The following is a 54,980-nucleotide window of genomic DNA, read 5'->3' as shown; positions in this document are numbered from 1 at the left end:
GCGAAGCCTCGACCAGCAGGCGTTCGTCCTGCTCCGCGGAGCTATGCCCCGCCAGCAGATGGAAGTTCACGACAGGCATGGCGCATCTCCATTGTTGTTATTGGCGCGGTCAGTCGGGGCTCGCGTAGGGTGCGCCGCGCGCACCGCAAGCCCACGCATACCATCGGTGCGCATGGCGCACCCTACATTGTTGTTATTTGCGCAAGCGGTCCAGCTCCAGCGTAGGGCGCGCCGCACACACCGCAAGCCTCCGCGTACCCTCGGTGCGCATGGCGCACCCTACGGCAGCCCCCGACGCCGCCCGGAATCCAGCATCAGGGTCGAGCCGGTCATCGCATCGGCTTCCGGCGCCAGCAGCAGGGACACCGCCCAGGCGACCTGCTGCGGGGTGGTCAGCGCGCCGAGCGACGACTCGGCGCACATCTCCGCCAGTACCGCCTGCGGGTCGATGCCGCGCAGCGCGGCACGGTCGGCGGCGACGCGGTGCAGGCGCTCGGTGTCGGCCGGGCCGGGGGCGATCAGGTGCGCGGTGATGCCGCGCGGGCCATAGGCCAGACTGAGCTGGCGGCTGGCGTTGGCCAGCGCGGCGTTGGCCACCCCGGCCGCCGCCGCGTAGGCGGTCGGCTCGAAGCCGTAGTGGCCGCCGATGGCGACCAACCGCGAGCCCTTGACCAGCCGGCCGTCCACCGCGCGCACCAGGCGCAGCAGGCCGCCGACCTTGATGTTCACCGCATCGACCAGTGCGCTGGTTGGCGCATCCAGCACGCCGCCGGCCACCGCCACGCCCGGCCCGTGCACGATCATGCGCACCGGGCGGTCGACCGCGGCGGCGATCTGTTCAATGGCCGCATCGCTGGCAATGTCGGCCACGCAGGCGATCACGCCGGGATGAGCACTGGCCAGCGCGTCGATGGCCGCTGCGCTGCGCGCCACCGCCACCACGTCCAGACCGCTGGCGCACAGCCGCTCGACTATCGCCTGGCCGAAGGCGCCGGTGGCGCCCACCACCACGGCCAGTTCCTTGTTAGCACTCATGGTCACCTCCATAAACAGCAACGCCGGGCGGGTTGCCCCGTCCGGCGTCGGCATCAGGCGCTCTTCAGCAGCCCGCGTTCCTTGGCCATGGTCATCGCGGTGTCGAGGATCATGTCCTCCTGGCCGCCGATCATCTTCTTGCGGCCCAGCTCGACCAGGATGTCGCGCGCCGGCACGCCGAAGCGCTCGGAGGCGCGCTTGGAGTGCAGCAGGAAGGTCGAGTAGACGCCGGCGTAGCCGAGGGTCAGCGACTCGCGGTCGACGCGCACCACGTGCTCCATCATCGGCACGATGATGTCCTCGGCCACGTCCATCAGCTTGAACAGGTCGACGCCTGTCTCGATACCCATGCGCTCGCACACCGCGGCGAACACCTCCAGCGGGGTGTTGCCGGCGCCGGCGCCGAGGCCCGCTGCCGAGCCGTCGATGCGGCTGGCGCCGGCTTCGATGGCGGCGATGGAGTTGGCGATGCCCATGCCCAGGTTGTGGTGGCCGTGGAAGCCGATCTCGGTTTCCGGGTTGAGCACTTCACGCAGGGCGCCGATGCGCGCCTTGACGTCCTCGGGCAGCATGTAGCCGGCCGAGTCGGTGACATACACGGTCTGCGCGCCGTAGGACTCCATCAGCTTGCCCTGCCTGGCGATGCCTTCGGCATCGTTGAGGTGGGCCATCATCAGGAAGCCGCTGGTATCCATGCCCAGCTTGCGGGCGAAGGCGATGTGCTGCGGCGAGGTGTCCGCCTCGGTGCAGTGGGTGGCCACGTGCACGCTGCGCGCGCCGCAATCGTAGGCCGACTGCAGTTCCTTCATGGTGCCCAGGCCCGGAATCAGCAGCACCGAGACCTTGGCCTGCTTCATCTGCGAAGCGACCGCGCTGATGTACTCCTCGTTGCTGTGCGGGGCGAAGCCGTGCTGCAGCGAGTTGCCGCCCAGGCCCGCGCCGTGGGTAACCTGGATGTAGGGCACGCCGGCATCGTCGAGGGCCGTGGCGACCTTGACCATCTGCTCGATGCTGATCTGCTCGCGCTTGGCGTGCATGCCGTCGCGCAGGCACATGTCGTGCAGGATGACCTTGCGGCCCTTGAGACTGTTGGACTGGCTCATCACGCAACCTCCGGGGTGGGCAGCTGGATCTTTCCGGCAAGGATCTCCTCGGCGAACATCTCGGCGGTACGGGTGGCCGCCGCGGTCATGATGTCGAGGTTGCCGGCGTAGGTCGGCAGGTAGTCGCCGAGGCCGGCCACTTCCATGAACACCGCCACCTTGTTGCCGTCGAACAGCGGGCCGTTGACCAGCCGGTAGCCCGGCACGTACTTCTGCACCTCGCCGATCATCTCCAGGATCGAGGCGGTGATGCGCTCCTGGTCCGGCTCGTCGTCAGTCAGGCAGGAGATGGTGTTGCGCATGATCATCGGCGGCTCGGCCGGGTTGATGATCGCCAGGGCCTTGCCCTTGCGTGCGCCGCCGACCTTCTCGATGGCGTTGGAGGTGGTGTAGGTGAACTCGTCGAGGTTGGCGCGGGTGCCCGGGCCGATCGACTTGGACGCCAGGCTGGCGACGATCTCGGCGTAGCCGACGCTCTGGATGCGCGACACCGCGTGGACCACCGGGATGGTCGCCTGGCCGGCGCAGGAGATCATGTTGACGTTCATCTCCAGCTTCTCGGCGTGCTGGCGCAGGTTCACCGGCGGCACGCACAGCGGGCCGATGGCCGCCGGGGTCAGGTCGATCATCAGCACGCCCAGCGCGTTGAGCTTGCGGCTGTTCTCGGCGTGCACGTAGGCGCTGGTGGCGTCGAAGGCGATCTGGATGTTGTCCTCCAGCACGTGGGGCAGCAGGCCGTCGACGCCGTCGCTGGTGGTCTTCAGACCCATGTCGCGGGCGCGCGCCAGGCCTTCGGACTCGGGGTCGATGCCGACCATCCATACCGGCTCCAGCACTTCGCTGCGCTGGATCTTGTAGATCAGGTCGGTGCCGATGTTGCCCGAGCCGATCAGCGCACAGCGGATCTTCTTCATTGTCCCTGCTCCTGCAGCGCGGCGCGCTGCGGCTTGCTCAGGCCGGCGACGTAGAACTCGTACTCGCGGTGTTCGGTGATCAGGATGCGCACGGTTTCCGGGCTGCAATCCAGGCTGTCGGCGACCGCGGCGGTAACGGCAGCGGCGACGCGCTGCTTCTGCTCGACGGTGCGGCCTTCGATCATGTGCATTTCGATGATGGGCATGGCTGTATTCCTATTGTTGTTATTCGATGAAGCGCATCGACACGGAGCCCAGCTCCTGGAAGCGCGCGACCACGCTGTCGCCCGGCTTGACCGGCACGGCCTCGGTGATCCCGCCGCTCATCACGAAGCTGCCGGCCGGCAGGTTCTCGCCCAGTTCGGCGAGGATGTTCACCAGCATCGCCACCGCCTCGGCCGGGTGACCGAGCACCGCAGCGCTGGCGGCCATGCCGACGATCTCGCCGTTCTTCTCCATCACCACGCCGAGGGTGCGCAGGTCGAGGTCCTCGACGTAGCGCGGACGACCGCCGCCGACGAAGCGCGCCGAGGAGCCGTTGTCGGCGATCACGCTGGCCAGGTCGAACTTGAAGCCGGAGAAGCGCGAATCGATGATTTCCACTGCCGGCAGCACGTAGTCGGTGGCCGCCAGCACGTCGGCCGCGGTGCAGCCCGGCCCCTGCAGGGTTTCCTTCATGACGAAGGCCACTTCGCATTCGACGCGCGGGTGCACCAGGTCGCCGGTGGAGATCGCCGAGCTTTCCGGGCGCGCCATGCGGTCGGTGAGGAAGCCGATTGAGGGCACGCTGACGCCCATCTGCTGCATCTTCGCCTTGGAGGTCAGCCCGGCCTTCCAGCCGACCAGCTTGTGGCCCTTGGCGATGAAGCGGCGGCGCAGCTCGCTCTGCACGGCGTAGCCGTCGGCGATGGTCATGTCCGGGAATTCGTCGGTCAGCTTGGGGATCGCGTAGGCGCGGGTCTGCGCCCCTTCGACGCGCTCGCACAGGCGCACGATGTCCTCGCGGGACAGGGTGATGTTGTTGCTCATGCTGCGCTCCTCCCGGAAAACTTCACCCGGCAGCTACCGAGGCCGCCGACCGTGCACACCAGCTCGTCGCCATCGACTACCGGCACCAGCGAAGATTGCGAACCGGAGAGGATCACCTCGCCGGCCTTGAAGGGGATGCCCAGCTCGCCGAGGGTGTTGGCCAGCCAGGCCACCGCGTTCGCCGGCGAGCCCTGTACCGCGGCGCCGACGCCGGTGGAGAAGATCTCGCCGTTCTTTTCCAGCACCATGCCGGCCAGGGTCAGGTCCAGCTTGCGCGGGTCGCCCTTGGTCTTGCCCAGCACGTACACGCCGCAGGAGGCGTTGTCGGCCACGGTGTCCTGGATCTTGATCTGCCAGTTGGTGATGCGCGAATCGACGATCTCGAAGCACGGCAGCACGTAGTCGGTGGCGCGAATCACGTCCATCGCGGTGATGCCCGGCCCCTTGAGGTCGTGCTTGAGCACGAAGGCCAGCTCCGCCTCGGCCTTGGGCTGGATCAGGCCGCCGAGGTCGATGGTGTCGCCCTCCTGGTAGACCATGCCCGAGGTGAGGATGCCGAAGTCCGGCTGGTAGACGCCGAGAAAATCCTGCACCGGCTTGCTGGTGGCACCGATCTTCTTGCCGACCACCGTCTCGCCGGCCTGCAGGCGGCGCGCGACGAAGCGCTGCTGGATGCGGTAGGCGTCCTCGATGGTGATGTCCGGCTCGCGACTCAGCAGCGGCGGCACCGCACGGCGGGCGACGAAGGCTTCGTACAGCTCGTCGCCGTATTGCTCGATCTTGTTGTTGTCCATGTCTGTGTCCCGTAGGGGCGAAGGCATTCGAATGTCCGTTCCAACCACCGGGCCGGCTCCTGTAGGGGCGAATTCATTCGCCTTAACGCGATCTCTCGGCGAATGAATTCGCCCCTACAGGCCCAGCGCGGCTTACAGCTTCACGCAGACGTTGCGCGTCTCGGTGTAGAACTCCAGCGAGTGCACCCCGCCCTCGCGGCCGATGCCGGACTGCTTGGAGCCGCCGAACGGCGTGCGCAGGTCGCGCAGGAACCAGCTGTTGATCCAGGTGATGCCCACCTCGACGCGCGCCGCCATGCGGTGGGCGCGGGCCAGGTCGTTGGTCCAGATGGTGGTGGACAGGCCGTAGACGTTGTCGTTGGCCAGGGCGACCACCTCGTTCTCGCTGTCGAACGGGCGGATGTGGCAGCACGGGCCGAAGATCTCCTCGCGCACCACCGCCGCGTCGTCCGCCAGGCCGGTCCAGATGGTCGGCTGCACCCAGGAACCCTCGGCCAGCTCGCCCGGCATCTCCGGCACGCCGCCGCCAGTGACCACGGTGGCGCCCTCTTCCACCGCCTTGCGGTAGTAGGACAGCACCTTGTCGCGGTGCTCCTGGCTGATCAGCGGGCCGTAGTTGGCGTTGTGATCGTCCGGACGGCCGAACTTCACGCTCTCGGCCTTGACCTTCAGCGCCTGCACGAAGCGCTCGAAGATCGGCCGCTCGACGTAGACGCGCTCGGTGCCCAGGCACACCTGCCCGGAGTTGAGGAAGGCGGAGCGGAAGATGCCGTCCACCGCCGCGTCGAAATCGGCGTCGGCGAACACGATGCCGGCGTTCTTGCCGCCCAGCTCGAAGGACACATCGCGCATGCCTTCCGAGGCGGCCTTCATGATCGCCGCGCCGGTGCGGGTCTCGCCGGTGAAGGTGATGGCGTTGACGCCCGGATGCTGGGTGAGGAACTCGCCGGCCGAATCCGGCCCGAAGCCGTGCACCACGTTGTAGACGCCCTTGGGAATGCCCACGGCGTTCATCACCTCGCCGAGCAGCGCGGCGGTCTGCGGCGACTCCTCGGACGGCTTGACCACCACGGTGTTGCCGCAGGCCAGCGCCGGGCCGACCTTCCAGGTCATCAGCATGAACGGCGCGTTCCACGGGCAGATCACCCCGACCACGCCCTTGGGCACGCGCATGGAATAGTTGAGCGCGCCGCGACCGTCCGGGGTGGCCATCTGGAAGGATTCGCTGGGCACGTTCTTGATCACGTCGGCGAACACCTTGAAGTTCGCCGCGCCGCGCGGGATGAACACGTGCTTCTGGACATGCGCGGGCTGGCCGGTGTCGGCCATCTCGGCCTCGACGAAGTCGTCGAAGCGACGGGTGATCTCGTTGGCCACGCCGTACAGCAGCTCGACGCGCTGCTCGGTGCTCAGTCCGCCCCACTCGTCGTTGAGCGCGCCACGCGCGGCCTTGACCGCGGCATCCACCTCGGGACGGCCGGCTTCGCTGATCGAAGCGATCACGCGGTTGTCGAGCGGCGAACGCTTGTCGAAACGCTTGCCGCTGGCGGCGGCGACGTACTCGCCGGCGATGAAGTTCTCAATCTTGCGCATGGTCACTCCGCGTTGTTGTTCTGGGGGTGGCCAGCCTAGGCGACCGGGGGGATGGTCGGGGGGGCTGGGCCTTGGGAGTGAGGATAGGGAGAGGGGGCGATACCGGCTAATACTTTGTTTCTTCTGATTTGATACCCTGCGGGTATCTAAAATGACGTGTCAGCCTATGGTCAAAACCGCCCTCCACCGCTCAAAATCGGGGTTCTGCATCCGGTACCACATTGGTGCCGGTCATCGTTGGAACAAGGAGAGGTCTGTCATGCTCCTGCAATGCCGTGTTGATGCCCTTGGGCAACTGCAAGCAGCCAGAGGTCAGGGCCGTCAGGGGGGGGGGGCGCCAGCATGATCGAGAGGAGAACCGTTCGACTGCACGGTCGTGAATTGATGAAAACACCTACCTAATTTTTAGGATCGTCCAAATGCAAGCCGCTCTCCCAACAAATGCAACAACACCACTCATAAGAAATAATTAAATATGAGTAGATCACCTTATCGCAAATACACCTCGGCCGGGAGGCAGCATGGACGCAGCAACATTCAAAAAGACTGAAAAAGCCATTAGACTTGCAATATCCCATATCATAAAAAGAGGATGCGATGACATCTTCAAACCCCCAATATTCTCCTCATCGCTCGAACACCAAATAATAAAAAACAACGCCCTTGACTTTGAAAAGAAGGCCTTTAACGAAACTCTAGACTTCATAAAGAGTGCAGACCTCACGCAACGCAGAATAGGTGAAGTACGAAACAGCCTTGTAGCAAAAGATCATAATTCATTCCGTCAAGTGGCATGGATGGACCCATTTGACGCAGTGAAGTACCTTGCAGTCTGTATTTTGCTTTACGAAAAAATCGAGTCCGCCAGACTACCAAAAGAGAATCTGCAGATTCACTCTCACCGGGCATCCGAAGAGGATGGGGAGCTATTCGATAAAAATTTCGGCTATGACAGCTTTAGAGCCCGATCCGGCGAAATATCAAGAGAGCGAATTGGGCAATGGAAGATAGTCACCGACATATCCAATTTTTTTGACCGCATTGGCAATCACTCCCTTGAAAACCATTTGTTAGATGTGGGATGCAACAAAAACCATGTGACCCTACTCCGTGAAATGCTTTTATTTTGGGCCGGAGACCGGCGGAGCTTTGGCGTACCTGTAGGCTCTGATGCAAGCAGGATAATATCTGAAGCGGTCCTAATTGATATCGACAGGAAGCTCCATGATAACAAAATAGTTTTTATTAGATATGTTGATGATTATCGAATTTTCGCCGAAACCAGAGCCGAAGCTTACAAGGCGATGCAAATGCTAACAACTTTGCTCGCGGATGAAGGACTATCCATAAACAGCAAAAAAACGCAAATTCTCCAAATCTCCGAGATTGACGACCACCCCATTGAAGCGAATGATCTTCAGGGCCAAGAGCACGAAGCAATAAATACAGAAGAGAAAGTCGAGGTCACAATACACAGAAGTATAAGCGGCCGCTCCAGTTTTTCAAAGTTTTATCGGGAACCTGGAAAAGAAGCCTTAAAGAAGATACAGCAGATTCCGAAAGAAAAAATTCTTGAGATCACAAGCTCGATCAATTCAATCAACTCATCAGGAGGTGAAGACAACATAAAACTAGCAGTCAAATATTTCATTTATGCAGAGCAAGACATCCAAATTTTAGAGCTATTGATTGACAAAAGAATAACCACCATATTCTACATATGCGACGCACTCATTAAAGAAGCAGAGAGAATCCCCACCGCCCTGCGTGACGAGATAAAAAAATCTGTATTTAATCGCATAGACTGGAAAAACTGTGCCTATCCATACCAGATCCCAATCTTGCGACTGATGTCGAGCAAAGAATTTTTTGACCATTCACTTATACGGCATATCTTAGACAATCATAGATTCTCCGACAACGCCCTGTTCTTCAGAGAAGCCATTTCCCTCTCTTACACCGGACTTGACAGAGCGCGAGTGAGATCACTCGCTCTGGAAATATACACAACCGTACCAGCCTTCGCGCAAAGAGCAATCTACCATGCCGTCCTCAATCACCCGGGACTTTCTGGCGACGAGAAACGGCCACTACTAAAAAACATGAAGCAAAGCGCGCAAGATTGGTTTATAGATCGAATGGGATCCTGCCCACCTTAATTTATTCAGAATTATTCAAGATGCAGATTAAGTGGACCGATGGAGCCACGATTGGGACCTACGCTTTGCGACTAACATGATGTTATACGACTGCCGTGCTGCACCCCGGCTGGTACAGCACATGAAACATCCGGGGAGGATCCACGATGGGGAGCAAAGTTCTTCATCCCAGCGGCCCCAGAGAATCGCGTACCGACCCGACGCTGACCACTGCGCCCAAGGGTCGAGGCTCCGGTGCTGAGTCGCTCCGAGACCACCGAGCTGTCGCCCTCTTCATCGGCGGTGCCGGCGACAAGAAGTCCTATTACCTCGCCGGCCCCTACCGCAACATCGCCTACGCGCTTACGGCCTTCGACCAGCGAATTGATGAAGCCGGGCAGGCAGACGGCTACCAGTCGCTCTATCTCGGCTATCACGAGGTATGGAGCGCGGTGGCAATCGGCCGGCTGGTGGCGGCCGAGATCCACGATAAGGCCACGCCCATCTATATCGTCGGCCACAGCCTCGGTGCCTGGAGCGGCGCGCATCTGTCGCAGCGGCTAACTGAGTGGGGCTATCGGGTGGAGATGCTGGTGACTCTGGACCCGGTGGGTTCGGGGCTGCTGGTGCGGCTGGGCTCGCGGATTCCCTACCACCGGCCGGCGCCGCGCGGCCACTGCTGGATCAACGTGCGTGCCGAGCCGGGACGGTCGAACGCTTCGGACCTGGTGGCGCAGCTGGGGCGCAAGTGGCATGTCGCCGGCGAGCCGGACATCGACGAAGCGCTGGACACCAACCACGCCAATGCTTGCGCGCTGTTCTGCAATCCGCTGCATGATGGCCGCTCGGCCGCCGACTGCATGTTCGAGTCGATTGTCGGCCAGTTGCGCGGCTGATCCTGCAGGTAAGGCGTAATCCGTGCGATCGCACGGATTTTCGAGCCGCGCTCGACTGTCGCTGGCCCGCTTTCAGTCAGCCGCAGGGCGGCACCTAAGCAACTACCGCCCCTTCGCCTTCTCGTAGGCCGCACCGCGCTCGCGCTTGCCCACGGCGACCACGACCACCACCACACGTTCATCCTCTACCCGGTAGACCAGCCGGTAGCCCGAGGCGCGCAGCTTGATCTTGTAGTGGTTTGGCATCTCGCGCAGGGCGTCGGCCGGCACCCTGGGCAGTTCCAGGCGCTCGCGCAGTTTCTTCTTCAACTGCTCGCGCACCGTGTGGCCCAGCTTCCCCCACTCCTTCAACGCGGACGGCAGGAACTCCAGGCTATAGGTCATCCAGACTCACCGGCACGGGCTTCTCGCCGGCACGGGTGCGGGCGATTTCGGCCAGCTCCAGGTCTTCCAGGCGCTCAATCATCGCCTCGTAGGCCTCAGCCGGCACCAGGTAGCCCATCACCCGGTTGTGGTTGAGCACCGCCACCGGCCCGCCATCGGCGCCGCCGATCACCGCGGACGGATTCTTCTTCAGCTCGGATACGCTGACGGCCTTGTCGGCCAGTACGCTTTGCATGGGCAGGACTCCTTTTCAGGTCTTTATATTGGTCTTTTTGACTGAAAGGAGGCAAGGCGGCAGACAGCCGCTGGTCCGGGCGCTGGTCGCTCGATGATCCAAGGTACACTTGCTCTAGAGAAAATATTTCCCTAGCATCCAGGCCATGGCCACCGTACACAGCGACCGTAACTGGAAGATCAAGATCTACCCGGACGACCACGCGCCGCCGCACTTCCATGTGCAAACGCCCGACGGCGAGTCGCTGGTGGAGATCGACGGGCTCAAGGTGCTCGGCAAAGGCGCCGAGCCCAAGGCCCTCAAGGCAGCCCTGGCGTGGGCGGCGCAGCATACCGCTGAGCTGCAGCAGGTATGGGACGAGCAGAACCGGAGGAACTAGACCATGACCAGCAAAGTCCGCATCCACAGCGTGAAGCCCGTTGCCGGCCAGCATGCACTGCAGGTCGAGTTCAGCAACGGCAAGCGCTACACCGTCCAGTTGGCCGAGCATATCCGCAGCTTCTCGGTGCTCAAGCCGCTGGAAGATCTGGAGCTGTTCCGCAAGGCTCAGGTCGGCGAATGGGGCTTCGATGTGACCTGGGGCGACGACCTCGAACTGGCTGCCACCACCCTGCACCGCCTGGCGCTGGAGCAGGCTGGCGAGGTGATGCCGACCCAGGCCTTCAAGCGCTGGCTGGCCGCCAACCAGCTCTCGCTGAGCACGGCGGCCGTCGAGCTGGGTTTCAGCCGGCGCACCATCACCGCCTACAGCAGCGGCGCGGCGCTGATCCCCAAGCATGTGGCCCTGGCCTGCAAGGGCTGGGAATACGAGCACAAGGCCATGGCTGCCAAAGGCGAAGGCAAGAAGGCACGTCACGCCGCCGGCTGATGTCTGCGACCGAGTTCTGCTGCGGATCTGTTCATCGATGGCGCCGGTTCGGCGTCACTTCAGACGCGCCACCTGCTCAGCGATCACCACATGGAGGATGGTCCGCAGGCAGCGCAGTTCGCCGGCAAAGGTGGCCGCCAGCTCCGGGCGCAGGGCGATCAGCTCTGCATTCTCCCGTTCGACCTGCGCATAGAGTGCCTGCGCCTCGCCAGCGATCTTGTCCTTCAGGCTGTCCAGCAGGCGCGCGACCGTGGCCGGCTTGATGCGCATGGCCTCCCCCGCTTCCAGCAGGCACTGGCGGTCGATCTCGGCGATTCCCGCGCGGCCCTGCAGCGGCCAGGCCATGCTGGCCGCGGCCGGCCAACGGGACTGGCCGAACGCCGGGGTGTCGTACACGGCGGTGCAGATCAGGTCGTAGAACGGCGCCAGCTGGATGCCGGTCGAGGACACCAGGAAGCTGAGGTTCTTCAGGTGCGCGTCGGTGTTGCCCACCAGCACGTTGAACACCAGCCACTGGAACAGCGCCGTGCGCGCCACCGCCGTGCTGCGGCAGGCGGCTGCCAGTTGATCCAGCCGGCCCACGCTGCCTTCGAGGTACTTGTAGGCAGCGCTCAGCCCCAGCACCTGGCAGGCGTCGATGCTGTGCAGGCGGCGCCAGCCTTCGGCATCCTGCTGGCGGTCGAAGCGTTCGATCAGGTACACCGGCTGGGGCACGTAGCGGCGCTCCACTCCTGGCACCGTAAGGCCGAGCCGGCGGGCCAAGGTCATGACGAACCACTCGTTGATCACCGAGTGTGCGTAGGACGGATGCGGATGGTCGGGCTTGAGGATATGCGTGGAAGGAGTGCGCCCGGACGGCTCGAACAGCCAGCCGTCCTGCAGCACCACCGCCAGCTTGTGCTGGGCGCCGGCCAGCGACATGCGCTTGAGCGCGCCTTCGACCAGCGGAACACTGGGCATGGCGGCGATGCGCGCGCTCAGGTCGGCATCGCGCAAGGGCCGCAGGCCGCCCTCGGCCTGTTCGGCTCCCGGCGGCAGCAGGGTCAGCGAGCCGGCGGATTCCGCTCCGTAGTGGCCGAGCAGGCCGAAGGCATCGGCGCCATCGACCCTGGCGGCACTGGCCAGCAGCACCCGCTGACCCTCCTCGGGCAGCAGGTTGTCGAAGTACCACTGCACGGGCCGCCGCGTGCTGCCGTCCTGCTGTTCCCCGGCCTGCAGCGGCAGGTCGGGACACAGGGCGAAGCGGCCGGGCGTCTCCAGCCAGGCCGGCGCATAGCGGAACGACCAGATGCCGTCGCGGTCGCTCAGGGTGCCGATCTGCTGGCGGTCGATCCAGGCCAGTAGCGTGCGCTCCATCAGCGATCCCCCTCAGGCCCGGCCTTCTTCGCGCGCTGCCTGCGGGCGTGCATCTGCTGCGCGGCAGCGAGCTGGTCGGCCGCTTCGTCGGGGACATCGAGGATCACCCGCACGCCCAGCCCCTCCAGCACCTGGAACAGCTTGCCCCATTGCACGCTTGCGTCGCCGCTCTCGACCTTGCCCATGAACGACTCGCTGACGCCGATGCTGCCGGCGGCATCGTCCTGGCGGATGGACTGGGCCTTGCGGCTGGCCCGCACTACGGGGCCGATTGCGTCGGCGGAATCGAGTTCGATGTGCATGGTGGAATCCCTGTGTTTGCAAGGATTTCCGGCAAACGCAGAGGTAGCCTGCGGCCAATCCTTGTGATCGAAAGGATCTCATGTCGAAAACGGCTGGACAAGAAAAAATCCATGCGGTCGCACGGATTTTCTCTATTCAAGCGATGGAGTGCGGTGAATTCCTTGCGATCACAAGGATTATAGATCGGCGCGGGCGGTGGATGGCTCAAGACGCGCTCACCCTCCCCCTACCGAACCTGCTCAGCCAGGCATCTTCGCAAAGTGCGGCAGGTCGTCCAGCGGCCTGCCCCACGGCTGGGCGCTGTCGCAGTAGATGTGCATGGTCGGGCTGACGGCGGCCGGGTCGTCGAGGCTGGCGGCGCGGACGAACTGCAGGTCGGGCAGCACGGCCACGTCCGAGAAAAGCGGCGAGCCGCAGTCGGGGCAGAAGTGGCGGACCACCGGGTTGCCGCTGTCGCCGGCGGTGGCGTAGGTGTTGGTCAGTCCCACGTGGCGAAAGGCTGCGCGAGGCACGGCGAACACCGTGGACATGGCAGCGCCGCTGGCGCGCTGGCAGTCGCGGCAATGGCAGTGGGCGACTATGACCGGCTCGGCTGCGGATTCGTAGCGCACTGCGCCGCAGGCGCAGCCGCCTGCAAGTTTGCTGTCACTCATCCTGTCTTTCCTTTTGCAGAATTCAAAAAAACCGGCCGCCCGTGGGCGGCCGCAAAGGGTGACTCAGATCGCCTTGAACAACGGGCTGCGCACCTGCTGGGCATCGGCCGCCGAGATGAACTTCTCGGTGTAGATGTCGCGCTCGAACAGGCGGCCCTGCATCAGGGTGGTGATGCAGGAGTCGATCATCAGCGGCGGGCCGCACAGGTAGGCCTTGTGGCCGCGGAAGTCGTTGGCGAAGTATTCCTTGGCCGCCTCGTGGACGAAGCCGCGGAAGCCCTGCCAGCCGCTACCTTCCGGCTCGTGGGAGAGCGCCGGCACGTACTTGAAGTTGGGGTGCCGTTCGGCCAGGGCGAGGAATTCGTCGTGGTAGTACAGCTCGTCGCGGTTGCGCTGGCCGTAGATCAGGGTGATCGGCTTTTCAAAGCCTTCGGCCAAGAGGTCGAGGATCATCGAGCGCGGGCTGGACAGCCCCGAGCCGCCGGCCATGAAGATCACCGGCACGTCGGCGGACTTCTTCACGAAGAAGCGTCCGTAGGGGCCGCTGATGGTCAGGCGGTCGCCGACCTTGAGCTGTTCGTGCACGTAGGTGGTGCCGCTGCCGCCGGGAACGATGCGGATGTTCAGCTCGATCTCGCCGCCTTCTTGCGGCACGCTGGCGATGGAGAACGCCCGGCTGCCGATGCCGTCCGGCAGCATCAGGTTGATGTACTGGCCGGCCTGGAACTGCACGCCTTCGGCGTCTTCGAGCTTGATCCAGACACCCTTGATGGTCGGCGTCAGCGATTCGATACGGCTGACGGTGCCGTAATAGTCGCGTACCGGCAGGCTCAGCGAATCCGGATCTTCTTCGATCTCGGCTTCGATGGTGATGTCGCCCTGCGCGGTGGCGCAGCACGCGAGGCACTTCTGCTCCTCGCGCTCGAAGTCCATCAGGGCGAAGGTGGAGGCTTCGCCCTGCTCGATCTCGCCGTCGGTGACCTGCACCTTGCAGGTGGCGCATAGGCCATGGCCGCAGGCGTGTGGCAGGTAGATGCCGGCGCGCAGCGCGGCGTCGAGGATGGTCTGACCTTCCTCGATCTCGATGGTCTGGCCAAGCGGCTCAATGGTCAGTTCGTAGCTCATGGCGCGCCCTCCTCTCAGTTCACCGGAACCAGGCTGTTCAGGCCCGGGGTGCGCATGCGCAGCTGTTCCTTGTGGCCGATGCCGTTGGCCTCCAGGCTGGCGGCATAGTCCGGCACCCACGGCTGGTTGCCCTTGAGCCACTGGACCGTGTTCCAGTCAATGGCGGCGGCGTCCGGGTCAGCCTGCAGCAGCGGTTGCAGCTGCTGGTCGATCAGTTCGCCGAGGGTGGTTTGCGGGTCGGCGCGAAGCATGATGGGCGCGCAGATCAGCAGGTGGTGGTCCCAGCTGATGAACAGCAGCTGCTTGCCCTTGTAGTTCTCCAGCGCGTCACGGGAAACGCCTATGTATTCTTTGCGGGAAACGACGGCCATTTTGATCTTCCTTCTTATTTTGTTCGCGGGCAGTGGCCGGAGCGAACCCCGGCCACGCCGTCGGGCGTTACTGGTTGGAGGTGGCCTGGGCGCGCCACTGCTCGAAGTTCTGGCGGTCCTGGGAAGTGACGTAGTCGCCGTTGTCCTGGCCATTTTTGAGGAAGGCCCAGTCCATCCAGGCACCCAGGTCGCCATCGACCGGATCGCGCATCAGCGCCGGCATCGGCAGCCAGGCCTGGATGTACTTCTCCGGCTCGTTGTCGAAGATGTCCTTACAGCCGTCGGAGCAGAAGTGGTACTTCTCGCCCTTGTAGACCGACTCGCGATGGCAGGTCATGGTCGGGTCGCCGGGCTCGGTGAACACGGTGGGCAGCTGGCAGCACTGGCACAGCTTGGACAGGCCGAAGTTGTTGAACGGCGCGCCGGTGGCGGCTTCGTGCTTCTTGATGTGCTCCCAACGCGGACGGTAGTACTTGTCGAAGGTGGTCGGATACTTCTTCGACAGCCAGTCCATGTCCTCGTCGGACGGGATCCACACGTGGAAGGCGGTGCCGAACTTCCACTGGTACAGCGCCAGCATGAACTGGTGGGAAATGTGGTCCACCGCTTCCTCGGCCTGATCCCAGCCCTTCGGCGGACGGATGCCGTAGCGGGCCAGGTCCTTGAACAACGCGCCGCCGTTCTCCACGCCGTAGATGTTCCAAGCCTCGCGCCAGCTCATCACGCGCTTGGGCAGCATGTAGTCCATCATGGTGCTGACCAGGCCCAGCACGCGGAAACCGCGCCAGAACCACTTGTCGATCCAGCCCTGGACGATCGGCAGGTTGTCCGGATCCTGCTCGAGCATGAACTTGATGCACTCGAGGCCCAGGGTCATGTGCCGCGCCTCGTCGGACTGCGACGAGAAGCCGAAGGTGACGGTGGCCATGTCGCCGTTGTAGGCGGCGCCGGACATGAACGGCACGAACAGCAGGTTGGTCAGCACGTATTCGAAGCTGAAACCGATGGCAATCATGAACTCGAACGGGCCGGCGGCCATGGCGTCGTCGAAGAACGAGCGGGCCACCGAGGTGTACCAGATACGGTCACGATGCTCGGCGAAGGCGTGGAAGCCGTTGTAGAACTTGTTGTAGTTGGACAGCGCGTGGATCTGCGTCTGCGCGTGGCGGATCTCGTCGATGGCCTGCATCTGGCAGGCGACCTGGGTGCCGACACCAGGGAACTCGCGACCGACGCGGGCGAAGCCTTTGTGGGCGCTGTACTCGCCGGGGCTGATGGCCTGCAGGAATATCCTCAGCGCCGACAGGTAGCGGGCGTCGGTGATCTGCAGGTGGCCGTTGTTCTGCGCATGGGCATCTATGATGGCGTAGAACTTGCGCTCCTTCTCGGCCTGGTACTTCCAGTAGGAGTCCATGGTCAGGCGGAAGGGGTCTTCCCACTTGTCCCAGTCGTGGATCTTGATGCCTTCATACTGCACGTAGGGGAACACTTCCTCTTTGGTGCGATAAGTTGGCTCCCAGCCCAGATCGCGGGTGAACAGCTTGTACTTGTCTTTCAGGCTCAGCTTCTTGTTGGCAGCTTTCATGTCCATGGCGGAGTCCTCGCTCACTCGTTCCAGGTCAGGGTCAGGGTGTCTTCGTCTTCGTCGACGTTACCGGACAGCGTGATCAGATTGATCTGCAGTTCCTGCAGGTCGTAGCTGCGGCCGAGCTGCTCCTCGATGGTGTCCTTGCGGATCACCAGTCGGCCGGGCGCGTTGATCTTGACCATCGCCGGTTCGCGGTTGACCACCGCCTGGGGGTTGTCGAGCTCGATCGCTTCGATGATCGGGCGGGTTTCTTCGTTGGCTTGCAGGGCAATGAATACGGTGGACATGGGTGAGCCTCTCAGAGCGCGATGCCGGTTTTTTCGATGCGCGCCTTGAAGGCGGCTACTTGTTCGTTGACCAGGTCGTCGGCGTCGGCGCCGAACACCTGCTCGACCACCGGCAGCACGGCGGATGCCGCGCGGCACTTCCAAGCGTTGATCCACTCCTGCAGCTGGGCACGGTTGTGCTCAGACTCGCCGGCGGCGACCTTGAGCACGGCATCGACCCACTTCTTGGTTTCGTCGAACCAGTCGCTCATGAACTGGGTGAGCATGGCCACGGTGGAACCGCCCTTGCTCGACAGGTGGTCGTCGACGATGCGCTCGTAGACCAGCGGATAGAGCAGGCCGTCGAGGGCGACGTTCTGCGCCACGAACAGCTCGAACGGATCACGCAGCGCCAGGCAGTCCTCGACATAGCGGCGCAGCGGCTGCCAGGCCTCGCCGTCGAGCCAAGCGGCCTTGCCGGCGTCCAGCGCCTCGGTGCCGCCGAGCAGCAGGCCCAGGCGCGACAGGTACTGGGCGATGCCCAGGTTGTCCATGGCGTGGTAGATGCACGGCTGGGTGAAGATAGCCGCGTAGCCGTAGCCGCAGATGAAGGTGTTGTGCTGGTTGGCGCCCCAGGCGGCGTGGCGCAGGGGGATCAGCACGTCGAGGGCGAGCTGGCGCAGCTCGGCAGGCAGCAGGTCGGCCAGGCCGCGGCTTTCGACGAAGCTGAAGTTGGCCTCCATGCTGTCCTGCTGGCGGGCGCGGGCCAGGGTGTAGGTGCTGTAGTAGAACTGGCGCGGGTCCTTGAGGGCGTACCAGTCCTGCATGACGATCTTGGTGATCTTGGTGTCGTACAGCTCCTGCTCGGGGTCCCAGGTCGGACGATAGTGCAGGTTCTCGGTGGCCTGGATGTCGTAGCTGCCTTCCTGGTAGCGCGAGGCGGGCTTGTCGCCGAAGCGGCGGGCCAGGTGGTCGTAGGTGTTGCGCAGCGGCTGGATGCTCACCGTGCGAAGGTCGATTTGCATGTGCGTTCTCCTGCCGGCGCTGCGCGGGACGCAGCGCCGTTCTTGTTGTTCTTGTCGTTGCTCAGGCTTTGAAGCGGGTCTGGGTGGCGTCGGCGAGACTCCAGTTCCAGTCGCTCGGCTCGTCCGTCTCGGCGTCCGGGTCGCGCGGCTGCAGCAGTTCCACCTGGTTCTGCGCGCAGAATTCGGCGAAGGCCTCGGGGCTGAGGATCATCTCGACGATCAGGTCGGGCTCGCCGATGGCGAAGTCGAACTCGATGAAGCCGCCGGCTCGCTCGCCGGTCACACGAACCCAGCGTTTGCGGGTGTCGAGGGTGGCCGGCACCATTTCCACCGGCTGCTCGGGACGAGTCATGGCCACTCTCCTCAGGTCACTACGGTGAGGAAGGTTTCGTGCAGCTTGCGCTGCGGGTAGTCGAGGCCCTGGCCGAAGTTGTCGAAGGTCCAGGTGATCGGCTCGTAGTCCGGGTACGGCTGGTAGCCGCCCATGAAGGTCTCGAAGCGGTTGCCGGAGGGGTCCCAGGCGTAGATGGTGCAGCCGCGGGTGACGCCGTGGCGGGTCGGGCCGATGTCGACGTTGACCAGGTTCATCGACATGATGTCGCCGGCGCGCAGCACCTGCTCCCAGCTCTCCATCAGGAACGAGCAGTGGTGCAGCTTGCCCGGCTCCGGGTATTCGGCGAAGGCGATGTCGTGGACCTTGTGCGAGCAGGACAGCCAGATGGCGGCGTTGCCCTCACCGTCCGGGGTGAGCACGCGTTCGACCAGGTAGAAGCCCAGTACCTCGGTGAAGATCTTCTGCACTTCGGCGACGTTCGGTCCGTACAGCAGCGCATGATCGAGACGCACCGGGCCGATGCCGTGCTCGCGGGCCTGGGTCCAGGGTGCGGGGTTGACCAGGCCGGCGCCGTTGCCGACGGCGGTCTTCTCGGCGTACAGCTCGATCAGGTGGCCGGAGGGCAGCTCGAAGCGCACGCGCTCGCCGGTTTCCAGCAGCTCGCCGGCGGGGATGCGAGTGGTGGTCAGGCCGTAGGCCTGGAGGTCGGCATCCAGCTGCTCGAGGGTGGCCTTGTCGAGCACCTTGAAGCCGAAGAAGTCGATCCCGGCGCTGTCGGCCTCGCGGATCACGTAGCTGTGGTGGTCGCGCTCGTCCCAGCACTTGAAGTAGACGCGACCCTGCGCGTCGCGGCCGGTTTCCACCAGGCCCAGCACGTCGCGGTAGAACGTGACGCTTTCCTCGAGATTCAGCACGCGCACCTGGGCATGGCCCGGCCGCAGCACACCTGTCATCGCCATTTGTTGTCTCCGTTATTTGGCTTGATGCGGTTTGGTTGCCTGTCCGGTTGGTGATGCTGTCCGGGCAGACGGTCTTGCTATCGACGCCAGATACATTGCAGGGGCGATGCCAACTTTCACAACTCATTGATTTACAAGGATTTAACTGCAAATCCGGGTGACCGGAGCGAACGGCTGGCCTGACGCTTTTGTCCTGCGGCCTGTTTCGCCTTACAAAAGCGTAAAGGTGCAGCGCAAAAAAATGCGGGCATCTGCAGGCAGTTGACGGGACGTGGAGCGCGCAAGGGAGCGGAGTGCGCGGAGAAGATCCGATCCGGACGCTGGCAGGCCGGCAGTCGACCCCGGGAAGGCCGTCTACCGCGGGTTCCGGACGCCAGCGCCGAGCAGCGGCGGCATGTGCTGTACGTTTTGGTCACCCCTGTAGGGGCGAATTCATTCGCCTGACAGGGCCACGCTGGCGAATGAATTCGCCCCTACATGGATGCCCCACCACGGGCGGGCGCTGGCCGCGCCTGCCGCCCTGTAGTAGCTTCGGTTACCAACCATTTCCCAGGGAGGACCGTCATGGCCAGCAAAGAAGAAATCGCCGCATTCATCGCCACCGAGTTCCCGCAGACCAAGTGCATCGTGGAGAAGGTCGGCGATGGCGGCGCCACGGTCTGGCACCCGGTCGGGCATGACGAGCTGCGCCCCGGCGGCACGGTGTCCGGGCCGGTGCTGATGAGCATCGCCGACGTCGCCCTGTACGTGGCGATCCTCGGCGAGATCGGCATGGTGCCGATGGCGGTGACCACCAACCTGACCGCCAACTTCCTGCGCAAGCCGTCGGGAGAGAAGAACATCGTCGGCGTCTGCAAGTTGATCAAGGTCGGCAAGACGCTGGTGGTCGGCGAGGTCTCGCTGTACTCGGAAGGCTCGGAGGATGCGGTGGCGCACGTGGTCGGCACCTACTCGATCCCGCCGCGCCGGGAGTGATGGACTGGCGCCTTTCCGAGGCCGGAAAGGCGCGCCGAATCCCTGTCAGCTGCTGGCTTCCTGCGCGCACGCCCCCGCCTCGCCGCCCGCCTGCTTCAGTCGATAGGCCAGCTGCCGGCGGGTGATGCCGAGCAGGCGCGCGGCGTGGGTGAGGTTGCCGCTGGCGCGGCGCACGGCCAGCTCCAGCAGGCGGTTCTCGTGGGCCTGCAGGTCGAAGTCGTCGTCGAGCAGGGTCTCGTAGAGCTGCTCGCGCCTCGCCTCCCTGACGTTGCCCACCTGACCCTGGCGATCGACGGGGGCGCCGGGCGGTGTCGCCGGCGTGCTGCCGGCGAACAGGTGCTCCAGCTCGATCTGCCCGCCCGAGGGCGCCAGCAGCACGGCGCGTTCGATGAGGTTCTCCAGCTCGCGCACGTTGCCCGGCCAGTCGTAGGCCATCAGCGCCTGCAGGGCGCGGTCGGTGGGGCCCTTGAGGTGCTTGTGGTAGACCGGGGCGTACTTCTCCAGCAGCGCGGTGACCAGGATCGGGATGTCCGCCTTGCGCTCGCGCAGCGGCGGGATCGCCACCGGGTAGGTGGCCAGCCGGTAGTAGAGGTCGGCGCGGAAGCGCCCCTCGGCGATGGCCCGCTGCAGGTTGACGTTGGTGGCTGCCACCAGGCGCACGTTGACCTTGCGGCTCTTGTCGTCGCCCAGGCGCTCCACCTCGCCGGTCTGCAGCACGCGCAGCAGCTTGACCTGCGCCGAGGGCGACAGGTCGCCCAGCTCGTCGAGGAACAGGGTGCCGCCGTCGGCGCGCTCGAAGCGGCCGGGGCGCGACTGCTGGGCGCCGGTGAAGGCGCCCTTCTGCACGCCGAACAGCTCGGACTCGATCAGGTCGTTGGGGATCGCCGCGCAGTTGACCGCCACGAACGGCTGGGCGGCGCGGTCGCTGTTCTCGTGCAGCCACTGGGCGAAGACTTCCTTGCCGACGCCGGTCTCGCCGAGCAGCAGCACGGTGATCGGGCTGCGCGCCGCCTTGCTGAGCAGGTCGAAGGCGGTGCGGAAGGCCGGCGAGCTGCCGACCAGGCGCCCGGGCGGCAGCTGCTCGCGCTGGCGGCCGCGCAACTGCCAGAGTTCCTGCTGCAGGTCCTGGAACGAGGTGTCGGCCTCGGTCGGCCGGCAGTATTCGAGGTAGGGATCGTCGCCCCAGGCTTCCGCCGGCTTGCCGACCATCACGCAGTGGTGGTCGCCGCGGCAGGTGCACTGGGTTTCCTTGAACACGATGAAGCGTTTGAAGAAGCGGCTGGTGTAGCCGGAGGCATAGCCGGACATGCTCCAGCAGGCGACCTCGTCGCCGGTGCCGAACTGCTGCAGGTGGGACTCGGCTTCCCAGGAGTTGGCGCACTCCACCTCGCCGAAGAAGCTGCCCTGCTCCCAGTCGATCTGCGCCTCGGTGACGGTGGACTTGACCAGGCCCTCGAAGGCGTGCAGCACCGGGCCGATCTGGAACACGTCGAAGTTGTCGCCCGCGCCGAGCAGCTTGGAGGCCAGGTCGGCATCCTGCTGGCCGGCCGCGAAGCCGATGCGGAACAGCAGGCCGCGGGCCCGCTTGGCGCCGAGCGAGTCGAACAGCTCGCGGCGCAGCGCGCCGAGGGCCTTGGCGTGGAGCAGGAGCATGCGGCTCTCGTCCAGCCAGATCTGGCCGTTGTCGATGTCGAAGCGCAGTCTCGAACGCAGATTGAAGCGCTCGATCAGGCGTTGTCCTCCCATGAATCCTCTCCCCCTGGCCGGCTCGCGGGCGGGCAGGTACTGCGGGGTGGCAACCCCTCCTGCCCGGCTCTTGGCCGGCTTTGTCGTGATGGTCCCGTGTGGAAGCGGGACAGGCGGCCGACAACTTAAGTCATCGGCCGCCCGGATGCCACTAGCGCTTGGTCAGACCAGGGCCGCCCCTACAACGGGATCAGGCTGCAGCAGCCTGCTTCGGACGCAGCAGGAAGTGCGCCAGCGCCGGCAGCAGGATCAGCGCACCGAGCATGTTCCACACGAACATGAAGGCCAGCAGGATGCCCATGTCGGCCTGGAACTTGATCGGCGACCAGGCCCAGGTGGCGACGGCGATGCCCAGGGTGATGCCGGTCAGCACCACCACCTTGCCGGTGAAGATCAGCGCCTTGTAGTAGGCCTCGGACAGGCTCATGCCCTCCTTCAGCCGCGCCAGGGTCACCGTCATCACGTACAGCGCGTAGTCAACGCCGATGCCGACGCCCAAGGCGATCACCGGCAGGGTGGCCACCTTGACGCCGATGTTCAGCCAGACCATCAGCGCCTCGCACAGCACCGAGGTGATCATCAGCGGCACCACCGCGCAGACCACCGCGCGCCAGGAGCGGAAGGTGACGAAGGCCAGCACGATCACCGCGGCGTAGACCAGGAACAGCATCTGCACGTTGGCCTTCTTCACCACGATGTTGGTGGCGGCCTCGATGCCGGCGTTGCCGGCGGCGTTGAGGATGCGGATCTCCTCGCTGCCGTACTGCGCGGCGAAGGCTTCCACGGTGCTGACCACGCTGGTCAGGGTGTCGGCCTTGTGGTCCTTGAGGTAGGCGTAGACGGTCAGCAGGTCGCAGTTCTGGTTGAACATCTCGCGCGGGGCGCGGGTGATGATGGCGTTGAGCATGTCCTGCGAGCGCGGCATCTCGAACCACTTGAGGCTGCCCTCGTTCATCCCGGCATTGGCCACCTTGGCCAGGCCGGCCAGCGAGCTGGTCGCCTCGACGCCCGGCAGCTGCTGCAGCTCGCGCTCCAGGGCGTCCACCGTGCGCAGGGTGCTGTAGTGGGCGCAGGCGTACTGCGGCGTCTTGACCATGACGATGAACACGTCGCTGCTCGCCGCGTAGTTGGCGACCATGAAGGCGTTGTCCTGGTTGTAGCGCGAGTCGGCGCGCAGCTCCGGGGCGCCCGGGTCGGTGTCGCCGATCTTCAGCTGGAAGCTGACCATCAGGCCGAACACGCCCATCGCCAGGCCCAGCGCCACCGCCAGCCCCGCCCACGGGGTGCGGGTGAACAGGTCGAGGAAGGCCCAGAACGGGTGCTTCCTGTGCTCGGTGTCGTTGGCTTCCTGCAGCTCGGCCCGCAGGCTGCGCTGGGCGGCGACCGGGCTGACGCCGGTGTACGACAGCAGGATCGGCAGCAGCACCAGGTTGGTGAAGATCAGCACGGCCACGCCGATGCTGGCGGTGACGGCCAGGTCCTGGATCACCTGGATGTCGATCACCATCAGCACCGCGAAGCCTACCGCGTCGGCCAGCAGTGCGGTCATGCCGGCGAGGAACAGGCGGCGGAAGGTGTAGCGCGCCGCCACCAGCTTGTGGGTGCCACGGCCGACGTCCTGCATGATGCCGTTCATCTTCTGCGCGCCGTGGCTCATGCCGATGGCGAACACCAGGAAGGGCACCAGCACCGAGTACGGATCCAGCTCGTAGCCGAGGGTCGGCAGCAGGCCGAGCAGCCAGACCACTGCGATCATCGAGCAGGCCACCACCAGCAGGGTGCTGCGCAGGCAGCGGGTGTACCAGTAGAGCACCGCGGTGCAGATGACGATGGCGGCGGCGAAGAACAGCATCACCTGGCGCAGGCCGTCGATCAGGTCGCCCACCACCTTGGCGAAGCCGGTGACGTGGATGGCGATCTTGTCCGACTGGTACTTGCCGCGGATCTCTTCGATGCGTTGCGACAGCGCGTGGTAGTCGATGCGCTCGCCGGTCTCGGCGATGCGCTCCTGCAGCGGCACCAGCACGATGCTCGACCGGTAGTTGCCCGCCACCAGCTGGCCGATCTCGCCGGAGCGCTCGACGTTGATGCGCACCTGCTCGAGGCTTTCCGGCGAGCCGTCGTAGTCGTCGGGGATCACCGGGCCGCCGTCGAGGCCGTCCTCGGTCACCCCGGTCCAGCGTACCGCTGGCGCCCACAGCGACTTCATGTACGGGCGGTCGACGCCGGGCAGCAGGAACACCTCGTCGTTGATCTTGCGCACGGTGTCGAGGTACTCGGCATCGAAGATGCTGCCCTCCTTGGCCTCCACCGCGATGCGCAGGGTGTTGCCCATGCCGGCCAGCTGCTTGCGGTTCTCCAGGAAGTTGGCGATGTACGGATGGCCGGTGGGGATCATCTTCTCGAACGCCGCGTTGAGCGACAGGCCGAGCGCCTGGTAGCCCAGCACCAGGGTGGTGAGCAGGCAGACGACCACGATCGCCAGGCGGTTGTTGAACAGCAGCCGCTCGGCGAGGATTCCGGAGCGCTGATCGAACTCCTTGAGATCGCTGATCACCGCTTCGGCGGGGAGGGACTGGACGTGGCTCATCATTTGACTCCCGAAACATTGATCCCGGAAACACGTTCTCCGGAAGCCAGGGCATCCGGCTCGACGCGGGACAGCCCGCGCGCGCTGGACAGGATCAGCGCGCCGTCGGCGGCTTCGGCGATGCCGGTCAGGCCGGTGCCCGGCTGCACCGCCAGGGCAACGAAGCTGCGTGCGCCGTCGGTGCTGCGCAACAGGCGGCCGCTCTCGTCGGCAAGCAGCACGGAGCCATCCTGCAGGCGCCGCCCGGCGCTCACCGTGACCGGCTGGCCGAGCCTGACCTGCTGCCAGCTGGCGCCGCCATCCTCGCTGCGCCAGGCGTTGCCGCGCAGGCCGAAGGCCAGCAGCGCATCGCCGCCGAGTTCGAGCGCGCCGAAGAAGGTGCCGCTGTAGGGGGTACGGATCTCGGCGAAGCTGGCGCCGCCGTCGACGGAGCGCAGCAGCGCACCCTGCTCGCCGGCGATCAGCAGCGAACTGCCGTCGATCTGGATCTGATAGAGGTGCTTGCCGCGCGGGTTGGGGATCTGCCCGACCAGCGACTGCCAGCTCTTGCCGCCGTCGACGGTCTGCAGGGCGATGCCGTAGGCGCCGACCACGTAGCCGCGCAGCTCGTCGCGGAAACGCACGCCGAGGAACGGCTTGTCCGGGCCGTCGGCGACCAGGTATTCGGCGCTGCGCAGCGCCGCGGCAGCGCCCTCCTCGCCGGCGTCGGCGCGGCGCTTGGCGTCGTCGCGAATGGTCAAGGCAGCCTGATTGCCGTCGAGCTGGCGCTGCCAGGTCTCGCCGCCATCGGCACTGGCAAGCACCACACCGCTATGGCCCACTGCCCAGCCGTGAGTGGCGGAGACGAAGTGCACGTCGGTGAGCGCCACGCTCACCGGCACGCTCGTGGACTGGCGCCAGGAGCGCCCGGCATCGTCGGAGAGCAGCACGGTGCCGCGCTCGCCCACCGCCACCAGCCGGTTGCCGGCGCGGGTCACGGCCAGTTGCAGGCTGTGCAGGGCGCGGGCGCTTTCCCGCGCAGGGAGATCGAGCAGGTCAGGGACACTAGTCGGGCCTGCGGCCTGGGCAACCGCCGACAGACAGGTCAGGGAGAGAATGGCGGCGGCCAGTGCCGATCGCCGGCGTAGCGGATTGAGCGATTGCATGGTGCTTACTCGAAACCGACCCCCCTCCTCCGCTGCGCCGCCAGCGGGGGCGCCGAACCGGGCGCCTGCGGGGAGGGGGAGTCATGAGAGGGAACTCCGGCGCCGCGCCGCTGGCTACGGCGCCGGAACTGCTTCCGGACGGTGCGGGGTCAGCGCACGCCTTCGGCGGCTACCGCATCACCGGTGTAGTGCGTCTCCGGCTTGCGTGCATCAACCCGGTAAGTGGCCTCGTTGAGCGACTGGGTGGTGCTCATGGTGTTGGCCTGCAGGTTGAAGATGTGCGCCGGCTTGAGTGCCAGCATCGGCGTGGACGGCAGCACGAACGGGGTGACCTGGGTGGTGCGCCACAGCTTGCCCTCGCTGTCGTAGCCGTCCATCAAGAGGATCATCCAGGAGTCCTCGTCGAAGTAGTACTTGCGCTTGGCCACCGCATGACGCTTGCCGTTGGCCACGGTCGCTTCCACTTCCCAGACGCGGTGCAGTTCCCAGCGCACCTTGTCGGGGTTGAGGTGGTGCTTGCCGTAGGCCTCGTCCAGCTTGGCGGTGACCACTTCGTTGGCGTTGTAGGGCACGTACAGCTCCTTCTTGCCGACCAGCTTCCAGTCGAAGCGGTCGATGTGGCCCATCAGGCCCATCACCTCGTCGAAGTAGTTGGCGCCGGAGGCGACGAAGTCCGGGGTGTCGTAGGCCACGGTCGGTGCACGGCGCACGCGACGCTGGCCGACCAGGTACTGCCAAGCCTGGCGCGACTGCTTGATGTCGATGCTGTCGCGGAACACCAGCGATTCGCCAGCCTTGAACGGCGGAGCGGTGGTGGCGAAGCGCATCAGGAAGTACTCGCCGCTCCACTTATCCGCAGATCCGTCCTTGTAGTAGTAGGGATACTGGTTGGACTGGTCGTTCTGGGTCGCCAGGGTGCGCGAGCCATCGGAGGTCAGCACGATGTTCTTGAAGTCGGTCACGTCGGTGGCTTCGTTCTCGACCCGCAGCAGGTGGTTCCAGATCACCTCGATGCCCGCCTTGGGGATCGGGAACGGGATACCGCCGTAGCAGCCCTGCAGCGACTTGCCGTCGTCCTTGGTCTGGCACTGGGTGGCGTTCTTCGCGGTGTTGTCATACACGTACTGCGGCGCAAGACCAGTACGGTGGGTCGGATAGACGTCGACGCGGAAGCTGTCCGGGTATTTCTTCAGCAGCGCCTGGGTGCCTTCGGACAGCTTGTCGGCGTACTGCGCCATGTTCTGCGCGGTGATCTGCGCGACCGGCCGCTCATCGGCATAGACCTTGCGCGGAATGTCGCCGACTTTCTCTCCGGAAGCCGCCACCTTGGGAGTCGGCGTCCAGGCCGGGATGCTGCCGTCGGCGTTGCCGGCCATCTCACCACCCAACGGGTTGAGCGTCTTGCCCAGCGCAGCAGCCTCCTCGGGGCTCACCGCGGCCTGCACACCCTGTGCGCCCATCAGCACGGCAGCCAGCGCTGCCCACAAAGCCGTTTTCTTATGCATTTTTATGATCCTCGACTTGGGGATGTTCAGACTTAGAAAGTGCGTTGCACGGAGAGGGACACGAAGTCGCGGTCGCCGTGGAAGTTGTCATAGGAAAGCTCTGGGCGAGCGGTGTCGTACTTGATCACCGAGCCGTCGGAGCCGTAGTAGTGGGTGAAGCCCAGACTGGCCTGCCAGGTCTTCATGTAGTCGGCCTTGACGCCGATACTGACGTTGCCGCCGTGGTTGGCGGGGAACAGCGCGCCGTTGACCGAGGAGCGGCCGAACAGGCCGTAGCTCACACCGATCGGCACCTGCAGATCGAGGCCCGGAGCCACCTGGAAGTACTCGGGGGTGAAGATGAACTGTACGGCGCCGGCGTCGCGGGTAGCCTCGGGATCGAGACCGTTGCCGGTGCCGGGGGTGGTATCGCCCTTGTCGGTGACGCTCAGGCGGCGGTTGAAGGCGAACTCGCCGATGAACGAGGCGCCATCCCACAACGGACTGGCCTCCAGCACGCTGATCGCCGACAGGTTGAGGTGCATGGTGCGGCCTTTCGGGAAGGCCGAATGGTCGCCGCCATCAGCACTACCGATACCCATCGGCAAAATCACCGCGTTACCGGTCGCCACCAGCGGCATGTCGTCACGGAACGACAGTTCACCAGCGACGTTGGTCTCGCCGACCAGGGTGCTGAAGCTGAAACCGATGGTGCGGATGTCCTCGGCATAGACCTGCTCATAGAGACCGCTGGTTGGATACACGTAGAACTGCGGCATCTTGTCGTGATACTGCGCGGCGTAGATGCCGTACTCGGTATCGCCCGACTTGAACTTGACCTGTACGCCGCCCTGCCCCGAGTCGCGCGCCTCGATATCGTCGGCGCGGTTCACGGCGAAACCCGGTCCGAGGATCAACGACTCGCCGCCCTCGTCGACGAAGTCGGCAAAACTGAAGTAGCTGCCGGCACCCGGCAGGCGGCTCTTGCGCCATTCCAGCTGGTAGTAGGCACCGATCGAGACGTCCTGGTTGATCTGCAGCTGGCCGGCGATCTGGCCAACCGGGCGGAGGATCTCCTTGAACTGCGAGTTGGGCACCGACAGTGCCTTGATCAGATCGAGGGAAGTCTGCGCCGCGGCGATGCCGTTGGAACCGAAGAACAGGCTCTCACCGTACAGCTGGGTGAAGCGACCGGCCTTGGCGTTGAGGTTCATGTCGCCCGGGGTGAAGCTGCCATAGAGGAAGGCGTCCAGCAGTTCGGCCTTGCGTCCGTGCAGCTTCTCGGTGTCGCTGGTGAATTCGTCGTAATCAGCGCTAAGCGAGTTCACCAGCCCGGCAGGGCCAGGATTGTCGTTGGACTTGTTGTAGACGTCGTCGTACCAGGCCGCACCGCTCAGGCGCAGGCCGTAGTTGCGCTTGTAGCGCACATCGAATTCGGAGAGCAGATCGAGGCGATTGGAAATCAGGCCGCGGTCGAAATTTTGGTCGCCATCGTTGGTGTTGACCTGCGGGCCGTTGGTCGAGCTGTCAGCAATGTCGGAGTCGACATCCTTGACCCGCCAGGCGGCGCTGTACTTGACGGTGTTGTCCCACGACATCCGCACATCGGGATTGCCGCTGTCGATCTGGAAGGCGAAGGCCGGGGCCCCGGCGGAGAGACCGGCGACGGCGCCGGCAACTGCAAAGAACAGCTTCTTCAGGTGAAACTTCGGCAGACTGGCGCTGTTGCCCATGTCTTGATCCTCGAAATCTTCTTGTTGTTGTGAATTTCGTTTTCGGGTGTCGCGAGCCCTGAAATCCCTTGGCGCTCACCCCGCTGCCAGCGGAGACAGTTCACAAGCTATTGCCGGCGAGACTTACCGTCCAATACCGATGAAAGCCCATGCTGATACCGGAAAGGTATCGGCATGGGCACGGCATCGCACCGCCCGCGGAGGGCGCACCAGGCAGCCATGCGTGCGGTTCAGCGCACGCCGTCACCGGCCACCGCGGCGCCGGTGAAGTAGCTCTCCGGCTTGGGCGGCACCACCCGGAAGTCCTCGCCGTTGAGCATCTGCACCACGCTCATGGTGCTGGCATCGAGGTTGAACACCACCGCTGTGCGCAGCAGGGTGGCCGGTATGGCCGGCACCACGTAGGGGATCGCCTGGGTGGTGCGCCACAGGCGCCCGTCCCTGTCGTAGCCGTCGACCAGGGCGATCGCCCAGCTGTCCTCGTCGACGAAGTAGCGGCGCCTGGGCACCGCATGGCGGCGGCCCTGCGCCAGGGTGGCCTCCACTTCCCAGACACGGTGCTTCTCCCAGCGCAGGTGCTCGGGATTGAGGTGGTGCCTGTCGAGCGCCGCGTCGGCGCTGGCGGCCAGCAGGCCGTTGGCGTTGTAGGCGATGAGCATTTCCCGCTTGCCGACCAGCTTCCAATCGTAGCGGTCCAGCGCGCCGAAGAAGCCCTGCACCTCGTCGAAGTAGTTGGCGCCGGAGGAGACGAAGTCCGGGGTGTCGTAGGAAACCGTCGGCGCACGGCGCACCCGGCGCTGGCCGACCAGGTATTGCCAGGCCTGGCGCGGGTACTTGCCATTGATGCTGTCGCGGGCGACCAGCGCCTCGCCGGTCTTGAACGGCGGCTCGACGGTCAGGTAGCGGAACATGGCGTATTCGCCCGACCAGTCCTCGGGTCGGGCGTCCTGGTAGTACGGCGGATACTGGAAGGCGATCTCGTTGCGCGTGGCCAGGGTATGGCTGCCGTCGGAACTGCCGACGATGTTGCGGAAGCGATACTCGATCGACGGCGCCTCGACGCGCAGCAGATGGTTCCACATCACCTCGACGCCCTGCCTGGGGATCGGGAAGGGAATCCCGCCGATGCAGCCCTTGATGGTGTCCCAGCCGTCGCGGATGCTGCAGCGCTCGGCGTTCCTGGCGACGTTGGCGTAGACCGCCGGCGGCGCCGCGGCGGTGCGATGGCTCGGGTAGACGTCGAGATGGAAGCTGTCCGGGTACTTGCGCAGCAGTTCGCGGGTGCCGTCGGAGAGCAGCGCATCATAGGCGGCCATGTTGGCGGCATCGACCCGGTACAGCGGTTGCTCGCCGGGGAACAGTTCGACGGGGATGTCGCCGAGCATCGGCCCGGGCGGCGCCTGGGTCAGACCGCCCTGCCAGGCGGGAATGCTGCCGTCGGCGTTGCCGGCCCGCTCGCCGCCCAGCGGAGTCAGGGTGCCGGCCAGACGGGCAGCCTCCTCCGCACTCACCGCGGCCTGCAGCGCCGGCGCGCCCAGCACGGCAGCGACCAGGGCGATTCCCAGTGTGGTTTTCCGGTACATCGAAACATCCTCGAATCGGGGATTCGCCAGCGGGAACGGCGCACCGGGCAGCGAAGCGAACTTCGCCAGGCAATTGAGCGCAATTGCGCAAGTTCGCGCGGACAATTCGCCAGGCAATATCTCGACATGCCGCAGCGCAATTAAGCGGGGCCGCGATTGATTGGCCGGAATATCGAACAATCGAGACTGGCGGAAACTATCCGCATGCACGAAACATCAGGTGCGGGTAATCATCCGCCTGCGCAGAACTTCCCAGCGCTGTCTGCCGGCGCCGCCCACCAGCGATATCGTCGTTGTTATTGTAAATTCCGTTTCCTTGTGTATTTTTATTGCCGCGCCTGACCGCAACTTGCCGGGCAGGTGCGCAGGGAATCTATTGGCCGGCTGTCCCGGCGTCCAATACCATAAAAACCCGCCGCCGCTACCGTCAGGGTATCGAGTGGCCGCCCCGCTCCGACACAGGCTGCCTGCATGGATCTCCGCCATCTCCGCTACTTCATCGCCGTCGCCGAGGAACAGAACATCGGCCGCGCCGCGGCGCGCCTGCACATCTCGCAGCCGCCGCTGACCCGGCAGATCCAGCAGCTGGAGGAGGAGCTGGGGGTGCTGCTGTTCACCCGCACGCCGCGCGGCATGGAACTGACCGGCGCCGGCGAGATGCTGCTCGAGGAAGCGCGCAACATCCGCGCGCTGGTCGAACAGGCCACCGAGCGCACCCAGCGCGCCGGCCAGGGCAAGCTGGGCCGGCTGGACATCGGCATCTTCGGCTCGGCGATCCTCGACACCATTCCCAAGCTGCTGACCGCGTTCCGCACCGCCTACCCGGAAGTCCGGGTGGTCCTGCACACCATGAACAAGCAGGAGCAGATCGAGGCGCTGCGCCAGCGGCGCATCGGCGTGGGCTTCAACCGCATCATCACCCCGCTGGCCGACATCGCCTCCGAGCTGGTCACCCAGGAGTCACTGCTGCTGGCCGTGCACGAGCGCCACCCCCTCGCCCGCCTCGCGGTGGTGCCCTTCACCGCGCTGGCCGAGCATCCGCTAGTGCTATTCCCCTCCGGCAGCCGGCCGAGCTTCGTCGACCGGGCGATCGGCCTGTGCCAGCAGGCCGGCTTCGTCCCCCAGGTGGCCCAGGAGGTGGGCGATGCGGTCACCGCGGTGGCGCTGGTGTCCAGCGGCTTCGGCGTCTCCCTGGTCTCGGCCTCCACCGCGGCGCTGACCCTGCCGGGCGTGGTGTACCGGCCGCTCGCCGGCCTGCCCGCGGACGCGCGGGTCGACCTCAGCTGCATCTTCCGCAGCGACGACCACTCGCCGATCCTCGCCGCCTTCCTCGAGGTGGTCCGCGAGTTCCGCAGCCGCCACTACCCCGACAGCCCCGCCGCCTGAAGCGGCTCACGGGCCCTGGTGCCGGCGCACGAAGCGCCGGTCCAGCCAGTCCTTCCACAGCCCGCACCAGCGACCCTCGGTGGTGAAGCCGGCCCAGCTCAGCAGCGCGCCGCCGCGGCCGTCGGCCAGCAGCGCCAGGCTGTGGCGTTGCGGCCGGTAGTCCTGCAGCGGCTGGCCAGTCAGCGCGCGCGCCAGGTTGCCGGCCAGCAGCGGCCCCTGGCGCACCGCGTGCACGCCGTTGCGCGGCGTACCGGCCAGGCTGGCGCAGTCGCCGCTGGCGAACACCTGCGGATGGGACAGGCTCTGCAGGGTGGACGCGATGGCGACGAAGCCGTGCAGGTCGCTGGCCAGCCCGGAGCTGCGCAGCCAAGGCAACGGACTGGCGCCCGAGGCGAGCAGCAGCCGCGGCCCGTGCCAGACCGGCTGGCCGCGACTGAGTAGCGCCGCGCCGCGAATCCTCTCGACCGGACAGCGCTCGTGGACCTGCACCCCAGCCGCCTGCAGGTGCTGCAGCGCCCGCAGGCGCAGCGAAGGCGGATGGCCGGCGAGCAGTTCGGCGGCGCTGAACAGCGCCAGTCCCGGCACCTGGCGGGCCATGGCCAGGGCCAGCTCGACGCCTGCCGCGCCGCCGCCGAGGATCGCCAGGCGTTCCGGCGCGCGCTGCCAGGCCTGCCAGCGCGCCAGGAAGGCCGGGAACGGCTTGACCGCCAGCAGCTCCATGTCGGCGTCCTCGTGCGCCGGTGCCTGCGGCGGCGCGCCGGTGTCGAGCGACAGCCAGCGCCCCTGCAGGCGCTCCCCGCCCTCCAGGCGCAGGCTGCGGCTGTCCGCCTCCAGGGCGGTCACCGCCGCCTGGCGCCACTCGATGCCCGCCGCCCGGCACAGCGGCGTCAGCGGAATGCAGCACTCCTCGCTCCGGTAGCGCCCGGCGAGCAGTCCCGGCAGCATGCCGGAGTACCAGGCGGCGTCCTCGGGGCAGACCAGCTCGATGCGCCCGCGCGGGCGCCGGCCCGCCGCCCACAGGCGCAGCACGCCGAGATGGGCGTGACCTGCGCCGACCAGCAGCAGGTCGCAGGCCGCGCTCACCGCCCGCCGCCCCCGCGCCGCCAGCGATGGAAGTGCGCCAGGGCGCGCAGCACCAGCGGCGGCGCATGCGCACGTCGCCATTCGCCGGCGACGTACTTGTTGGCCTCGGCCAGGGTCGGGTAACTGTGCACGGTGGCGAGGATCTTGTTCAGCCCCAGGTCGTGGCGCATGGCCAGCGCGAACTCGGCCAGCAGTTCGCCGGCCTGCTCGCCGACGACGGTCGCGCCGAGGATGCGGTCGCTGCCCGGCACGGTGAGCACCTTGACGAAGCCTGCGGCGGCCTCCTCGACGATGGCGCGGTCCAGCTCGGCGAGGTCGTAGCGGGTCGACTCGCAGGCGATGCCCTGCTCGCGCGCCTCCCTCTCGGACAGGCCGACCTGCGCCACCTCCGGGTCGGTGAAGGTGACCCGGGGGATCACCCGGTAGTCGGCGGGAAAGCGCTTGAAATCGCCGAACAGGCCGTTGACTGCGGCATACCAGGCCTGATGGGCGGCGAAGTGGGTGAACTGGTAGGGCCCGGTGACGTCGCCCACGGCGAAGATGTTCGGGTAGCGGGTGGCGAGGAACTCGTCGGTCTCCAGCGTCCGGTTCGGGCGCAGCTCGAGGCCCAGCGCCTCCACCCCGTAGCCTTCGACACTGGCCACCCGGCCGAGGGCGACCAGCACCTGGTCGAAGCCGATGAGGGTTGCCGTCCCGCCGGCCAGCTCGCGGGCGACCAGCTGGCGCTGGCCGTCCAGGCATTCGAAGCGCTCGGCGCGGTGCTGCAGGTGCAGCTCGACGCCTTCGGCGCGCAGGCTCGCCGTCACCGCGGCGCTGGCCTCGACATCCTCGCGGCCCAGCAGGCGTTCGCCCTGCTCCACCAGGATCACCTGGCAGCCGAGGCGCTGGAAGGCCTGGCTGAGTTCGCAGCCGATCGGCCCGCCGCCGAGCACCAGCAGCCGCCCCGGCCGCTGGCGCAGTTTCCAGATGCTGTCGGAGGTGTACGGCTGCATGTCGGCCAGGCCGGGAATCTCCGGGAGCAGCGGGTGGGCACCGGCGGCGATGACGATGGCGCGGGTGGTCAGGCTGCGTCCGTTGACCTCCACCGTCCACGGCGAGGTGATGCGCGCCTCGCCGTGGATCACCTGCACGCCCTGCTCGATGTAGCGCGCCGCCGAGTCATGCGGCGCAATCTGGCGGATGACCCGCTGCACCCGCTCCATGACTGCGGCGAAGTCCACCTCGCCGTGCGCCTGCACGAAGCCCAGCGCCTCGGCGCGGCGCAGCTCGCGGGCCAGGCGCGCCGAGCGGAGCAGCGCCTTGGACGGCACGCAGCCGGTGTTCAGGCAGTCGCCGCCCATGCGGTACTTCTCGACCAGGGTCACCTGCGCCTGCAGCGCCGCGGCCAGCCAGGCGCTGACCAGTCCGCCGGCGCCGGCGCCGATCACCACCAGGTTGCGCTCGAAGTGCCGCGGCCGCTGCCAGCCGGCGTAGACCTGGCGCGCCTTGAACCAGGCCAGCAGGCGGCGGGCCAGCAGCGGGAAGATGCCGAGCAGGACGAAGGCGCCGAGCAGCCCCGGCGAGAGGATGCCGGCCAGCGATTCCAGGCGGCCCAGTTCGCGCCCGGCATTCACGTAGACCAGGGTGCCCGGCAGCATGCCGAGCTGGCTGACCCACCAGAAGGTGCGCGCCGGCAGGCTGGTCAGGCCCATCGCCAGGTTGATCAGGAAGAACGGGAACAGCGGCACCAGGCGCAGGGCGAACAGGTAAAAGGCGCCTTCCCGGGCGACGCCCCGGTCGATGGCGGCCAGGCGCGCGGCGAAGCGCCCGCGCACCCAGTCGCGCAGCAGGTAGCGGCTGATCAGCATGGCCAGGGTGGCGCCGAGGGTGGCCGCCAGCGATACCAGCAGGGTGCCGCCGAGCAGACCGAACAGCGCGCCGCCGATCAGGGTCAGCAGGGTCGCGCCGGGCAGCGACAGCGCGGTCACCGCCACGTAGAGCAGCACGTAGAGGCCGGCGGCCAGCCAGGGCCGCGCCGCCACCGCGGCGTCCAGCCCGGCCTGGCGGGCCTTGAGGGTTTCCAGGCTGAGGTAGTGGCCCAGGTCGAACAGGAAAAATGCCGCGACCAGCACGCCGAGGAGGCCGAGCAGGAGCAGCCGCCAGCGGCCCATCGCCTAGCCCCTGAGCGCGCCGCCGCAGCTGGAGCCTTGTCCGGCAGTGCAGGCGAAGCAGTGGTCGCGGGTGACGATGGGGTTGCCGGCGAGGTCCGTGCGCAGCAGGTCGCGCAGGTGGGGGCGCTGGCGGCCGATCAGCTCGAGCGGCAGACCGAGCATCTGGTTGAAGTCGCAGTCGTACAGGTAGCCCTGCCAGTCGACGCTGACCAGCGAGCGGCACATCACCGCCGCGAGGTTCTCGGCGCGGTAGCTGTCGCGCAGCAGCTGCAGGTAGGCACTGAACTGGCCCTTGCTGACCAGGGTGCTGCCGAAGCGGGCGATGGGCTGGTTGGTGATGGTCAGCAGATGGTCGAAGCGGATGCCGAAATCGGCGGCCAGGTGCGCCTTGTAGTCGGCTTCCAGCGCCGCCTGCGGCGGCGACAGGCTCGGCCCCTGCGGGTTGTACACCAGGTTGAGCACCAGCCCGTCGCCAGCGCCGTAGCCGAGGGCGTTGAGCCGGCGCAGGCCGGCGATGCTGCGCTCGAACACGCCCTCGCCGCGCTGGCGGTCGACGTTGTCCCGCGCGTAGCACGGCAGCGAGGCGGTGATCTCCACGCCCTCGCCGGCGAGGAACTCGGCGAGATCCTCCTGCCCCGGCTCGCCGAGGATGGTCAGGTTGCAGCGGTCGATCACCCGCAGCCCGGCGCGCCGCGCATGGCCGACCAGCTGGCGGAAGCGCGGGTGCAGCTCCGGCGCGCCGCCGGTCAGGTCGAGGGTTTGCACCGGATGGGCGTCGATCACCTCACGGAGGACCGCCAGGGTGGCGTCGTCCATGCTCTCGGTGCGAGTCGGCCCGGCGTTGACGTGGCAGTGCAGGCAGCGCTGGTTGCAGCGGTAGGTCAGGTTGACCTGCAGGGCTTCCAGCCGGCCGCGCCGGATGGCCGGAAAGCCGAGGGCATCGAGCAGTGGCAGCATGTCGTGCATGGCGGCGGGTTCTCCTCGGCAGGCGGCCTCGGGTGCGCGGGCGGTCATAGTGAACTATAGGTTTCCTTCATCGACCTGCCGCGAGTCCTGTCCATGTCCGAGCGAAACAGCCCTCCCCCTGCCCTGGTTCTGGTCTGCAAGCGTCCGGCTCCCGGGCACGGCAAGCAGCGCCTGGCGGCGCGCCTGGGGACGGCGGTGGCACTGGAGATCGCCGAGCGGCTGCTGGACTGCGCGCTGGAGGACCTGGCGGCCTGGCCGGGCGCGCGGGTGATCGCCCCGGATGCGGCGCAGCACTGCGCCTGGGCCGCCGGGCGGCTGCCGGAATGCCTGTGCCTGGCGCAGCCGCCCGGCAACCTCGGCGAGCGGCTCAACGCCCTCGACCGCCGCCTGCGTGCGGCCGGCCATCGCGCCCTGGCGTTCATCGGCAGCGACGCCCCGGCGCTGGCAGAGGAGCACTACCGGACGGTGCGCGCCGCCCTCGCCGAGGTCGACACTGTGCTGCTCGCCGCCCGTGACGGCGGCGTGGTGCTGATGGCCTCGCGGCGGCCCTGGCCCGACCTCGCCGGCCTGCCGTGGAGCACCCCGGCGCTGGGGCAGGCGCTGGCCGAGAGCTGCCGGCGCGCCGGCCACTCGCTGCGGGTCTGCGGCGAATCCTTCGATGTCGACGAGGCCGCCGACCTGCTGCAGGTCCGCCGCCACCTGGCAGGCGATCCGCGGCCGGCGCGGCAGCAACTGCTCGCCGCCCTGGCCGGGCTCGAGGTGTGCGCATGAGCGACGCCGCCGGGGTCAGCGTGATCATTCCCTGCCTGCACGACGAGGTCGTGCTGCGCAACCTGCTCGGTCAGCTGCAGGATGAGGCCCGTCGGGACGGCCAGCCGCTGCAGGTCATAGTCGTGGATGGCGCGCGCAGCCAGCGCTGCCGCGCCCTGTGCGAGCTGCACGGCGCCCTCTGGTCGCCGGCCGATCCCTGCCGCGGCGAGCAGTTGCGCCAGGGTGCAGCGCTGGCCACGCACGACATCCTCTGGTTCCTGCATGCCGACGCCGAACTGGACGGCCAGCCGCTGGCCGAGCTGCGCCAAGCCATCGCCGAGGGGGCCGTGGGCGGCTACTTCGCCTTCCGCTTCAGCGGCACGCCGCCCTGGCAGGGGCGGCTGATCGAATGGGCGACCAACTGGCGCACCCGCATCGGCGTGCCCTATGGCGACCAGGGCCTGTTCGTCAGCCGCAGGGCCTACTCCAGCGTCGGCCAGCACGCGCCCTGGCCGCTGTTCGAGGAAGTACCGCTGGTCCGCGGCCTGCGCGCGCAGGGCGAGCTGCGCTGCATCGCGCAGGGCCTGCGGGTCAGCCCGCGGCGCTGGCAGCGCGACGGCTGGTGGCGGCGCTGCCTCGGCAATCGCCTGCTGGCCCTGAGCTTCGCCGTCGGCATCGCCCCGCAGCGCCTGGCCCGGATGTATGCCGGCCGGCCCTGTGCAGCCAGGCGGCGAGGCGCCGGTGGCCGGAAACGGCCGCTGGGCTCCTAGATCCGTGCGCCAGAAATGGGCCGCACACTGTCTGGAATCAGTATCCTGCAGCTGTCCGCATGCGATCCTGCGGGCGTTCTCCCCTGCAAGGAATCCGCATCATGAAGAACATCAAGTCGAGCTGCCTGGTCCTGTTCCTCGGGCTGACGCTGCTCTGGCTGCTGGCCGACGACGTGCTGACCCGCGACTACGAGTTCTTCGCCCTGCGCGGCTCGCTGGTCAACCTCACCGGCATCCTCGCCATGGGCGCGATGAGCTTCGGCTTGCTGCTGATCATCCGCTGGCCCGCGATGGAGTCGCTGCTCGGCGGCCTGGACAAGAACTATCGCCTGCACAAGTGGCTGGGCATCGGCGCGCTGGTGCTGTCCATCGCCCACTGGCTGTGGGCCAAGGGGCCGAAGTGGATGGTCGGCTGGGGCTGGCTGGAGCGGCCGGTGCGCAAGGCCGGTGGCGCCGCTGCGGGCAGCGAGCCCTCGGCCGTGGTCGCCTTCCTGCGCAGCCAGCGCGGCCTGGCCGAGGAACTCGGCGAGTGGGCCTTCTACGCCGCCGTGCTGCTGATCGTCCTCGCCCTGCTCAAGCGCTTCCCCTACCGCTGGTTCTTCAAGACCCACCGCCTGCTGGCCATCGTCTACCTGGTGCTGGTGTTCCATTCGGTGGTGCTGATGAAGACCGCCTACTGGAGCTCGCCGCTGGGCCCGCTGATGGCCGCGCTGATGCTCGGCGGCACGGTGGCCGCGTGCATCTCCCTGTTGCGCCGGGTGGGTCACGCGCGGCGCGCGGTGGGCGTCATCGAGTCGCTGGAGCATCACGAAGGCAACCGCGTGCTGGGCGTCGGCATCCGCCTGCAGGATCGCTGGCCCGGGCACGAGGCCGGGCAGTTCGCCTTCGTCACCTTCGACCACGCCGAGGGGCCGCACCCCTTCACCATCTCTTCCGCCTGGCACGACGACGGCCAACTGCTGTTCAACATCAAGGGCATCGGCGACTACACCCGCACTCTGCCGCAGACCCTCGGGATCGGCGACATGGTCACCGTCGAGGGCCCCTACGGGCGCTTCGACTTCGGTGGCGAGCAGAACGCCCAGGTGTGGATCGGCGGCGGCATCGGCATCACCCCCTTCATCGCCCGCATGCAGGCGCTGGCGCAACACCCGGACGGCCACAGCGTCGACCTGTTCTACTGCACCAGCGAGCCGGACGAGGCGTTCATCGCCCGCCTGCGCGGGCTGTCCGAGCGCGCCGGCGTGCGCCTGCACGTGCTGGTCAGCGCCCGGGACGGCCGCCTGACGGTCGAGAGACTGTGCCAGGAGGTACCCGCCTGGCAGTCCGCCAGCTTCTGGTTCTGCGGCCCGGCCGGCTTCGGTCAGGCGCTGCGCGAAGGGCTGGTGGCGCGCGGCCTGGACTCCGCCGACTTCCACCAGGAGCTGTTCGACATGCGCTGATGCGCCCGGGGCAAGGCAGGAACGACCCCGTGCGGAGGCCGTTCCTGACGAGGCCCGTCAGGCCTCGACGGCCTTGACCATGTCCTCGACCACCTTCTTGGCGTCGCCGAACACCATCATGGTCTTGTCCATGTAGAACAGCTCGTTGTCGAGACCCGCGTAGCCGCTGGCCATCGAGCGCTTGTTGACGATCACGGTGCGCGCCTTGTACGCGTCGAGGATCGGCATGCCGGCGATCGGCGACTTCGGATCGGTCTTCGCCGCCGGGTTGACCACGTCGTTGGCGCCGAGCACCAGCACCACGTCGGCCTGGCCGAACTCGGGGTTGATGTCCTCCATCTCGTGCACCTGCTCGTAGGGCACCTCGGCTTCGGCGAGCAGCACGTTCATGTGCCCGGGCATGCGCCCGGCCACCGGGTGGATGGCGTACTTCACGGTGACGCCGCGGTGGGTCAGCTTCTCGGTCAGCTCCATCAGCGCGTGCTGGGCACGGGCCACCGCCAGGCCGTAGCCGGGGACGATGATCACGCTGTCGGCGTTGCCGAGCAGGAACGCGGCGTCGTCGGCCGAGCCGGACTTCACCGGGCGCTGCTCCTGGCTGCCGGCCACGGCGGCGCCGGCTTCGGCGCCGAAGCCACCGAGGATCACGTTGAAGAACGAGCGGTTCATCGCCTTGCACATGATGTAGGAGAGGATCGCGCCCGAGGAACCGACCAGCGAACCGGCGACGATCAGCATCGAGTTGTTCAACGAGAAGCCGATGCCGGCCGCCGCCCAGCCCGAGTAGCTGTTGAGCATCGACACCACCACCGGCATGTCGGCGCCGCCGATCGGGATGATGATCAGCACGCCGATGACGAAGGCCAGCGCCACCAGCACGGCAAACGCCGTCAGGTCACCCGTGAAGGTGAAGGCCAGACCCAGGCCGACGATGGCGAGGCCCATGGCCAGGTTCAGCCAGTGCTGGCCGGCGAAGGTCACCGGGGCGCCCTGGAACAGGCGGAACTTGTACTTGCCGGACAGCTTGCCGAAGGCGATCACCGAACCGGAGAAGGTGATGGCGCCGATGGCTGCGCCGAGGAACAGCTCCAGGCGGTTGCCGGCCGGGATGGCGTCGCCCAGCTGCGCGACTATGCCCAGCGACTGCGGCTCGACCACGGCGGCCACGGCGATGAATACCGCGGCCAGGCCGATCATGCTGTGCATGAAGGCGACCAGCTCGGGCATCTTGGTCATCTCGACGCGCTTGGCCATGATGGTGCCGGCCGTGCCGCCGAGCAGCAGGCCGAGCAGCACGTAGCCGATGCCGGCGCCTTCGCCCATCTGCGCGCCGAGCTTGTAGATCAGGCCGACGGTGGTGAGCACGGCGATGGCCATGCCGACCATGCCGAACAGGTTGCCGCGGCGCGAGCTGGTCGGGTGCGAGAGGCCCTTGAGCGCCTGGATGAAGCACACGGACGCCACGAGGTAGAGGGCGGTGATCAGGTTCATGCTCATCTCAGTGCGCCTCCGCCTTGGCCGGCTTGTCTTTCTTCTTGAACATTTCCAGCATGCGCCGGGTGACCAGGAAGCCACCGAACACGTTGACCGCGGCCAGCGCCACGGCCAGGGTGCCCATGGTCTTGCCCAGGCCGGTTTCGGTCAGCGCGGCGGCCAGCATGGCGCCGACGATGACGATGGCGGAGATGGCGTTGGTCACCGCCATCAGCGGGGTGTGCAGGGCGGGAGTGACGTTCCACACCACGTGGTAGCCGACGTAGATCGCCAGCACGAAGATGATCAGGTTGTAGAGACCGTCGGAGATCGGGTCCATGGTTGTTGTCCTTGTAATCTGGGGAGCAATCAGGCGGCGTTGCGACGGACCAGCTGGCCGCCCTCGCACATCAGGCAGGCGGCGACGATGTCGTCTTCGCGGTTGAGGTGGAACTTGCCTTCGCCGTCGATGACCAGCTTGAGGAAGTCCAGCAGGTTGCGCGCGTAGAGGGCCGAGGCGTCGGCCGGCACTAGCGCCGGCAGGTTGCTGTGGCCGACCAGGGTCACGCCGTGGCGCACCACCACCTGGTCGGCGACGGTCAGCGGGCAGTTGCCGCCCTGCGCCGCGGCCAGGTCGATGACCACCGAACCGGGCTTCATCGCCGCCACGGTGTCCTCGTGCAGCAGGATCGGCGCCGGACGGCCGGGGATCAGCGCGGTGGTGATGACGATGTCGGCCTGTTTGGCCTTCTCGTGCACCGCCTTGGCCTGGCGCTCCATCCAGGATTTGGGCATCGGCCGGGCGTAGCCGCCGACGCCCTGGGCGCACTCGCGCTCCTCGTCGGTCTCGTAGGGCACGTCGACGAACTTGGCGCCCAGCGACTCCACCTGCTCCTTCACCGCCGGACGCACGTCCGAGGCCTCGATCACCGCGCCGAGGCGCTTGGCGGTGGCGATGGCCTGCAGGCCGGCGACGCCGGCGCCGAGCACCAGCACGCGGGCGGCCTTCACCGTGCCGGCGGCGGTCATCAGCATCGGCATGAAGCGCGGGTAGTGGTTGGCGGCGAGCATCACCGCCTTGTAGCCGGCGATGTTGGCCTGCGACGACAGCACGTCGAGGCTCTGCGCGCGCGAGGTGCGCGGCGCCGCCTCGAGGGCGAAGGCGGTGATGCCGCGCTCGGTCATGCGCGCCAGGTTGGCGTTGTCGAACGGGTTGAGCATGCCGACCAGCACGGCGCCGGGCTGCATCAGCTGCAGTTCGTCGGCGTCGGGCGCGGCGACCTTGAGCACCAGGCCGGCGCCGAAGGCCTCGGCGGCGCTGCCGATGCGCGCGCCGGCGGCGACATAGGCGTCGTCCGGGACGCTGGCGGCAACGCCGGCTCCCGACTGGACGACGACCTGGTGGCCCTGGCTGACGAGTTTCTTGACCGTTTCCGGCGTGGCGGCCACGCGGGTTTCGCCGGGGTGGGTTTCGCGGGGAATACCGATGTGCATTCCGCTCTCCTTGATTTCTGGGTCTTGAAGCAGGCTGACTCCCAGCGCGTAGGGGCGAATTCATTCGCCTGCCGGGGTATCTGGGCGAATGAATTCGCCCCTACAACGGATTGATGCGCCGCTCAGCCGCGCTTGCGCCGGGCATAGAATGCGTCGATGGCTGTGACGAACTCGGGACGGCCGGCGCAGTCGAGAAAGCCCTGGTACTCGGCGGCGAGCTGCTCGGCCAGTGGCTGTTGCAGGGACTGGCGCAGCAGACGCTTGAGATTGGCCAGCGCGTGCGGCGCCCGTCCGGCCAGACGCTCGGCCAGCTCGAGGGTCGCTTCGGCCAGCTTCTCGGCCGCCACCACGCGATTGAGCAGCCCCAGGCGCAGCGCCTCGGCGGCATCGAACGGCTCGGCCAGCAGAGCGACTTCCAGCGCCTGGCGCAGGCCGAGCAGGCGGGGCAGCGCCCAGGAAGCGCCGCCGTCGCAGCTGGTGGCGATGTCGGTGTAGGCGAAGCTGAAGCGCGTGCCCTCGGCGGCGATGGCCAGGTCGGCGCCCAGCACCAGGCTCATGCCGGCGCCGGCGGCGGCGCCGTGCACGCTGGCCAGCACCGGCTGGGGCATCTCGGCGAGCAGCTGCACGGCCTGGTGCAGCGGGCGGATCAGCGCGTCGGCAGCCTCCACCGGCGCGGCGCGCATCGCCGCCAGGTCGCCGCCGGCCATGAAGGCGCGGCCGTTGCCGCTGAGCACGACGACGCGCACGGCGCTGTCGCCGGCCAGCGACTGGCAGGCCTCCAGCAGGGCATGGGCCAGATCGACACTCAGGGCATTGAGCACGTCCGGACGGTTGAAGCGCAGATGGGCGACGGCCCCGCTGCGCTCGACGAGCAGTGGTGAATCGGTCATGGCAGTCCCCCGGGGATGGGTACAGGGCAATCGCATGCCCGGTCTGTAGGGGCGAATTAGCTCGCCCCTACAGAGGGCCAGGTGTGTTAAAGCGCGCGCTCCAGCTCGGGCACGGCCTCGAACAGGTCGGCGACCAGGCCGTAGTCGGCCACCTGGAAGATCGGCGCCTCCTCGTCCTTGTTGATCGCCACGATCACCTTCGAGTCCTTCATGCCGGCCAGGTGCTGGATCGCACCGCTGATGCCGACGGCCACGTACAGCTGTGGCGCGACTATCTTGCCGGTCTGGCCGACCTGCATGTCGTTGGGCACGAAGCCGGCGTCCACCGCCGCGCGCGAGGCGCCCACCGCGGCGCCGAGCTTGTCGGCCACGCCATACAGCAGCTGGAAGTTGTCGCCGTTCTGCATGCCGCGACCGCCGGAGACGACGATCTTCGCGCCGGTCAGTTCGGGGCGCTCGGACTTGGCGATTTCCTCGCCGACGAAGGCGGAAAGACCGGCATCGCTGACCGTGCCGACGGACTCGATGGCGGCACTGCCGCCCTCGCCCGCCACCGGGTCGAAGCCGGTGGCGCGCACGGTGATCACCTTGACGGCAGCCGAAGACTGCACGGTGGCGATGGCGTTGCCAGCGTAGATCGGCCGCTGGAAGGTATCGGCCGAGACGACCTTGATGATCTCGGAGATCTGCTCGACGTCGATCAGCGCGGCGACGCGCGGCAGGTAGTTCTTGCCGTTGGTGGTGGCCGGGGCCAGCACGTGGCTGTAACCGCGAGCCAGCTCGACGATCAGCGGCGCGAGGTTCTCCGGCAGCTGGTGGGCGAAGGCGGTGTTGTCGGCGACCAGCACCTTGGCCACGCCGGCGACCTTGGCGGCGGCCTCGGCCACCGCGCCGCAACCGGCGCCTGCGACCAGCACATGGACATCGCCACCGATCTGCAGGGCGGCGGCCACGGTATTCAGGGTGGCGGCCGCCAGGGCACTGTTGTTGTGTTCAGCGATTACCAGGATTGCCATCTCAGATCACCTTCGCTTCGTTCTGCAGTTTCTCGACCAGTTCGGCCACCGACTTGACCTTGATGCCGGCGCTGCGCGCGGCCGGGGCCTCGACCTTGAGGGTCTTCACGGTCGAGGCGGTGGACACGCCCAGTGCCTCCGGAGTGACGGTTTCCAGCGGCTTCTTCTTGGCCTTCATGATGTTGGGCAAGGAGGCGTAGCGCGGCTCGTTGAGGCGCAGGTCGGTGGTGACGATGGCCGGCAGCTTGAGGGCGACGGTCTGCAGGCCGCCGTCGATCTCGCGGGTCACCGTGGCCTTGCCATCGGCGATCTCGACCTTCGAGGCGAAGGTGCCCTGGGCGAAGCCGGTCAGGGCGGCGAGCATCTGCCCGGTCTGGTTGTTGTCGCTGTCGATGGCCTGCTTGCCGAGGATGACCAGCTGCGGCTGTTCCTTGTCGACCAGCGCCTTGAGCAGCTTGGCGACGGCCAGCGAGCCCAGTTCGGCGTCGCTCTCGACCAGCACGGCGCGGTCGGCGCCAAGGGCCAGCGCGGTGCGCAGCTGCTCCTGGGCGGTGTTCGGACCGACGGAGACCACCACCACCTCGCTGGCGATGCCCTTCTCCTTGAGGCGCACCGCTTCCTCCACGGCGATCTCGCAGAAGGGATTGAGCGCCATCTTCACGTTGGCCAGATCGACGCCGCTGTTGTCGGCCTTGACGCGGACCTTGACGTTGTAATCGACCACGCGTTTCACGGGGACCAGGATTTTCATGCAACCTCCAACGTATTTCGAGCAGTTGCATGGAGCCTATGGCGCAGGAACATCGGCGTGCATCGTTCACTTGAACTAGTGCATGCATGATGGTGCAGCACATATTCCCTGGAGTGTCACTCGGCATCGTCCATCAAGACTATGGGCAGATCGCGAGTCTGGATCTCTAATGTCGTTCGCGCGATTGAATACTCATAGTGCAGATGACGACCGGGCAGCAATATCAGTGCAAATCGGTCTTGGCGTCGTCTACCTGAACGATTGCCGAACAATCACAAAGGATGAAACATGCAAAGAGCCATTCTCCTGACCGTGCTGCTCTTTTCATCGATAGCAAGAGCCGCCCCCGCCACGCTCCAGCAAGTGCACGAGATACGCACCCATGGGTTCATGCTGTGCGCGAACCTGCTCGTCTATTACAACAACCAGGATCCGGCGGCCGCCTTCGACCCGGCGGCGCGCGAGGCCTATCGGCGGAATCTGCGCGAGCTCGACCCGCTGGTGACTGCGCTCGCAGACAAACCGGCGCTGGCCACGGCCCTGCAGGGGCTGAAGACCAGCATCGGCGAACTCGAGCAGCAGCCGGAAAATGCTCGCGTGCTCTATACATCGTCGCTGAATCCCGTGATGCACACCCAGAACGACCTCGACGAAGCTGCCGGCGCTGCCTATCGCGAGGCGGAGGAGAAAGATCCTGTAATTGCCAGCCTGCACCAGATGAGTCTTGATATGAGTCGCCTGCTGTTGATTCATCAGGGCAAGGGTTTCGACAATCTCGGTATTCGCTCGGTAGAACTGGATGAGCACAGCATCAATACAATCGATCGGCGCATCGGTTCGACCTATGAGAACCTGCTGAAACTCTCCCCCGAGATAAAGGCCGAACTGAATGAAGTGTGGAGAAACTACAGTTTCGTCCGTCAGCGCCTGAAGGCTGACGACAAGGGCGGCGTCTCCCGAAGTGCCAGCCTGTATCTGGGCAAGGGGGTGGAGATGCTCGACATGCTGGCCAGAAACGCTTCGCAGTAGTCACCGACAGTTCCGAATGGCGCAGCGGCAGAGCAACCGAGCGATATCCAGGCCGCACTCCCTGTGCCGGCCTGGATCATGCTTGCGCTCCTGTCGTCGTTCTCGGCCAGTACGAAGTCAACCGAGGGTGGCGACGCTGCGCAGGATCAGGCGCACCAGCATGGTCTGGCGGGTCACGCCGGTCTTGGAGAAGGTCGAGCGCAGGTGCGCGCGGGCGGTGTTGCGGCTGATGCCCAGCTCGTCGGAGGCCTCGTCCAGGGTCAGGCCGTTGGCCAGCAGCAGGGAGATCTGCGCTTCCGAGGGGGTCAGGTCGAACAGTGCGCGGACGATCTCCTGCGGCGGCCGCGACTCCTGCTCCGGGTCGCCGATGAAGATGGCCACGGCGGGACATTGCTTCGACCCGCTCCACTCGCCCGGCGGCACCGAGCGCACCACGATGCCGAAGTCGGCGCGGCCGGAGGGACGCTGCACGCGCATGGCCTCGACCACCGAGGGATTGCCGCTCTTCTGCGACAGCAGCGCCTGCTTGATCAGCTGGCGGAACTTCTGGCTGTCGCGCGGCGTGCCGACCTGCAGCCCGTCGCTGACCAGTTTCACGCCGTCCTTCTCCTGCACCAGCTGCTCGGCGACCCGGTTCATCTGCAGCACCTTGCCGTCCGAATCGAGCAGGATGGTGCCGACGGCCATCTGGTCCACCGCGCCGGCGTACAGGTCGCGCTCGCTCTCGATGCGGTTCAGGCGCATATGCAGGATCATCGCCCGCTCCAGATGCGGCAGGAACAGGGTCAGCAGGTCCTTGTCGGCCTGGTTGAACGGCGGATCGTTGCGCCCGCGGCTGATGCGGATGCGGCACTGGGCGCCGTCGGCGGTGTTGATGTCGGCGCCGAGCACATGGAACACGTCAGTCGGCTCCATGAAGCTCTTGTAGAAGTCCGAGTTCAGCCAGTCGTTGAGGGCGACGAACTCGGTGAGCGAGACCACCTGGCGGTTCGGCAGGTCGACGAAGGGGTCGAGGCGATAGAAGTGCTGGTGGTAGGAACTGGTGACCTCCTCCGAGGCTCCCGCGGTGGAGATGCTCAGGCCGTCCACGTGCTGGCTCGGCGGGCGCAGGATGAAGGTGGCGTACTTGGAGGCCAGCAGGTCCTTGAGTTCGTCCAGGAAGGTGTTCCAGGGCACGGATTCCAGTGGGCCCTGATAGAGATGCCCGAGCATGTCGCCGAGGCGTTCCAGAGTGAGCGAAGCAGTCATGATGGGTGGCACTTTGTAATTGTTCTGGACGTTCTGCAGCATATTACGGCCTTCTGAGCTGGCGCAATGAAACGGCCGGGCAGTCCGTCGCCCGCCCTCCTGACGCATTCCGGGCGGTACCGTGGCGGGACGTGCATGAGCCCGCCACGACACGTTCGAGCGATGGCCCTGCCCCGGCTGGAGCAGGACACCCGCGCCGCCATTCTCTCCTCGTCCCACGCTTTTGCCTTAGTCCGCTCGGACGTAGCGACGCCCCCGGCCGCCTGAAATAACGGCGGGATCTGGCAGACCAGCGAGGAGCGCACAGCCATGCACCAACCCCAGCACCGCGTCGCGGTGATCACCGGCGCGGCCAGCGGCATCGGCCGCGGCCTGGCCGAACGGGCCATCATCGAGAGACTGCATCTGGTCCTCGCCGACCGCGACGGCGAGGCGCTCGAGCGCCTCGCGGCGCAGCTGCGCGAGCAGGGCGTGCAGGTGCTCACCCAGGTCACCGACGTGGCCGACCCGGAGCAACTGAAATGCCTGCGCGTCGCCGCCCTGCAGCGCTTCGGCGTGGTCGATCTGCTGTTCAACAACGCCGGGGTGATGCAGACCGGCAGCTGCTGGGAACTCAGTGACGCGCAGTGGCAGCGCGCCCTGGCGGTCAACCTGGGCGGCGTGATCAATGGCGTCCGCGCCTTCCTGCCGCTGCTGCTGGCCCAGGGCCGCCCGGCCCACGTGGTCAACACCGCCTCCCTGGCCGGGCTGCTCAACAGCCCGTTCATGGCCGCCTACAACGTCAGCAAGCAGGCGGTGGTGGCCCTCTCCGAGAGCCTGCACTACGAGCTGGCCGCGCTGAATGCGCCGGTCGGCGTCTCGGTGCTGTGCCCGGGGCCGGTGGCCAGCGAGATCATGACCTCCGATCAGGGCCAGGGCGCCAGCGGCGAGCTGAACCGCCTGCTCGACGGGCAGATCCGCCAGGGCATGAGCCCGGCCGAGCTGGCCGAACTGGTGTTCGCCGCCATCGCCGAGAAACGCTTCTGGATCCTGCCGCACAAGGGCTTCAAGCCGGCGCTGCGCGCCCGTCTGCGGTCGGTGCTGGAGGAACGCAACCCGCAATTCGCCCCCTTCGACCCGCTAGGAGACGCCCATGTCGCTTGATCCGCAGATCGCCGCCCTGCTCGCGCAGATGACCGCCCAGCCGGCCCCCGACTTCGCCCATCTGGACGCCGCGACCCTGCGCCTTGCCAGCGCCATGCCGCCGCTGTGCGCGCCGACGCCGCTGGCCGAGGTGCGCGAGCTGAGCGTCGCCGGCGCCGCCGGGCCGCTGGCGGCGCGCCTGTACCGGCCGCAGGCGCAGGCCGGCCTGCCGCTGCTGGTGTTCTTCCACGGCGGCGGCTTCGTGCTCTGCGACCTCGACAGCCACGACGAGCTGTGCCGCCGCCTGGCCCTGCTGAGCGGCGCGGCGGTGGTGTCGGTGGACTACCGCCGAGCGCCCGAGGCGCGCTATCCGGCTGCCGCGCTGGACGCCTTCCACGCCCTGCGCGACCTGGCCGGACGCGGTACCGAGCTGCAGCTCGATACCCGCCGCCTTGCCGTGGCCGGCGACAGTGCCGGCGCCAACCTGGCCATCGCCGCCTGCCGCCAGGCCGCGCAGCAGGGTGGCCCGCGCGTCGCCTACCAGTGCCTGTTCTACCCGGTCACCGACCTGCGCTGCGCCAGCCCCTCCTACGATGCCTTCGCCGACGGCTACTTCCTCAGCCGGGCGATGATGGAGTGGTTCCGCGCCCAGTACCTGGAACGGGCCGAGCAGGCCGAGGAACCGCTGGCCTCGCCGCTGCTCGCCGAAGACCTGGCGCAGCTGCCGCCGACTACCCTGCTCAGCGCCGAGTTCGACCCGCTGCGCGACGAGGGCGAGGCCTTCGCCGAGCGTCTGCGCGCCGCCGGCGTGGCGGTACGCCTGCAGCGGGCGGCCGGTATGATCCACGGCTTCGTCAGCTTCGCCCCGCTGGTCGAGGGTGCCGCCGCGGCGCTCGAGCTGGCCGCGGCCGATCTGCGCAACGCGCTGGCCTGAGCACGAACCCTGTAGGGGCGAATTCATTCGCCTTGCGCGGCATTTTTGGCGAATGAATTCGCCCCTACAGGCGCTACAAAGCAAAACGCCCGCCCTGATCTCCAGGGCGGGCGTTTTGCTTCAGCCGGTCAGCGCTGCGACGAGATATTGCCGCCGTCCACCACGATCTCGGCGGCGTTGATGTAGCTGGCCTCGTCCGAGAGCAGGAAGCGCACCACCCGGCCCAACTCCTCGGGCTGGCCGAGGCGGCCGAGCAGGATACGTCGCTCGAACATGCCCGGATGGGCCGCGGCGATGGGCGCGACCATCGGCGTGAGGATCTGCCCCGGCGACACCGAGTTGACGCGGATGCCGTCGGCGCCGAGGGCGTCGGCCATCGAGCGCACCATCGACAGCATGCCGCCCTTGGAGGCGCTGTAGGACGGGATCAGGCTGTTGCCCAGGGTGGCATTGATCGAGGAGATGCCGACCACGGAGGAACCGGGATTGGCGCGCAGGTCCGGCAGCATGGCCTGCACCAGCAGGGCCATGGCGCGCAGGTTGACGTTCAGCACCGCATCCCAGCGCGCCGCAGTGAGCCCTTCCAGGCCGCTCTGGTCGACCACGCCGGCGGCGTGCACCAGGCCGCCCGGCGCGCCCAGCTCGGCGCGGGTGCGCGCCAGCGCCGGGGCGATGGCGTCGGCGTCGCACAGGTCGATGCCGACGCCCAGGCACGCCACCGCGTACTGCTCGGCCAGGCGCGCGGCCACGGCCTGCGCCTTCTCCTCCTGCAGGTCCCAGATGGCGACCGGGCGGCCCACCGCGGCCAAGGCCTCGGCGCAGGCTTCGCCGATGCCGGAAGCTCCGCCGGTGACCAGTACCGGGCTGGCCGGCGAGTTCAACAGGTTGTGCATTGTTATTCTCCTCTGAGTTCGCTGGATGTCTGCGAGGTGTAATCGGTGGCGCCCACGTTAAGTTCGCAGGTCTTGCCGCCGTCGACCACCAGGCTCTGCCCGGTGATGTAGGAAGAAGCGTCCGAGGCCAGGAAGAGGATGGCATTGGCCACCTCGACCGGCTCGCCGATGCGCCGCAGCGGCACGGAGCGGGCGGTGCCGGCGATCATCTGCTCGCTGCGCAGCGCCTCGCTGGTGCCCTCGCTCCATACCACGCCGGGGATCACCACGTTGACGCGGATGTTCTCGGCGGCGCCCTCCAGGGCCGCCGCGCGGCTGAAGTTGAGCACGCCGGCCTTGGCCGCGCCGTAGGCGGACAGGCCGGGGCTGCCGAGCAGGCCGACCACCGAGCCGAGGTTGACGATGGAACCGCCGCGGCCAGCCATGGCGCGGAACGCCGCGCGGGTGCCGAAGAAGGCCACGTCCAGGCTGCCGCGCAGGCTGCGCTGCCAGTCCTCGGTGCTCAGCTGGGCCAGCGGGCCCCAGGTGTAGTTGACGGCGTTGTTGACCATCACGTCGAGCTGGCCGAAACGCTCGACGGTGCGCGCCACCGCGCGGTCGATGGCCTGCTCGTCGGTGACGTCGGCCTGCACCCAGTCGGCCTCGCCGCCGGCCGCGCGGATCTTCTCCACCACGGCCTCCAGCGGTGCCTGGCGGCGGCCGCAGACCATCACCTTCGCGCCCTGGGCGGCGAACAGTTGCGCGGCGGCCGCGCCGATGCCGGTGCCGGCGCCGCTGATCAGCGCCACCTTGTCTTGCATGCTTGCAGTCATTGTTGTTCTCCTTGTCAAAGCATCAACATGCCGCCACTGGCGGCCAGGGTCTGGCCGGTGAAGGCGCTGGATTCGTCGCTGGCCAGGAACAGGCAGGTCTGGGCGATCTCCTCGGGCTCGAGCATGTGCCCCAGCGGGATGGCGCGTTCCAGCGCCTGCACCCACTCCGCGGAGATCGACTGCATGATCGGCGTGCGGGTCGGCCCCGGGCACACCGCGTTGACCCGGATGCCGCGCGGGCCGAGGTCGCGGGCCAGGCACTTGGTCATGCCGAGCATGGCGGCCTTGGCGGTGCAGTAGGCCAGCGGCCCCTCGCCGCTCAGCGCCGACAGGCTGGCGACGTTGACGATCGAGCCCTTGCGGCCGCTGGCGATCATCAGGCGCACCGCCGCGCGGCTGCAGTAGAAGGCGCCGTTGACGTTGATGGCGAGCAGGCGCTGCCAGCCGGCGTCGGTCAGGTCGACGATCATGTCGGTGAACACGTCGGGCGTTTTGCTGGCCGCCAGCTGTGCGTTGCGCAGTGCCATGCGCTGCTGGTAGTGCTCGAAACCGTCGCCAGGCACCTGGCCCAGTCCTGCATTGTTGACCAGCACGTCGAGGCGGCCGTAGCGCTGCTCGACCGCGGCGAACAGCCGCTCCACCGCGGCGCCGTCGGCGATGTCGCAGCCCCAGGCCAGGCCGTCGCTGCCGGCCGGAAGACTCTCCAGCACCCGGCGCGCCGCCGCCTCGTCGATGTCCGCCAGCACCACGCGGGCGCCCTCGGCGGCGAACAGCTCGGCGGTGGCGCGGCCGATCCCCGAGCCGGCGCCGGTGACCAGCGCGACCTTGTCAGCAAGTCTCATGGGAATTCCTCGGATCGGGCGGGGCGTCCCGCACGGCGTGCTGCGCAGACGGACCCCGCTCCGGGATTGGACGGGCGTAGCTCAGCTGGCCGCGGCCAGCGGCAGGGTCGCCGCCGTGGTGGTGTAGGTGCCGTCCACATAGACCAGCGGGCTGATCTCGCCGTGGTGATGGATCTGCTCGATGCGGCCGATGAACACCGTATGCGTGCCGTAGCGGAACTTGCCGTCCTGCTTGCAGAGGATCGCCGCCTGGGCGTCGGCCAGCCAGGGGATGCCCGCGGCGCTGGTCTGCCAGTCGCCCTGCTGGAAGCGCCCCTCTCCCTTGATCGGGCCGCTGCACAGGTGCGACAGGTATTCCTGCTGGTGGCCGAGGATGTTGACGCAGAAGTCGGCGCCCTCCTCCAGCACGGCGTGCAGCGAGGCGCTCTGGTTGACGCAGATCAGCAGCGACGGCGGCTCGGTGGACAGCGAGTCGACCGCCGTGGCGGCCATGGCGAAGCGCTCGCTGCCGTTGCTGGTGGTGATGATGGTCACCGACTTGGCCAGGCGACGCATGGCCTGGAGCATCTGGGATTTCAGGTCGGTCTGGCTCATGGTTCGGCCCTCCTCGTGGGTTGTGTCGGGCCGATTCTTGACCTGGGTCAAACCACCGGCATCGTCCCATGGGACTAGCAAGAATTGGTGCTCCGCCAGCCGCTTCCCGCCCGCTCTGGGCCCCGTGCGGACGGGCCAATCCCGGCCCGGACGGCGGGCCGAATTGGCTAGTCTGATCGGATGTATCTGCCCCTTCCTTCATTTCCGACCATGCGCCCGAGATCCGGTATCACCGGGCCGACCAACCCGATAACAACAAGGGGTAGCGCATGAAATTCTCCCTGATCTACGAAGCACAGACCCTCGACGCCACCCGCGAGGGCGACCGCCGCGTGTTCGACGAGACCGTCGAGCAGGCCGTACTGGCCGACAAGCTCGGCTTCGACACCTTCTGGTGCGTCGAGCACACCGCCCTGACCAACTACTCGCACATGTCCGCGCCGGAAACCATGCTGGCCTTCGTCGCCGGCAAGACCGAGCGCATCGGCATCGGCCACGGCGTGGTGTGCCTGCCGCCGGCGATGAACCATCCGGTCAAGGTGGCCGAGCGCATCGCCACCCTCGACCTGCTGTCCAAGGGCCGCGTGCACTTCGGCGTCGGCAAGGGCGGCACCCAGCAGGAGGCCGGTACCTTCGGCTACGATCTGGCCACCCTGCACCCGCAGATCGACGAGGCGATGTACCTGATCCCGAAGATGTTCGTGCAGGACGAGATCGAGCATCACGGCGACTTCATCAAGATCCCCAAGCGGCCGATCCATCCCAAGCCCTACCAGGACCCGCACCCGCCGATGTACCTGGCCTGCACCAACACCGAGTCGCTGAAGAACGCCGGCGGCCGCGGCATGGGTGCGCTGGTGCTGGGCTTCGGCGGCCCGGACGAGATCGCCAAGAAGGTCGCCGTCTACCACGAAGCCTGGGACAACCGTAACGAGAAGAACCAGGTCGGCTTCCGCCCGAACCGCCACATCGCCGCGCTGTGCCCGGCCATCGTCCTCGACGACAACGAGAAAGCGCGCGCCATCGGCATCCGCGGCCAGCGCTACTTCATGGAGTCGCTGGCCTACTGGTACGCCGGCGGCGAGCGCCCGGACCCGGAGCAGTGGAAGGACGACACCTTCGTCGACGGCAACGGCCAGGCAGTGATCAAGTCGCGCTTCGCCTCCGAGGAAGTGACCGTGGACTTCTCCGACCCGGCCCTGGCGATGATGAACCCCAACCACGCCTACGGCACCGTCGAGGACTGCATCGGCTACGTGCAGCGCCTGATCGACGCCGGCGCCGACGAGATCCTGTTCATCTGCCAGATGGGCACCGTGCCGCAGTGGGCGCAGCTGGAAACGCTGAAGAACATCGGCGAGAAGGTGATCCCCTACTTCCGCAACAAGCAGGCGCAGGGCTGATCACGCGGTGAACCCGGAAGTACGTTGCCCGAATCGGGCAGCGGACTCCCGCGTGTAGGGGCGAATTCATTCGCCTTTACGCGGCCATCAGGCGAATGAATTCGCCCCCACAAGCCGGAATCAACCTGCAGCGCCAGCGGAGCGATCCACTGGCGCTGCAGGCTTTGCTTATTGGCGGCCTTCGCCGAGGAAGTCCAGGCAGGTGCGGTTGAACAGCTCGCGGTATTCCACCATCACCCAGTGCCCGCACTCGCTGAGCAGCACGAAGCGGATGTTGCGGCAGGCGTCCATCAGGGTCTGCGCCCCGGAGGCCGGGCAGAACTTGTCGTTCACCCCCCAGAAACCGAGGATCGGGCACTGCAGCTCACCAAGGCGCGGCGCCAGGTTCGGTACCTGCATGGTGCTCAGCACGCAGCGCGGCTGCTGAAGGACCACGGCGACCCGCTCGTTCACGGTCTCGTCGCTGATCGTCGAGGCGTCATAGAGCTGCAGGCCGAGCAGGCGGCGCATGCCGGCGGCGTCGTTCAGTTCGCCGTTGGCGAAGGCGGCGCCCATCTTCTGGATGCCTTCCATCTGCTGGTAGTACTGCTCCTTCTCCATCAGCCCGCCGGGTGCCATGAGGATCAGCTTGCTGACCCGCTGCGGCTGATCCAGCGCCAGCTTGAGGGCGATGGCGCCGCCCAGCGAGTTGCCGACCAGCACACAGCGCGGGATGTCCAGTGCATCGAGCAGGCCGCTCAGGGCATTGACGAAGAAGTCCAGGTCGTAGGTGGTTTCCGGCTTGTCCGAAGCGCCGTAGCCCGGCAGGTCGGGCACGATCACCCGGTAGCCGGCTGCGGCGAACACCGGGTAGTTCTGCTTGAAGTTGCTGTGGCCGCTGGCGCCCGGCCCGCTGCCGTGGATGAACACCACCGGCTCGCCGGAGCCGGCCTCCGGGCAGCCGGCCTCCGGAGAGCCGGCCTCCAGATAATGCAGTTGCAACCCATCGTTCAGCGTCACGAATCGCCCTTGCGGTAGCGCGCCCATGGCGGCCCTCCTCGGCTTGTTGTCGGAAAGGCATTGTCCGAAGTGACCTGCGCCCCGACCTCGTCCGAGGAGACTAAGCAACAACGCCGAGTCCACGTGGACGAAGGCGCCGTCGCCCTGCCCCGCTAGCCTTGGCGGCATCAGCGACTGGCTAACGAGGTGATGCATGCACGATCCGATCGATTTCAGCGGCAAGGTGGTCCTGATCACCGGCGGCGGCAAGGGGGTGGGCCGCGGCATCAGCCTGGGCTTTCTCGAGCGCGGCGCCGAGGTGGTGATCTGCGGGCGCAACGCGCCGGACAGTCTGCCGGCCCATGGCGACTGCCAGGCGCACTTCGTGCCCTGCGACGTGCGCGACGTCGAGCAGGCGCAGCGCCTGATCGATGCGGTGATCGAGCGCCACGGACGCCTCGACGTGCTGGTCAACAACGCCGGCGGCGCCCCGCATACCGACGCGGCGACCGCCTCGCCGCGCTTCTCCGAGTCGATCATCCGCCTCAACCTGCTGGCGCCGCTCAATCTCTGCCAGTTGGCCAACCGGGTGATGCAGGAGCAGGCCGATGGCGGCGCGATCATCAACATCTGCAGCGTCAGCGCCATCCGCCCCTCGCCCGGCACCGCCGCCTACGGCGCGGCCAAGGCCGGCCTGCTCAACCTGACCCGCTCGCTGGCGGTGGAGTG

54 protein-coding genes and 1 pseudogene (2 of these 55 only partly in view) are annotated in these 54,980 nt (G+C 66.9%); 14 read left to right on the top strand and 41 right to left on the bottom strand.

Going from position 1 to position 54,980, the window contains the following annotated elements; genetic code table 11:
• The 8 genes and pseudogenes from RA210_RS14355 to RA210_RS14320 form a co-directional block, all read right to left on the bottom strand.
• Positions 1–79, bottom strand: partial view of a tautomerase family protein gene (locus RA210_RS14355; protein ID WP_201486960.1) — the beginning only. 350 nt of this gene lie to the left of the window's left edge; 79 of the gene's 429 nt are visible here — the first part of the coding sequence; its start codon is at positions 77–79; its stop codon lies off the left edge, out of view.
• A 200-nt stretch (positions 80–279) separates the two neighbouring features.
• Positions 280–1,035 (bottom strand): SDR family oxidoreductase, encoded by a 756-nt coding sequence (locus RA210_RS14350; protein WP_201486959.1) that lies wholly within the window; start codon positions 1,033–1,035, stop codon positions 280–282.
• 53 nt (positions 1,036–1,088) lie between these two features.
• Complete coding sequence (gene dmpG, locus RA210_RS14345; RefSeq protein WP_328821110.1) at positions 1,089–2,141, bottom strand: 4-hydroxy-2-oxovalerate aldolase; 1,053 nt, start codon at positions 2,139–2,141, stop codon at positions 1,089–1,091.
• Entirely contained in the window at positions 2,138–3,052 is a 915-nt protein-coding gene (locus tag RA210_RS14340; protein ID WP_201486957.1) for an acetaldehyde dehydrogenase (acetylating), read from the bottom strand. The genes dmpG and RA210_RS14340 overlap by 4 nt, the downstream gene beginning before the upstream one ends.
• Positions 3,049–3,264 (bottom strand): annotated as a pseudogene (locus RA210_RS14335) (tautomerase family protein); the annotation flags it as partial. The pseudogene RA210_RS14335 and the gene RA210_RS14340, both read right to left, overlap by 4 nt.
• A gap of 13 nt (positions 3,265–3,277) precedes the next feature.
• Complete coding sequence (gene dmpH, locus RA210_RS14330; protein ID WP_201486955.1) at positions 3,278–4,081, bottom strand: 2-oxo-3-hexenedioate decarboxylase; 804 nt, start codon at positions 4,079–4,081, stop codon at positions 3,278–3,280.
• Positions 4,078–4,875 (bottom strand): 2-oxopent-4-enoate hydratase, encoded by a 798-nt coding sequence (dmpE, locus tag RA210_RS14325; protein ID WP_201486954.1) that lies wholly within the window; start codon positions 4,873–4,875, stop codon positions 4,078–4,080. Before dmpE ends, dmpH begins: the two co-directional genes overlap by 4 nt.
• Before the next feature lie 132 nt (positions 4,876–5,007).
• Complete coding sequence (locus RA210_RS14320; RefSeq protein ID WP_201486953.1) at positions 5,008–6,468, bottom strand: 2-hydroxymuconic semialdehyde dehydrogenase; 1,461 nt, start codon at positions 6,466–6,468, stop codon at positions 5,008–5,010.
• A gap of 521 nt (positions 6,469–6,989) precedes the next feature.
• On the opposite strand from RA210_RS14320, the gene RA210_RS14315 reads away from it, so the two are divergent.
• Entirely contained in the window at positions 6,990–8,627 is a 1,638-nt protein-coding gene (locus RA210_RS14315) for an RNA-directed DNA polymerase (protein ID WP_201486952.1), read from the top strand.
• A 146-nt stretch (positions 8,628–8,773) separates the two neighbouring features.
• A complete protein-coding gene (locus RA210_RS14310) occupies positions 8,774–9,502 on the top strand; it encodes an alpha/beta hydrolase (protein WP_201486951.1) in 729 nt (242 codons plus the stop codon).
• 102 nt (positions 9,503–9,604) lie between these two features.
• Here RA210_RS14310 and RA210_RS14305 read toward each other — a convergent pair whose 3' ends face one another.
• Both RA210_RS14305 and RA210_RS14300 read right to left on the bottom strand, forming a co-directional pair.
• Complete coding sequence (locus RA210_RS14305; RefSeq protein WP_201486950.1) at positions 9,605–9,886, bottom strand: type II toxin-antitoxin system RelE family toxin; 282 nt, start codon at positions 9,884–9,886, stop codon at positions 9,605–9,607.
• Positions 9,876–10,121, bottom strand: coding sequence for a type II toxin-antitoxin system prevent-host-death family antitoxin (locus tag RA210_RS14300; protein WP_201486949.1), 246 nt, complete (start codon positions 10,119–10,121; stop codon positions 9,876–9,878). The genes RA210_RS14305 and RA210_RS14300 overlap by 11 nt, the downstream gene beginning before the upstream one ends.
• Positions 10,122–10,266: 145 nt before the next feature.
• On the opposite strand from RA210_RS14300, the gene RA210_RS14295 reads away from it, so the two are divergent.
• Together RA210_RS14295 and RA210_RS14290 are read left to right on the top strand one after the other, a co-directional pair.
• Entirely contained in the window at positions 10,267–10,500 is a 234-nt protein-coding gene (locus RA210_RS14295) for a DUF4160 domain-containing protein (protein WP_201486948.1), read from the top strand.
• 3 nt (positions 10,501–10,503) lie between these two features.
• Positions 10,504–10,989 (top strand): DUF2442 domain-containing protein, encoded by a 486-nt coding sequence (locus RA210_RS14290; RefSeq protein WP_201486947.1) that lies wholly within the window; start codon positions 10,504–10,506, stop codon positions 10,987–10,989.
• A gap of 54 nt (positions 10,990–11,043) precedes the next feature.
• Here RA210_RS14290 and RA210_RS14285 read toward each other — a convergent pair whose 3' ends face one another.
• From RA210_RS14285 to RA210_RS14240, 10 genes are all read right to left on the bottom strand, one after another.
• Complete coding sequence (locus RA210_RS14285) at positions 11,044–12,345, bottom strand: HipA domain-containing protein (RefSeq protein WP_201486946.1); 1,302 nt, start codon at positions 12,343–12,345, stop codon at positions 11,044–11,046.
• On the bottom strand, positions 12,345–12,647 hold the full coding sequence (locus RA210_RS14280) for a helix-turn-helix domain-containing protein (protein WP_201486945.1): 303 nt from the start codon (positions 12,645–12,647) through the stop codon (positions 12,345–12,347). Before RA210_RS14280 ends, RA210_RS14285 begins: the two co-directional genes overlap by 1 nt.
• Before the next feature lie 240 nt (positions 12,648–12,887).
• Entirely contained in the window at positions 12,888–13,301 is a 414-nt protein-coding gene (locus RA210_RS14275; protein WP_201486944.1) for a GFA family protein, read from the bottom strand.
• Positions 13,302–13,364: 63 nt separating this feature from the next.
• Complete coding sequence (locus RA210_RS14270; RefSeq protein WP_201486943.1) at positions 13,365–14,426, bottom strand: NADH:ubiquinone reductase (Na(+)-transporting) subunit F; 1,062 nt, start codon at positions 14,424–14,426, stop codon at positions 13,365–13,367.
• Between the two features lie 14 nt (positions 14,427–14,440).
• Positions 14,441–14,797, bottom strand: a complete 357-nt coding sequence (locus RA210_RS14265) for a phenol hydroxylase subunit P4 (protein ID WP_092430441.1) — start codon at positions 14,795–14,797, stop codon at positions 14,441–14,443.
• A gap of 67 nt (positions 14,798–14,864) precedes the next feature.
• Positions 14,865–16,388, bottom strand: a complete 1,524-nt coding sequence (locus RA210_RS14260) for a YHS domain-containing protein (RefSeq protein WP_201486942.1) — start codon at positions 16,386–16,388, stop codon at positions 14,865–14,867.
• Between the two features lie 14 nt (positions 16,389–16,402).
• Positions 16,403–16,672 (bottom strand): MmoB/DmpM family protein, encoded by a 270-nt coding sequence (locus tag RA210_RS14255; RefSeq protein WP_090311120.1) that lies wholly within the window; start codon positions 16,670–16,672, stop codon positions 16,403–16,405.
• Between the two features lie 11 nt (positions 16,673–16,683).
• Positions 16,684–17,676 carry an aromatic/alkene monooxygenase hydroxylase subunit beta gene (locus RA210_RS14250; RefSeq protein WP_201486941.1) on the bottom strand — a complete coding sequence of 331 codons (993 nt, stop codon included), beginning with the start codon at positions 17,674–17,676 and terminating at the stop codon, positions 16,684–16,686.
• 61 nt (positions 17,677–17,737) lie between these two features.
• Positions 17,738–18,028 carry a phenol hydroxylase subunit gene (locus RA210_RS14245; RefSeq protein ID WP_201486940.1) on the bottom strand — a complete coding sequence of 97 codons (291 nt, stop codon included), beginning with the start codon at positions 18,026–18,028 and terminating at the stop codon, positions 17,738–17,740.
• Positions 18,029–18,039: 11 nt separating this feature from the next.
• Positions 18,040–18,969, bottom strand: a complete 930-nt coding sequence (locus RA210_RS14240; protein WP_201486939.1) for a catechol 2,3-dioxygenase — start codon at positions 18,967–18,969, stop codon at positions 18,040–18,042.
• A gap of 564 nt (positions 18,970–19,533) precedes the next feature.
• On the opposite strand from RA210_RS14240, the gene RA210_RS14235 reads away from it, so the two are divergent.
• Complete coding sequence (locus tag RA210_RS14235) at positions 19,534–19,944, top strand: PaaI family thioesterase (RefSeq protein ID WP_201486938.1); 411 nt, start codon at positions 19,534–19,536, stop codon at positions 19,942–19,944.
• A gap of 45 nt (positions 19,945–19,989) precedes the next feature.
• On the opposite strand, the gene RA210_RS14230 is transcribed toward RA210_RS14235, so the two are convergent.
• The 6 genes from RA210_RS14230 to RA210_RS14205 form a co-directional block, all read right to left on the bottom strand.
• Positions 19,990–21,690 carry a sigma-54-dependent Fis family transcriptional regulator gene (locus RA210_RS14230; protein WP_201486937.1) on the bottom strand — a complete coding sequence of 567 codons (1,701 nt, stop codon included), beginning with the start codon at positions 21,688–21,690 and terminating at the stop codon, positions 19,990–19,992.
• Positions 21,691–21,880: 190 nt separating this feature from the next.
• Positions 21,881–24,280, bottom strand: coding sequence for an efflux RND transporter permease subunit (locus RA210_RS14225; protein ID WP_136488418.1), 2,400 nt, complete (start codon positions 24,278–24,280; stop codon positions 21,881–21,883).
• On the bottom strand, positions 24,280–25,425 hold the full coding sequence (locus RA210_RS14220; RefSeq protein ID WP_201486936.1) for a WD40/YVTN/BNR-like repeat-containing protein: 1,146 nt from the start codon (positions 25,423–25,425) through the stop codon (positions 24,280–24,282). The genes RA210_RS14225 and RA210_RS14220 overlap by 1 nt, the downstream gene beginning before the upstream one ends.
• Positions 25,426–25,574: 149 nt before the next feature.
• Positions 25,575–26,930, bottom strand: coding sequence for a DUF1329 domain-containing protein (locus tag RA210_RS14215; RefSeq protein ID WP_201486935.1), 1,356 nt, complete (start codon positions 26,928–26,930; stop codon positions 25,575–25,577).
• Positions 26,931–26,962: 32 nt separating this feature from the next.
• Positions 26,963–28,642 (bottom strand): DUF1302 domain-containing protein, encoded by a 1,680-nt coding sequence (locus tag RA210_RS14210; RefSeq protein ID WP_201486934.1) that lies wholly within the window; start codon positions 28,640–28,642, stop codon positions 26,963–26,965.
• A gap of 230 nt (positions 28,643–28,872) precedes the next feature.
• Positions 28,873–30,225 (bottom strand): DUF1329 domain-containing protein, encoded by a 1,353-nt coding sequence (locus tag RA210_RS14205; protein WP_201486933.1) that lies wholly within the window; start codon positions 30,223–30,225, stop codon positions 28,873–28,875.
• A gap of 471 nt (positions 30,226–30,696) precedes the next feature.
• On the opposite strand from RA210_RS14205, the gene RA210_RS14200 reads away from it, so the two are divergent.
• A complete protein-coding gene (locus RA210_RS14200) occupies positions 30,697–31,611 on the top strand; it encodes a LysR substrate-binding domain-containing protein (RefSeq protein WP_201486932.1) in 915 nt (304 codons plus the stop codon).
• Positions 31,612–31,617: 6 nt separating this feature from the next.
• Here RA210_RS14200 and RA210_RS14195 read toward each other — a convergent pair whose 3' ends face one another.
• Genes RA210_RS14195 through arsS form a run of 3 tightly spaced genes read right to left on the bottom strand, consistent with a single transcriptional unit; the run spans position 31,618 to position 35,810 of the window.
• Complete coding sequence (locus RA210_RS14195; RefSeq protein ID WP_236574748.1) at positions 31,618–32,694, bottom strand: FAD-dependent oxidoreductase; 1,077 nt, start codon at positions 32,692–32,694, stop codon at positions 31,618–31,620.
• Positions 32,691–34,844, bottom strand: coding sequence for an FAD-dependent oxidoreductase (locus RA210_RS14190; protein WP_201486930.1), 2,154 nt, complete (start codon positions 34,842–34,844; stop codon positions 32,691–32,693). The genes RA210_RS14195 and RA210_RS14190 overlap by 4 nt, the downstream gene beginning before the upstream one ends.
• 3 nt (positions 34,845–34,847) lie before the next feature.
• Positions 34,848–35,810 (bottom strand): arsenosugar biosynthesis radical SAM (seleno)protein ArsS, encoded by a 963-nt coding sequence (gene arsS / locus RA210_RS14185; RefSeq protein ID WP_201486929.1) that lies wholly within the window; start codon positions 35,808–35,810, stop codon positions 34,848–34,850.
• 93 nt (positions 35,811–35,903) lie between these two features.
• Here arsS and RA210_RS14180 point away from each other — a divergent pair, with 93 nt between their 5' ends.
• The 3 genes from RA210_RS14180 (at position 35,904) to RA210_RS14170 (ending at position 38,772) form a co-directional block, all read left to right on the top strand.
• Positions 35,904–36,581 (top strand): TIGR04282 family arsenosugar biosynthesis glycosyltransferase, encoded by a 678-nt coding sequence (locus RA210_RS14180; RefSeq protein WP_201486928.1) that lies wholly within the window; start codon positions 35,904–35,906, stop codon positions 36,579–36,581.
• On the top strand, positions 36,578–37,330 hold the full coding sequence (locus RA210_RS14175; RefSeq protein WP_201486927.1) for a TIGR04283 family arsenosugar biosynthesis glycosyltransferase: 753 nt from the start codon (positions 36,578–36,580) through the stop codon (positions 37,328–37,330). The genes RA210_RS14180 and RA210_RS14175 overlap by 4 nt, the downstream gene beginning before the upstream one ends.
• Before the next feature lie 101 nt (positions 37,331–37,431).
• On the top strand, positions 37,432–38,772 hold the full coding sequence (locus RA210_RS14170; RefSeq protein ID WP_201486926.1) for a ferredoxin reductase family protein: 1,341 nt from the start codon (positions 37,432–37,434) through the stop codon (positions 38,770–38,772).
• Between the two features lie 57 nt (positions 38,773–38,829).
• On the opposite strand, the gene RA210_RS14165 is transcribed toward RA210_RS14170, so the two are convergent.
• The 6 genes from RA210_RS14165 to RA210_RS14140 form a co-directional block, all read right to left on the bottom strand.
• Positions 38,830–40,269 carry an NAD(P)(+) transhydrogenase (Re/Si-specific) subunit beta gene (locus tag RA210_RS14165; RefSeq protein ID WP_201486925.1) on the bottom strand — a complete coding sequence of 480 codons (1,440 nt, stop codon included), beginning with the start codon at positions 40,267–40,269 and terminating at the stop codon, positions 38,830–38,832.
• A 1-nt stretch (position 40,270) separates the two neighbouring features.
• The gene (locus RA210_RS14160) at positions 40,271–40,585 is read right to left on the bottom strand and encodes an NAD(P) transhydrogenase subunit alpha (protein ID WP_041506114.1); all 315 of its coding nucleotides are present in this window, start codon (positions 40,583–40,585) and stop codon (positions 40,271–40,273) included.
• 29 nt (positions 40,586–40,614) lie between these two features.
• On the bottom strand, positions 40,615–41,739 hold the full coding sequence (locus RA210_RS14155) for a Re/Si-specific NAD(P)(+) transhydrogenase subunit alpha (RefSeq protein ID WP_201486924.1): 1,125 nt from the start codon (positions 41,737–41,739) through the stop codon (positions 40,615–40,617).
• A 122-nt stretch (positions 41,740–41,861) separates the two neighbouring features.
• Entirely contained in the window at positions 41,862–42,629 is a 768-nt protein-coding gene (locus RA210_RS14150; RefSeq protein ID WP_201486923.1) for an enoyl-CoA hydratase/isomerase family protein, read from the bottom strand.
• Between the two features lie 86 nt (positions 42,630–42,715).
• Positions 42,716–43,645 carry an electron transfer flavoprotein subunit alpha/FixB family protein gene (locus RA210_RS14145; RefSeq protein WP_201486922.1) on the bottom strand — a complete coding sequence of 310 codons (930 nt, stop codon included), beginning with the start codon at positions 43,643–43,645 and terminating at the stop codon, positions 42,716–42,718.
• A 1-nt stretch (position 43,646) separates the two neighbouring features.
• A complete protein-coding gene (locus RA210_RS14140; protein WP_201486921.1) occupies positions 43,647–44,396 on the bottom strand; it encodes an electron transfer flavoprotein subunit beta/FixA family protein in 750 nt (249 codons plus the stop codon).
• A 288-nt stretch (positions 44,397–44,684) separates the two neighbouring features.
• Here RA210_RS14140 and RA210_RS14135 point away from each other — a divergent pair, with 288 nt between their 5' ends.
• Complete coding sequence (locus tag RA210_RS14135; RefSeq protein ID WP_201486920.1) at positions 44,685–45,425, top strand: hypothetical protein; 741 nt, start codon at positions 44,685–44,687, stop codon at positions 45,423–45,425.
• Between the two features lie 117 nt (positions 45,426–45,542).
• Here the strand turns inward: RA210_RS14135 and RA210_RS14130 are convergent, their stop codons facing one another.
• Positions 45,543–46,673 (bottom strand): LuxR C-terminal-related transcriptional regulator, encoded by a 1,131-nt coding sequence (locus RA210_RS14130; protein WP_136488514.1) that lies wholly within the window; start codon positions 46,671–46,673, stop codon positions 45,543–45,545.
• A gap of 309 nt (positions 46,674–46,982) precedes the next feature.
• Between RA210_RS14130 and RA210_RS14125 the strand changes: the two genes are divergently transcribed.
• Together RA210_RS14125 and RA210_RS14120 are read left to right on the top strand one after the other, a co-directional pair.
• Entirely contained in the window at positions 46,983–47,816 is an 834-nt protein-coding gene (locus RA210_RS14125) for an SDR family NAD(P)-dependent oxidoreductase (RefSeq protein ID WP_201486919.1), read from the top strand.
• Positions 47,806–48,729: an alpha/beta hydrolase gene (locus RA210_RS14120; RefSeq protein WP_201486918.1), complete on the top strand. Its 924-nt coding sequence runs from the start codon at positions 47,806–47,808 to the stop codon at positions 48,727–48,729. Before RA210_RS14125 ends, RA210_RS14120 begins: the two co-directional genes overlap by 11 nt.
• A 128-nt stretch (positions 48,730–48,857) precedes the next feature.
• On the opposite strand, the gene RA210_RS14115 is transcribed toward RA210_RS14120, so the two are convergent.
• The 4 genes from RA210_RS14115 to RA210_RS14100 all read right to left on the bottom strand — a co-directional run bounded on the left by RA210_RS14115 (position 48,858) and on the right by RA210_RS14100 (position 51,870).
• Positions 48,858–49,622: an SDR family NAD(P)-dependent oxidoreductase gene (locus tag RA210_RS14115; RefSeq protein WP_201486917.1), complete on the bottom strand. Its 765-nt coding sequence runs from the start codon at positions 49,620–49,622 to the stop codon at positions 48,858–48,860.
• 2 nt (positions 49,623–49,624) lie between these two features.
• Positions 49,625–50,434, bottom strand: coding sequence for an SDR family NAD(P)-dependent oxidoreductase (locus tag RA210_RS14110; RefSeq protein WP_201486916.1), 810 nt, complete (start codon positions 50,432–50,434; stop codon positions 49,625–49,627).
• Between the two features lie 14 nt (positions 50,435–50,448).
• Positions 50,449–51,276: an SDR family NAD(P)-dependent oxidoreductase gene (locus RA210_RS14105; RefSeq protein WP_201486915.1), complete on the bottom strand. Its 828-nt coding sequence runs from the start codon at positions 51,274–51,276 to the stop codon at positions 50,449–50,451.
• 81 nt (positions 51,277–51,357) lie between these two features.
• Positions 51,358–51,870, bottom strand: coding sequence for a flavin reductase family protein (locus RA210_RS14100; RefSeq protein WP_136488520.1), 513 nt, complete (start codon positions 51,868–51,870; stop codon positions 51,358–51,360).
• 269 nt (positions 51,871–52,139) lie between these two features.
• Between RA210_RS14100 and RA210_RS14095 the strand changes: the two genes are divergently transcribed.
• Entirely contained in the window at positions 52,140–53,273 is a 1,134-nt protein-coding gene (locus tag RA210_RS14095) for an LLM class flavin-dependent oxidoreductase (protein ID WP_136488521.1), read from the top strand.
• Between the two features lie 168 nt (positions 53,274–53,441).
• Here RA210_RS14095 and RA210_RS14090 read toward each other — a convergent pair whose 3' ends face one another.
• Positions 53,442–54,299, bottom strand: a complete 858-nt coding sequence (locus RA210_RS14090) for an alpha/beta fold hydrolase (protein WP_201486914.1) — start codon at positions 54,297–54,299, stop codon at positions 53,442–53,444.
• Positions 54,300–54,465: 166 nt separating this feature from the next.
• On the opposite strand from RA210_RS14090, the gene RA210_RS14085 reads away from it, so the two are divergent.
• Positions 54,466–54,980 carry the 5' portion of an SDR family oxidoreductase gene (locus RA210_RS14085; protein WP_201486913.1) on the top strand. It continues 259 nt past the right edge of the window, so the window shows 515 of its 774 coding nt (coding positions 1–515); its start codon is at positions 54,466–54,468; its stop codon lies beyond the right edge, outside the window.

This window comes from Pseudomonas sp. OF001, assembly GCF_904426495.1.
Classification (GTDB): Bacteria; Pseudomonadota; Gammaproteobacteria; order Pseudomonadales; family Pseudomonadaceae; genus Geopseudomonas.
Note: the sequence above shows the minus strand (reverse complement) of the source record. Positions and strands in the feature narration are given on the sequence as shown.

Coding starts and splice junctions, on each gene's coding strand:
- RA210_RS14350 (WP_201486959.1), bottom strand. CDS start 1,035: ATGAGTGCTAACAAGGAACTGGCCGTGGTGGTGGGCGCCACCGGCGCC.
- RA210_RS14340 (WP_201486957.1), bottom strand. CDS start 3,052: ATGAAGAAGATCCGCTGTGCGCTGATCGGCTCGGGCAACATCGGCACC.
- dmpH (WP_201486955.1), bottom strand. CDS start 4,081: ATGAGCAACAACATCACCCTGTCCCGCGAGGACATCGTGCGCCTGTGC.
- dmpE (WP_201486954.1), bottom strand. CDS start 4,875: ATGGACAACAACAAGATCGAGCAATACGGCGACGAGCTGTACGAAGCC.
- RA210_RS14320 (WP_201486953.1), bottom strand. CDS start 6,468: ATGCGCAAGATTGAGAACTTCATCGCCGGCGAGTACGTCGCCGCCGCC.
- RA210_RS14315 (WP_201486952.1), top strand. CDS start 6,990: ATGGACGCAGCAACATTCAAAAAGACTGAAAAAGCCATTAGACTTGCA.
- RA210_RS14310 (WP_201486951.1), top strand. CDS start 8,774: ATGGGGAGCAAAGTTCTTCATCCCAGCGGCCCCAGAGAATCGCGTACC.
- RA210_RS14305 (WP_201486950.1), bottom strand. CDS start 9,886: ATGACCTATAGCCTGGAGTTCCTGCCGTCCGCGTTGAAGGAGTGGGGG.
- RA210_RS14300 (WP_201486949.1), bottom strand. CDS start 10,121: ATGCAAAGCGTACTGGCCGACAAGGCCGTCAGCGTATCCGAGCTGAAG.
- RA210_RS14295 (WP_201486948.1), top strand. CDS start 10,267: ATGGCCACCGTACACAGCGACCGTAACTGGAAGATCAAGATCTACCCG.
- RA210_RS14290 (WP_201486947.1), top strand. CDS start 10,504: ATGACCAGCAAAGTCCGCATCCACAGCGTGAAGCCCGTTGCCGGCCAG.
- RA210_RS14285 (WP_201486946.1), bottom strand. CDS start 12,345: ATGGAGCGCACGCTACTGGCCTGGATCGACCGCCAGCAGATCGGCACC.
- RA210_RS14280 (WP_201486945.1), bottom strand. CDS start 12,647: ATGCACATCGAACTCGATTCCGCCGACGCAATCGGCCCCGTAGTGCGG.
- RA210_RS14275 (WP_201486944.1), bottom strand. CDS start 13,301: ATGAGTGACAGCAAACTTGCAGGCGGCTGCGCCTGCGGCGCAGTGCGC.
- RA210_RS14270 (WP_201486943.1), bottom strand. CDS start 14,426: ATGAGCTACGAACTGACCATTGAGCCGCTTGGCCAGACCATCGAGATC.
- RA210_RS14265 (WP_092430441.1), bottom strand. CDS start 14,797: ATGGCCGTCGTTTCCCGCAAAGAATACATAGGCGTTTCCCGTGACGCG.
- RA210_RS14260 (WP_201486942.1), bottom strand. CDS start 16,388: ATGGACATGAAAGCTGCCAACAAGAAGCTGAGCCTGAAAGACAAGTAC.
- RA210_RS14255 (WP_090311120.1), bottom strand. CDS start 16,672: ATGTCCACCGTATTCATTGCCCTGCAAGCCAACGAAGAAACCCGCCCG.
- RA210_RS14250 (WP_201486941.1), bottom strand. CDS start 17,676: ATGCAAATCGACCTTCGCACGGTGAGCATCCAGCCGCTGCGCAACACC.
- RA210_RS14245 (WP_201486940.1), bottom strand. CDS start 18,028: ATGACTCGTCCCGAGCAGCCGGTGGAAATGGTGCCGGCCACCCTCGAC.
- RA210_RS14240 (WP_201486939.1), bottom strand. CDS start 18,969: ATGGCGATGACAGGTGTGCTGCGGCCGGGCCATGCCCAGGTGCGCGTG.
- RA210_RS14235 (WP_201486938.1), top strand. CDS start 19,534: ATGGCCAGCAAAGAAGAAATCGCCGCATTCATCGCCACCGAGTTCCCG.
- RA210_RS14230 (WP_201486937.1), bottom strand. CDS start 21,690: ATGGGAGGACAACGCCTGATCGAGCGCTTCAATCTGCGTTCGAGACTG.
- RA210_RS14225 (WP_136488418.1), bottom strand. CDS start 24,280: ATGAGCCACGTCCAGTCCCTCCCCGCCGAAGCGGTGATCAGCGATCTC.
- RA210_RS14220 (WP_201486936.1), bottom strand. CDS start 25,425: ATGCAATCGCTCAATCCGCTACGCCGGCGATCGGCACTGGCCGCCGCC.
- RA210_RS14215 (WP_201486935.1), bottom strand. CDS start 26,930: ATGCATAAGAAAACGGCTTTGTGGGCAGCGCTGGCTGCCGTGCTGATG.
- RA210_RS14210 (WP_201486934.1), bottom strand. CDS start 28,642: ATGGGCAACAGCGCCAGTCTGCCGAAGTTTCACCTGAAGAAGCTGTTC.
- RA210_RS14205 (WP_201486933.1), bottom strand. CDS start 30,225: ATGTACCGGAAAACCACACTGGGAATCGCCCTGGTCGCTGCCGTGCTG.
- RA210_RS14200 (WP_201486932.1), top strand. CDS start 30,697: ATGGATCTCCGCCATCTCCGCTACTTCATCGCCGTCGCCGAGGAACAG.
- RA210_RS14190 (WP_201486930.1), bottom strand. CDS start 34,844: ATGGGCCGCTGGCGGCTGCTCCTGCTCGGCCTCCTCGGCGTGCTGGTC.
- arsS (WP_201486929.1), bottom strand. CDS start 35,810: ATGCACGACATGCTGCCACTGCTCGATGCCCTCGGCTTTCCGGCCATC.
- RA210_RS14180 (WP_201486928.1), top strand. CDS start 35,904: ATGTCCGAGCGAAACAGCCCTCCCCCTGCCCTGGTTCTGGTCTGCAAG.
- RA210_RS14175 (WP_201486927.1), top strand. CDS start 36,578: ATGAGCGACGCCGCCGGGGTCAGCGTGATCATTCCCTGCCTGCACGAC.
- RA210_RS14170 (WP_201486926.1), top strand. CDS start 37,432: ATGAAGAACATCAAGTCGAGCTGCCTGGTCCTGTTCCTCGGGCTGACG.
- RA210_RS14165 (WP_201486925.1), bottom strand. CDS start 40,269: ATGAGCATGAACCTGATCACCGCCCTCTACCTCGTGGCGTCCGTGTGC.
- RA210_RS14160 (WP_041506114.1), bottom strand. CDS start 40,585: ATGGACCCGATCTCCGACGGTCTCTACAACCTGATCATCTTCGTGCTG.
- RA210_RS14155 (WP_201486924.1), bottom strand. CDS start 41,739: ATGCACATCGGTATTCCCCGCGAAACCCACCCCGGCGAAACCCGCGTG.
- RA210_RS14150 (WP_201486923.1), bottom strand. CDS start 42,629: ATGACCGATTCACCACTGCTCGTCGAGCGCAGCGGGGCCGTCGCCCAT.
- RA210_RS14145 (WP_201486922.1), bottom strand. CDS start 43,645: ATGGCAATCCTGGTAATCGCTGAACACAACAACAGTGCCCTGGCGGCC.
- RA210_RS14140 (WP_201486921.1), bottom strand. CDS start 44,396: ATGAAAATCCTGGTCCCCGTGAAACGCGTGGTCGATTACAACGTCAAG.
- RA210_RS14135 (WP_201486920.1), top strand. CDS start 44,685: ATGCAAAGAGCCATTCTCCTGACCGTGCTGCTCTTTTCATCGATAGCA.
- RA210_RS14130 (WP_136488514.1), bottom strand. CDS start 46,673: ATGACTGCTTCGCTCACTCTGGAACGCCTCGGCGACATGCTCGGGCAT.
- RA210_RS14125 (WP_201486919.1), top strand. CDS start 46,983: ATGCACCAACCCCAGCACCGCGTCGCGGTGATCACCGGCGCGGCCAGC.
- RA210_RS14120 (WP_201486918.1), top strand. CDS start 47,806: ATGTCGCTTGATCCGCAGATCGCCGCCCTGCTCGCGCAGATGACCGCC.
- RA210_RS14115 (WP_201486917.1), bottom strand. CDS start 49,622: ATGCACAACCTGTTGAACTCGCCGGCCAGCCCGGTACTGGTCACCGGC.
- RA210_RS14110 (WP_201486916.1), bottom strand. CDS start 50,434: ATGACTGCAAGCATGCAAGACAAGGTGGCGCTGATCAGCGGCGCCGGC.
- RA210_RS14105 (WP_201486915.1), bottom strand. CDS start 51,276: ATGAGACTTGCTGACAAGGTCGCGCTGGTCACCGGCGCCGGCTCGGGG.
- RA210_RS14100 (WP_136488520.1), bottom strand. CDS start 51,870: ATGAGCCAGACCGACCTGAAATCCCAGATGCTCCAGGCCATGCGTCGC.
- RA210_RS14095 (WP_136488521.1), top strand. CDS start 52,140: ATGAAATTCTCCCTGATCTACGAAGCACAGACCCTCGACGCCACCCGC.
- RA210_RS14090 (WP_201486914.1), bottom strand. CDS start 54,299: ATGGGCGCGCTACCGCAAGGGCGATTCGTGACGCTGAACGATGGGTTG.